The organism is Nevskia sp., assembly GCF_023266035.1.
Classification (GTDB): domain Bacteria; phylum Pseudomonadota; class Gammaproteobacteria; order Nevskiales; family Nevskiaceae; genus Nevskia.
Genome location: NZ_JAHFRY010000022.1, coordinates 1 through 41,462 on the forward strand (window position 1 = coordinate 1; position 41,462 = coordinate 41,462).

The following is a 41,462-nucleotide window of genomic DNA, read 5'->3' on the forward strand; positions in this document are numbered from 1 at the left end:
ATCTCGTCCGCAGCCACCCGCACGGTCTCGCCATCACGCAGATAAGCCGCGCCATCGGTGATCACCTGGGTGCCGGCCGGCAAGGCTTCGCTGAGCGCGACCTCGGTACCGCTGACGAAAGCGACGCTGCGCTCGGCGGCTTTCACCGTCGACGTTGCCGGATCGAACAGATACAGCCGCGCTTTCGCCTGATCGCCTTCGACCAGCGCTTCGATCGGCAGATAGCTGCGCGTGCTCGCGGTGCTACTCGCCGGCACGATGCGGGCGCGGCCGATCAGGCCGCTGAACGCCGGCAGCTCGGCGCCCGAGGTGTCGACCGCCAGTTCGCAGCGATAAGTGCCGGTGCGCGGATCGCTGGCGCGGGAGATTTCCTGCACCTTGGCCGGAAAGCGGCGGCCGGGCAGGGCATCGAAGCTGACTTCCGCGCCATCGCCGACTTTCACGCGCAGCGCATCGCGATCGGCCAGGCCGACTTCGAGCACGGTGCCGCTGCCGCTGGCCGACAGCACCAGCACCGGCGCGCCGGGCTGAACCAGCTCGCGCGGCTCGGCGAGCCGGGCCAGCACGCGGCCATCGCTGGGCGCGGTGATCTCGGCGTAGCGACGGTTGAAGCTGGCGGCATCGAGCTGCGCTTTCGCGACGGTTTCGGCGGTGCCCAGATCGTCGAGCTGCTCGCGGGTGACGACGTCGTCGGCGAACAGTTTTTCGCCGCGCATCCGATCGCGTTTGCTCTTGTCGAGCGCTGCGCGTGCCTGGGTCACCGAGGAGTCGATCTCGGCGGCTTCGATGCGCGCCAGCCGCTGGCCGGCTTTCACCTGATCGCCCTCGCGCACGTCGATCGCGGCGATGACGCCGCCAACCTTGAAGCCAAGCCGCGCTTCGTCGCGGCTGGCGGCCAGGCCAGTGGCCAATACCGGCGGCTCGGCCGGGCCTTCGCGGACGATCGCGACTCTGACCGCGCGCGGCGGCGTGGCCGCTGGCGCCTCTGCAGGTTCGCGACTGCAGCCGGCCAGCAGCAGGCTCGCTGCGATCGGCAGCAACAACAGATTTCGGCGAGCGGTCACGGTGTGGCTCCGGAGGCGAGCGTGGCGGGCAGGGGATAGGCGGCGCGGCTGTATTCCTGCTCGGCGCGCGCGCTCTGCAGGCTGCTGCGGGCGATCGCGAGACCGAGCCGGGCTTCGGTCTGGGCGCGTTCGGCGTCGAGGAATTCGATCTGCGACAGCTGGCCGGCGTCGCGCTTGCGTTCGGCGATGCGAAAGCCTTCCTCGGCGGCGGCGATGCGCGCCTCGGCGGTTCGCAGCGCTTGTTCGGCAGTCAGCGCGCTGTCGTCGGCGGACAGTTTGGCGAGGACCAGCTGGCGGCGGACATCGTCCCGCGTCGCCTGCAGTTGCGAGGTTTGCGCGCGGGCCTGCGATTCGGCGGCGCGGCGGGCGCCGAAATCGAACAGCGTCCAGTTCAGCACCAGCGACGCGGTGCTGACATCGGAATCGCGATTGACCGTGTAACCGGTGCCCTGAATGCCGCTGTCGGCGACCAAGGACAGGGTTGGCAGGAAGCCACTGCCGGCGAGCTTGCGGGCGTGCTCGGCGGCGTCGATCTGGTGATCGAGGCGGCGCAGTTCCGGCCGTGTCGCTTCATCTCCGGCAACGCCGCTGACCGATAACGCTGTGCTCGAGACCAGCACCGCTTCGGCCTCGTCGCGATTGCGCAGCAGGTTCAGATAGCGGCGGGCGGCGCGTTCGTCGTTGCGGGCGGCGAGCAGGCGCAGTTCGACGGCGAGCAGTTCGGCTTCGGCGCGCAGCGCGCTGCCGCGGGTCGCCTTGCCGGCGGCGATCAACGAATCGGCGACCCGGCGGTTCTCGGCCAAAGTCGCCTGGCTGGCTTCGAGCACGCCGATGCCGGCCTGCAGCTGGGCAAGCTGGTAATAGGCCTGCTTCAGATCGCGGACCAGGGTGCGGGCGAAGGCTTCGCGGGTCGCCAGGCTGCCTTCGAATTCGGCGGCGCGAATCTGCACCTGCTCGGCAAGCTGCGGTGCATACAGCGGTGCGCTCAGGGTCAGCCGGGTGTCCTGCTCGTGCGGGCGCAGGAAGCTGATGTCGTTGTTGCCGATCTCCGGGAAGTTGGTCGCGTTCGGCGTGCCGGCGGTCAACTGGTTCAGCGTGCGGTAAACCGGGTTGACCAGATCGCCGGTCGGAATGCGGGTGACTCTTCCGCCCTCGGCAACCGTGTAGCGCGCGTTCAGCGCCAGCTGCGGCGCCCGACGCGCGCGGGCGGCGCTCAAGCCCTGGGCGGCGGCTTCTACGGCGAAAGCCTGAGCCTGCAGTGCCGAATTGCTAGACAGCGCCTCGGCCAGGTAGGTCGCCAGATAGTCATTGGGAGCGGCAGCAGAATCGGCTGCCAGGTTCATATCGGAATGCGCGATTACCGGCGCTGCAAGGCCGATGAGCAGTGCCTGAATGCGCAGCCAGCGTCCCTTGGCGAGCCGGGGTTGACCGAGGTCACGAATGGCCATTTTCTTGTATCTGCGTCCATCGGTTAGACACATGTCAGCCTCCATGCCCGAAATCATGCGGCGATCGAGCGCGTCGCCATGTCGATCGCATGGTCGATGAAGGTGGTCAGCGGCACCCCTTCATGGGCAAAGATTTCGCCTTTGGTCATCGCCAGCTGGGCAACACCGTGGCTGAAGCCCCAGAGGGTCATCGCCACCATCAGCGGTTCGCCGAGATTCTGGCGGACGCTGCCGTCGCGCTGGCCGGCCACCAGGGCGTTGATCGTTTCGGCGTGGGCCAGACCGCCGGCACGCATGATCTGGTGGCACAGGCTGCGCTCGTCCTCGAGTTCGGTGTGCTGCGCTTCAGCTCGAGCCAAAGCATTGAAATAGACAGGAAATTCCTGTACGAAACCGATATAGGCGCGGCCGATTGCCTTGATCTGGTCAACGCCGCGCGCATGCCGGCTACGGGCGTCGGCGAAGCGCTGACGGAGCAGGTCCAGGCCTCTGAGACAAAGCGCGAACTGCAGCTCGCGCTTGTCCTTGAAGTAGATGTAGAGCAGCGCTCGGGAGACCCGTGCACCGCGGGCGATGTCATCCATCTTGGCGTCGTCGAAGCCCCGCGCGGCGAACACGGTTTCGGCGGCATCGAGAATGTCCTCGCGGCGGCGTTCCTTCTCTTCCAGACGGCGGCTTTCGATTCCTTCCATGGCTGCAGGCTGCCGATAAATTAGATGTGTGTCAAATAATTGGATCAATGCCCAGGAAAATACGGCCCAAGCCCGCGCGTTCGATGATCCTGCGGTGGGTTAGCCGAAAGTCTGGTTTTGCGGGCTTCGTTGGAAAAGCCATCCAAATCCGGTGAATGAACATGTAGTTTCTTTCCCACGCAGTCGAAAAAGGCAGCGATACCAACAAGGCGGCGGCGGGCCATGACCCGGATGCCGAACCGAGCAGCAGGCGCGCGTGGCAGCGGGATTAACGGGAGGAGTGCAGATGGCTTCGAGCAAGTTTGCGGCGTTGGCCGTGGCTGTTGCAGTGGGCGCGGCTTTGCCGATGTCGGCGATGGCGTCCGAGTTCGATTTCAACTTCGGCGAGCAGGATTTCAACGCGGTGCTGAACCAGACCTTGACCGCCGGCGTGGCATTCCGTCTGGAAGAGCGCGATTCACGGCTGATCGGCAAGAGCAACATCGACCCGAACGTCTGCGCCGGCGTCTACCAGCTCTGCCAGGGCCTGAACCGCACGCAGAGCTATCCGGCCGAGAAGCTGCGCCGCTCGCCCGGTGCCGCCTCGATGAACTTCGATGATGGCGATCTCAATTTCGACCGTGGAGATATCACCCAGTCACCGGTGGTGTGGACTCACGATCTGAAGATCGAATCCGGCAAGTTCGGCTTCTTCTATCGCGGCCGCGCGATCTACGATCCGTCGCTCTATCACGGCCAGGTGCAGTACCGGAACCGGATCACCAGCGCCAACGTCAATTCGGTGGGCACCGCCGAGCCCGGCAACCGCACCTCGAATCGCTACTTCTCGCGCACCTACGGCCCGGGCGGCGCGTTCAACGAGGCGCGCAACGAGCAGGAGGCGCAGCAGATCGGCCTGCGCTACGACTTCCTCGATACCAATTTCTTCGGTTCGATCCCGATTCCCGGCGACCGCGAACTGCAGTTCCGCCTCGGCCGGCAGACCGTGCAGTGGGGCGAGTCGACGGTGGCGATCCTGAACTCGATCAATCAGGCGCAGCCGATCAACGCCAACAACTTCTTCCGCAGCGGCAACGGCCTGCTCGAAGATCTGTACATCCCGGTCAACATGTTCCGGGTGTCGACCAATGTCGTCGACGGCCTCAGCGTCGAGGGCTATTACCAGTTCGAATCGCGGCACGTCGAGATTCCGACGCCGGGCACCTTCAATTCCTTCGTCGATCTCGGTACCACCAATCTGCGCAACTTCGTCAACGCCAGCTTCGGCTCGGCAGCCGATGATCCGGAAAGTCTGGCCGGCGGCATGCTCGACAATCCGCTGACCGCGGTCACGCCTACGGCGCTGATCATTCCGCGTCTGCCGGATCGCAAGGCTTCCGATCAGGGCCAGTACGGTTTCAAGCTCAGCTATTACGCCGATTGGCTGAACAACGGCACCGAGCTGAGTGGCTATTTCATGAACTACCACTCGCAGCTGCCTTATGTCAGTACCTATGCGACCAATGCCAGTTGCGCCCGCCGTGAAGGCAGTGCGATCGGCATCGATGCCCGCAACACCACCGAATTCCTGCAGTCCTGCCCGAATCTGCCGATCGCCCTCGGCGGGCTTGCCGGCCAGGCTGCACTGGGACTGGATGCGGTGAACCTGCTGGCGCAGAGCCCGTTGTCGGCGCTCGATCTCGGCACCGATCTGGGTGCCTTCGCGAACCTGCTGCTGCCGCGTCCGGGCATGCAGATTTCCGATGCCGTCGGCTTCGATACCGCGCGGGTGATGCTGGAGTATCCAGAAGATCGCAAGTTGTATGGGTTCAGCTTCAACACCACGTATGGCGACTATTCCTACCAGGGTGAGGTCGCTTACCGGCCGAATCTGCCGCTGCAGGTGGCGATCGTCGATCTGGCCTTCGCAGCCTTCGGTCCCTCGTTGACTCGCTGCCACGACATCAACATCGGCTGCCAGGGCACCACCAATACCGTGGCCTTCACCGAGAACGGTGGCAACCAGTACAGCCTGTATCCGAGCAACAACTTCGTCGATGAAAACGGCAACAACCCCTATCCGGACAACCTCAGCCTGATCGTTGGCTCGGTACCCGGTTCGGCGCGCTCGTTCCCGAATTTCATCACGCCGTATCGGGGCATCACGCTCGGCGAGAATGCACCGAACTCGTACATTCAGGGCTGGATTCCCGGCAAGGTGCTGCAGTACACCTTCGGCGCAACGCGCGTGCTCAGCGGCACCGAGAACTGGATCGGTGCCGACCAGGTGATCCTGCTCTACGAAGTGGCGGCCACCCACGTGCTGAACCTGCCGAAGTTCAACGAGCTGCAGATCGAAGGCCCGGGTGCGGCCTATACCGCAGCCTCGGCCGGTGCCGATGGCAGCGGTGCCGATGGTTCGAAGCTGGCCTGTTCGACCAATCCGAGCTGCTCGATCGGCCCGGATGGCCTGCGCTTCAATCCCTACCAGGCCAAGCGCAACCAGTTTGCCAATTCGCTGGCCGGCGGCTATCGGGTCGTCGGCCGCATCAGTTATGAATCGGTGCTGCCGGGCATCTCGATCCAGCCGCTGTTCATCTTCCAGCACGATGTCTACAACAACTCGCCGGGGCCGGGCGCGAACTTCGTCGAAGGCCGTATCCAGCTGAACTCGCTGTTCGAGATCCGCTACGAGAAGTCGACCTCGTTGACCATCACCTACAACCTTTACACGCGCGGCGGCGCCAACAACCAGATCCGCGATCGCGACAACATCGGCTTCTTCCTGCGCTATCAGTTCTGAGCATCGAAGCCGTCATCGACGCCCGGCCGCATGGATTCGGCCGGGCGTTCTCATGGCGGTCGATTACGGCAACGGCAGCCTGCTTCAGGATCGCGGCGAAAACCGTTTACCATTCGCGCCGCCCCTGAACCTGATCCGGAGTCCCCGATGACCTTCTGCCAAGCCGCCCGTCTTTCGCTGCAGGACATGAGCGCATGAGCACCACCGGAACGGTTCTGATCGTTGGCGCCGGCCAGGCCGGCAGCGAGCTCGCCGCCGAGCTGCGCACCCAGGGTCATAGCGGCCGCGTGGTGATGATCGGTGACGAAGCCGGCCTGCCATACAAGCGGCCGCCGCTGTCGAAAGGCTTTCTGACTGGCGCGATTCCGGCCGAGCAGTTGCTGATCCGCAACGCCGCAGTCTACGAAAAGAACAACATCGAATTCATCGGCGGCACTTCGGTGACCGCGATCGACCGCGCCGCCAAGACCGTGACCTTGTCCGATGGTCAGACGCTGGCTTACGACAAGCTGGCGTTGACCACCGGCGGCCGCGCCCGGCCGCTGCCGGTGATGGGCGCAGACATGGCCAATGTGCTGTCGCTGCGTTCGCAGAGCGATGCCGAACGGATTCGCGAGCATCTGGTAGCCGGCCATCGCCTGGTGATCATCGGCGGCGGCTACATCGGCCTGGAGATCGCGGCGGTTGCGATCAAGGCCGGGCTGGCGGTAACGGTGCTGGAATCGGCGCCGCGTGTTCTGGCCCGAGTCACCGCGCCGGAGATGTCGGCGTTCTATACCCGTGTTCATCGCGAGGCCGGCGTCGATATTGAGGTGGGTGTACAGATCGCTGCGCTCGAGAACGATGGCAAGAAGGTCAGTGCCGTGATCCTCGCCGATGGCAATCGCGTGCCCGCCGATGTCGTCATCGTCGGCATCGGCCTGATCCCGAACACCGAACTGGCGACGGCGGCGGGCCTTGTGGTCGACAACGGCATCGTCGTCGACGAATACGGCCAGACGTCCGATCCGGACATCGTCGCCTCCGGCGACTGCGCGAACCGGCCAAGCCCGCTGCTTGGCGGCCGTGTGCGTCTGGAATCGGTGCCCAATGCGATGGAGCAGGCTCGCCACGCGGCGCGTCTGCTGGTCGGTCAGCCCAAGGCTTATGACGAGTTGCCGTGGTTCTGGTCGGACCAGTACGAGCTCAAGCTGCAGATGTGCGGCCTGTCCAGCGGTTACGACCAGGTGGTGATCCGCGGTTCGACCGAAACCCGCGCGTTCTCGGCCTTCTATCTGAAGGACGGCCGGATCATCGCTGCCGATGCGGTCAGCCAGCTGAAGGATTTCGGCGTCATGAAGAAGCTGGTCGGCGCCCGTGCAACGGTGGCGGCCGAGCGTCTGGCCGATACCACGCTGTTACTGAAGGATCTGGCTGCCGAGGCGGGCGTCTGAGCACTGGCTTGGGGCATGCCCCATGCCCCTGTCAGGCCGGATGTTAGAATTTCGCCACTCCTCTTGCGCAGGATGAACGGCCGCCCGCCGGGCACCGCCATCCTCAACCAGCTCCTCTCTTGACGATCACCTCCGTGGATTCCTCAGTCGCTGTCGCAGGCCTTCCCAAACCGCCTGTTGGCAACGGTCGATCTGCTGAACTGCTTGCCATCCTGTCGCCGATCGCCGATGACCTGAAGGCCGTCGATGCGCTGATCCGCCTGCGGCTGTCGTCGGAAGTGCCGCTGATCAACGAGATCGGCGGCTACATCATCCAGGCCGGCGGCAAGCGGCTGCGGCCGGCGCTGCTGGTGCTGATGGCGCGGGCGCTCGGTGCCGAGGGTGATATGCCGCATCTGCTCGCGGTGGTCATCGAGTTCATCCATACCGCGACCCTGCTGCATGACGATGTCGTCGATCACTCCGATCGCCGCCGTGGCCGGCAGACCGCCAACGCCGTCTGGGGCAATGCCGGCGCGGTGCTGTCCGGTGACTTCCTCTATTCGCGCAGCTTTCAATTGATGGTCGAAAGCCGGCGCATGGGCGTCATGCAGGTGATGGCCGACACCACCAATGCGATCGCCGAAGGCGAAGTGCTGCAGTTGATGAACTGCAACGATCCGGACATCACCGAAGCGCGTTATCTGCGAGTGATCGAGCTGAAGACCGCGCAGCTGTTCCGCGCGGCGGCGGCGCTGGGCGCGATCGGCGCCGATGCCAGCGAAGCCACGCAGGCCGCGTTTGCCAGCTTCGGTCACGACTTCGGCATGACTTATCAGCTGATCGACGATCTCCTCGATTACACCGCCGATCCCGAAGTCAGCGGCAAGAATCTGGGCACCGATCTGGCCGAAGGCAAGCCGACCTTGCCGCTGCTGGTGGCGATGCGCAACGGCTCTGCGGCCCAGACCGCGATGATTCGCGAGGCCATTGCCAACGGTCGCGTCGATCGCATCAAAGAGGTTCTGGAAACTGTTGAAGCGACTGGAGCGATCCCGTACACTCGCGCCCTCGCCGAGCGGTACAGCCATTCGGCGAGCACAACGCTACAGGGTTTGCCCGAAACCCCTTACAAGAAAGCGTTGCTGGAACTGGTCGATTTCTGCCTTCGGCGGGAAAGCTAGTTCAAGCAGTAGCCGCGTACAGCGGCGCAGTTTGCGGGGCGTAGCTCAGCTTGGTAGAGCGCTTGCTTCGGGAGCAAGAGGTCGTAGGTTCGAATCCTGTCGCCCCGACCACTTTTTTGAGTATCTGGAATCAGCAGACGCCTGATTCTGTCGCTGGGGCCCCACCGTCGTCATCCTCGGGGTTCGGCAATCAACAACACTTCAGATCCGATCGCTAGCCAGCCACTCATCGCTGCCGATGAGCCAGGGCCTGCCGACGTCATTCTTGCCGACGGCAGCTCGCCGTTGTTCCTGATCTGCGATCACGCCAGTTGTGCCGTGCCGCGTTCGCTGTCCGCGCTGGGATTGCCGGACGATGAACGGCGTCGCCACATCGGCTGGGACATCGGCGCGGCGGAAGTATCGAGGCTGTTGTCCGCGCAACTCGATGCGACCTTGGTGATGCAGAACTATTCGCGCCTGGTGATCGACTGCAACCGGCCGCCGCAGGTCGCCGACTCGATCGCGCAATGCAGCGATGGAGTGGTAATTCCGGGCAATGCTTCGGTAAATATTGCCGATGCCGAGCAGCGCCGCCGCGCGATCTTCGAGCCTTATCACGCGGCGATCACTGCGCAGCTCGATGCCCGTGAGGCGCGCGGCCAGCATAGTGTGCTGATCGCGGTACACAGTTTCACGCCGGTTTGGCAGGGCAAGGCGCGGCCCTGGCATGTCGGCATGCTGTATCACCACGATGCGCGACTGGCGCTGGCGCTCGGTGCGGCGCTGGAAAGGGAGCCGGGCACGGTAGTTGGCTACAACGAGCCGTATGACGTCAGCGACGAGAGCGATTATTCGATCCCGGTGCATGGCGAACAAAGAGGTTTGTTGCATGTCGAGCTGGAAATCCGGCAGGACCTGATCGCCAACGAGGCGGGCCAGCAATACTGGGCCGCCCTGCTGGCACGCTTGCTGCCCTCGCTTATGACGTTCCCTTAGCGCCTCGCCGGCTTTTCCGGAGGGGTGGCTAGCCATCCCGTATGAAACCCCGGAAACCCCATGCAGATCCGCTTCGGTTATGAAATCGTCTATCAGTGTCCGCAGCCGACACCGATGATTCTCACCCTGCACGCCCATTACTCGCGTGCTTCCGACCTGATCCGGCCGGATTTGCTATGCGTCGATCCGCCGGTACCGATGACCATGTACCGGGATGGTTTCGGCAACTGGTGCAGCCGGATCGTCGCGCCTGCAGGCCGTATCCGTCTGACTGCCGACGGCCTGATCCGCGATCACGGCCGTACCGAACCGGTGTTGCTGAACGCGCAGCAGCATCCGGTCGAGCAACTGCCGCAGGAAACGCTAGTGTTCCTGCTCGGCAGTCGCTACTGCGAAACCGATCTGCTGATGGGCGCGGCCTGGCAACTGTTCGGCAACACGCCGCCAGGCTGGGCGCGCGTGCAGGCGGTCTGCGACTTCGTGAACCGGCACATCGTCTTCGGCTACCAGTTCGCGCGGCCGACCAAGACAGCCTTCGAAGCCTTTAACGAGCGCCAGGGTGTCTGCCGCGATTACGCGCATCTGGCCATCACCTTCTGCCGCTGCCTGAACATTCCGGCCCGCTACTGCACGGCCTATCTGGGTGATATCGGCGTGCCGCCGGTCGATGCGCCGATGGATTTCGCCGGTTCGATGGAAGTGTTCCTCGGCGGCGCCTGGCACCCCTTCGATCCGCGCAACAACCAGCCACGCATCGGCCGCATCCTGATCGCCCGCGGTCGCGACGCTGCGGATGTGGCCATCACCACGACTTACGGTCAGCACACGTTGGAGTCGTTCAGAGTCTGGACCGATGAGGTTCCGGCTACGGTGCCGGGCGTTCTGGGCGTATCAGGCTCATCGTTTGCGACGATGTCGGGCAGCCTCTAGGTCGCAAGGGCAACAGCGCTTGGTGGCCGCTGCTGTGTCAGTTGTGGCCGCCAATCTGGCGCAATTCCGCACATCTTGTTGTTCGCTGGCTGCTGTTACAGAGTAGCTGCGGATGACAGGCTTGAGCAGAAACAAGACGCCTGCGCCAACGAGCACACGACAACCAATTGAGGAGAAGAACCATGGGTATTTTCACGCATGTAGTAGTGGGTACGAGCAACGTTGAAGCCGGTCGCAAGTTCTATGACGCCGTCCTCGAGACGATGGGCCTGAAGCGCGTGATGAACTTCGACGCCGCATCGCTGTGGAGCACGGGCGCCGAAGGTTCGGACCTGTTCATGATCACCAAGCCGGGCAATGGCCAGCCGCCGACGTTCGCCAACGGCGGCACCATCAGCTTCAACGCGCCGTCGCGCGCAGCCGTGCACAAGTTCCACGAAGTGGCGCTGGCGCAGGGTGGCAAGGACGAAGGCGCGCCCGGCCCGCGTTCGTTCACGCCGACTGCCTACGCTGCTTACGCTCGCGATCTGGATGGCAACAAGATTGCCTGCTACTGCTTCGCCCCGGCCTGAGACTGACCGGAAGCTGAGGGATCGGCGCAAGCCGAATCCTTCGGCCACAAAAAAGGCGTCGCCTCGCAGCGCCGCCTTTTTTGTTGTCCGCCGATCTGCTCGTCATCGATGAGCAGATCGGTGAAGCGGATGAATCAGACCGCGTCCGGCCCGGTTTCGCCGGTGCGGATGCGCAGCACCTGCTCGAGTTCGGTGACGAAGATCTTGCCGTCGCCGATCTTGCCGGTGTGCGCAGCTTTGGTGATCGCGTCGATCGTCGGTTCGACGAGTTCGTCGCGTACTGCCACTTCCAGCTTCAGCTTGGGCAGGAAATCGACCACGTACTCGGCACCGCGATACAGCTCGGTGTGGCCCTTCTGACGGCCGAAACCCTTGACCTCGGTCACGGTGATGCCGCTCACACCGATGTTCGCGAGCGCTTCGCGGACTTCGTCCAGCTTGAACGGCTTGATGATTCCAGTGATCAACTTCATGGCGGGCTAGGGACTCGGGTTCGTGCGCGGGATACCTGCACGGTAACGGTCTGAACCGGTTGGTTCAAGCGGCGCGCGCATTCCGCTTGAGCGGAGGTCTGCTGAGCGGTTGTCGGGAGGAGTGCCGCACGGCTGTCGTGGCGCCGGCATGGTGCGGCTCGACGGCTGCGCAGGGTGCGCCGGACAATCGCGCCGGCCAGAAATCGGGAAGTGAAGCCCTGCCGTGATCGTGTTCACGGCCGAGGCCGGTCGTTGGCGATCAATTGCCGACAAGTTCGCTAGATTCGTGCGGCCATACGCCGTACATGCGATGGCGCGTCTCATTCCCGCTCATCCATTGCCGAGGTCTTCCATGCCGACCCTGACTGCCGCGCTCCGCGCCGAGTACGAATCGCTGTTCAATCGTTGCGTGATCAATCCGAGCCGAGCGAAGCCGGTCAACGATCTGGTCAGGAAACTGATCGGCAATCGCGCTCGCTATGAAGCCGTATCGAGGGCGACCGGCGTGCCCTGGCACTTCATCGCCGCGACTCACAACATGGAGTCGAGCCAGAACTTCACCAAGCATCTGCACAACGGTGATCCGTTGACTGCGCGCACCGTGCAGGTACCAAAAGGCCGGCCGCTCGGCTCGCCGCCGTTCACCTGGGAAGTCAGCGCCACCGATGCGCTGGGTCTGAAGAAGCTCGATGCCAGCACCGACTGGAGTCTGGCCGGCACACTGTTCCGGCTCGAGCTGTACAACGGCTGGGGCTATCGCAGCCATCATCCGGAAACGCTGTCGCCGTATCTATGGAGCTTCTCCAACCACTACATCAGCGGCAAATACGTCAAGGACGGCGTCTGGTCGCCGACGGCCGCCAGCGATCAATGCGGTGCTGCCGTGTTACTGCGCCGGATGGCCGAACTGGGCGAGATCGCGTTCAAGCTGCCGGCTGCGGTGGCCGCAGCGGCGCAGGCGGTGCCGCGCTACGCGATGAAGAAATCGACCGACGCCTCGATCGTCGCCCAGGTCGAATCGCTGCAGCGCTGGCTCGGCGGCTTCCCGCAGATCTTCCTGAAGGTGGACGGCGTGCCCGGCGAAAAGACTTCGAACGCCTACAAGACGGTGACCGGCAGCTACCTGCCGGGCGATCCGCGCGCCTAGTCCCGACGGCTAGCGCGCCAGCAGGTTCAGCGCTCTGGCGCGCGCCAGTGCAGCCGAGCGGCTCGACACACCGAGCTTGGTGTACAGGTTGTAGAGATGCCATTTCACCGTCGCCACCGACAGGTTCAGACGGTCCGCGAGCTGCTGGTTCGACAGCCCGGCCTCGATCAGGCTGAGCAGCTGCAGCTCGCGGGCGGTCGGCGTTTCCAGCAGCGGGTTGTCGCCCTGCAGCTGGTCGAGGTGATCGACCAGGAAGGAGTTGGTCAGCGGCAGGCCGTTGCAGATCTCGAAGAAGAACTTGCGCTCCTCATCCAGCGCGAAGCCCCAGGCTGTTGCCTTGGTTTCGTTGACCAGGCCGGCGATGGTTTCGGCGCGATCCCGGAATGGCCGGACGATGCGCCGGCGCGCCGCCAGCCCGATCGCGCGAACGAAATGCCGTGCCGCCGGCTGCGGGTTGTGAGAGCAGATCGCGATCGCTGTTTCCGCCAGCGCCAACTCGACGAGCCGGGCAATGCGGCCATCCTGCTTGGCCAGCCGGGTTTCTTCGGCGATCAGCGTTTCGGCCTGACGCAACTGGCCGGCCGCGATCAGCAGTTCGATTTCGGCGGCGGCGTACAGCTCGCGGCCTCGCGGGTTGTCGATGCCTTCGATTGCCGGCAGCCGGCGCTCGGCACTGAGCGTGATGCCGAGGCCGATCTGAGCCGCTTCGGTCAGAGCTTCGCCCAGCCGGCCGAGACGTACCAGACGCTGGACGATCAGGCAGGACAGCATCAGCGCCAGCCGCGGCGGATAGCCGGAGGCGATCTCGCGCAACTGGGTGATCGACACCGGATCATCCGGCCGGCCTGACCACAGTTTCAGCGCTGCATCGAACCCGACTGCCGCGGTATCGACGATGCCGTGGGTATGCGCCCAGTGCAGGCCCTGGGCGAGCAGGCCGCGCGCTTCCTCGTCCTGCCCCATCTCGACCGCGCACTTGGCGCCGACTAGCGCGATCGTGCGGGTGATGCCGGCGTTGTCACCGAGCGCGACCCGGCTGCGGGCGAGGGCGGCAAGGATATCGTTGTGGACGGCGGCGAAATCGCCTTCGAAGACGCTGATCATCGCCGTCAGCATCGATACCCAGCCAATGCCATACGCGCTGCGCGACTGCGCGATCGCCGCCTGTGCGGTACGCATCACCTGCCGCGCTTCGACGAAGCGGTGGACGCTGCTCAGCGAGATGCCGGCGGCGCTGGCGACGGTCGCCACGTTGAACGGATCATCGGTTCCGGTTCCGGTTCCGGTTCCGGTGCCAGCCAGCCAGGCATTGGCGAGGCGATGGGCGTCGACCAGGCGATCGGTATAGGTATCGACGCAGGCGCGGATCACTTCGGTGCGGCGCTTCAGGTCGGCCATCTGCGCCGGATCGCGGCCGGCCTTCTGCTCGCGCTCCACGCGCTGGGTCAGGCGCTCGTTCTGCAGGCGCGCGGTGTCGTAACGGCGATGGAAGACCAGCGCCCAGACGTACCAGAAATACGCTTCCCAGCCGACTTCATGACCGCCCGCGTGCAGTTGCTCGATCCAGTCGATGTACTGGCGAAGATCGCCGCGATCGCGAACGAACAAGGCGGCGACACGCTCCAGCATCGCCGTCGCCAGCGCCGCCGAACCGGCCCGCAGCGCGTAGTCGATCGCGTCCTGCCAATGGCCGCCGCGCTCGCTCCATTCGGCGGCGCGTTCCAGCACCTGATGACGGCGCTCGGTGCTCAGGGTGCGCTGGCCTTCCTCGATCAGGAATTCGCGGAACAGGCCGTGCAGGCGATACCAGCTGCGGTTGCGATCGAGCGGGATCACGAAGACGTTGCGGCGCAGCAGCAGCGCCAGATGCTTGGCGGCGTTGTCGTCGCCGGTGGCGTGGCCGCAGAGCTCGGCGCAGAAGCTGCGCAGCGGTGCGATCTCGAGCAGGAACTGCCGCGCTTCAGGCGTGAAGTCGGCCAGCACCTGACGATTCAGCAAGTCCGACAAATCCTCGTCGGCACCGGAAAAGCGCTCCAGCGCTTCCAGCGGCCGTTCGGCGGCGGACAGGATGATCTGGGTCAGGCGCACCGCCGCCGGCCAGCCTTCGGTCTGACGGACGATGCTGTCGACCGCCTCCGGCCCCAGCTGCGCACACAGTTCCGGACCGAGCAGGCTGCGCACCTCGGCAGGCCGCAGGCTCAGCTCGGCATAGCCGACTTCGCGCAAGCGGCCTTCGAGCTTGGCGCGGGCCAGATTCATCGGCAGCTGCTCGGTGCTCGACAGGATGAAATGCACCGACGACGGTGTGCGGAACACCAGGCGATCGAGCAGGGTGCCGAGCGTCTCATCCGCGCAGTAGCCGAGGTTGTCGATGAAGATCAGCGTCGGATCAGGCAGCCGCGCCACGGCTTCGAGCACGGCATCGATGCGGCCTTCCATCGGCTCGTCGCCGCGGGTCAGGTGCTGGACTGGATCGAGCTCGGCCTGATGGGCATCGAGACTGTCTTCGAGCAGATGGACGACGCGTTCCAGGGTCGTGTCGCGGTCATCGAGCGCGATCCAGCGGCTGTGCATGCCGTGCGCGGTGACGTGCTTGTACAGCGCCGTCGAGAACACGGTCTTGCCGTAGCCGGTCGGCGCGACGACGGTGACCACCTTCGGCAGCGGTACGTCGTCGCGGGTCAGTTCTTCGACCAGCCGGGTTGGCACCAACGCGAACGCGAAGCTCGGTGGCTCCAGACGTCCTGCTTTTGCTCCTCGCGCCTTGCGGGCGGGCATCTTGAGGTCGTTGGCCACCGGACCTGCCCTTATCGGTATGGTCCGGGGATTGTAACGTTGGCGCGGTCCGATCGGCCTGCGCGTTGGCTTGAACGACGATGGCAGGGCGGCCCATGGCCGCTGGTACCCTCACCGATAAGGGCGCATGTCGGGCGTGGCCCGACCTACGAATGCTCGCGCAGGCTGGAGAAATCCAGCGCGCCGTGGCCGGCCTCGCTGTGCTGCCGATACAGCTCGCGAGCCAGCGCACCGAGGGCGATCGGCGCCTGTGCCGTCTCGGCGGCTTCTGCGGCAAGACCGAGATCCTTGAGCATCAGATCACTGCCGAAACCGCCGGCATAGCCGCGCGAAGCCGGCGCCGTTTCCATGACGCCGGGCCAGGGGTTGTAGACCTCCAAGGTCCAGTTGCGGCCCGAGCTTTTCGCCATGATTTCGGACAGCACCTTGGCATCGACACCGCTGGCGACACCGAGGTTGATCGCTTCGATGGTGCCGATCATCTGCACGCCGAGCAGCATGTTGTTGCAGATCTTGGCGACCTGGCCGGCACCGCTGCCGCCAGCGTGGAAGATGTTCTTGCCCATCGCGCTCAAGGCCGGTCGCGCGCGTTCCAGCGCGTCCGCCGTGCCGCCGACGATGAAGGTCAGTGTGCCGGCCGTGGCGCCGCCGGTGCCGCCGGAGACCGGCGCGTCGATCATCGTGTAGCCACGCGCCGTTGCCGCTGCGGCGACATCGCGTGCGGCATCGGCGGCGATGGTGCTGCAGTCGATCAGCAGCGCGCCCGGCTTCGCCGAGGCGAGCACGCCGGCGTCACCCAGATACAGCGAGCGGACATGCTTGCTGGCCGGTAGCATGGTGATGACGATGTCGGCATTGGCGACGGCATCGGCCGGGCTGCTGGCGACTTGCGCGCCGGCTTCAGCGAGGCGACGCAGCGGTTCGGCGGCGAGATCGAATACGCGCAGTGGGAAACCGGCTTTCAGCAGGTTCAGGGCCATCGGCGCGCCCATGTTGCCGAGGCCGATGAATGCGATTGTTGTCATGAGAACTCCAGAGATTCGGGAAGACGATTTGGAAAAGGGCGCGAGGGACCTCAGGTAAGACCTAGCGCTCGCTGAAACAAGAGTCCCTCACCCCCTGCCGCCAGAGGCATGCTCTGGCCCGGAGGGAGAGGGGAGCCCAGCGTTAAAGCTCGGCGAGCGGATGCACGTCTTCCGGCCAGTGCGGTGCAATGAAATGCCCGTCGACATGAGCCTGCGTCACCGCCGCCCAGCGCGGTGCGTTGTCCTTGTCGACCAGCAGTGCCCGCACGCCTTCGGCGAAATCAGGCTGCGCGCAGCAGTGCAGCGCGACGATCAGTTCGAGGCGGAATACTTCGGCCAGCGACAACTCGGCACCACGCTGGAACAAAGCCCAGATCAGCGCGGCAGTCGTCGGCGAGCCGGCCTTCAATGCGGCTGCAGCACGACGCAACCAGCTGTCTTCACCGGCATAGCCGGTGATGGCGTCGACCACGGCGGCCAGCGAATCGCCTGCGCACAGGCTGGCGATCAAGGCCGCGTGTTCTTCCAGCTTCGAGGCCGGCAAGGCATCGACGGCCTGGGCCGAGTAGCCTTCGAGCTGGGCGCCGAGCAGGCTGCGATCCAGCGCTGCATCACCCGTCCATTCAGCCGACGACAGTGCCGCGAAGATCGCATCGCGATCGGCAGCCCGCACGAAGTGATCGGCGAGCTTGGCGCGCAGCAGATCGTGGCCGTTCAGCGAGGCGCCGGTCAGGGCCACGAACAGGCCGCTGCGGTCCGGCATCCGCGGCAGGAACCAGCTGCCGCCAACATCCGGGAACAGGCCGATGGTGATTTCCGGCATCGCCACCCGCGAGGTTTCGGTGACCACGCGATGGCTGGCACCCGCGAACAGGCCGAGGCCGCCGCCCATGACGATGCCACTGCCCCAGACCAGGAACGGCTTCGGGTAGTGGTGGATGAAATGGTCGAGCCGGTATTCCTCGGCGAAGAACGGCAGGGTGTCCGGATTCGGCAGGCTGGCCGGATGACGGCGCATCGCGTCGTACAGGCTGCGCACATCACCGCCGGCGCAGAAGGCTTTCTCGCCGGCGCCATGCAGCACCATGCAGGCGATGGCCGGATCATTGGCCCAAGTGCGCAACTGCGCATCGAGCAGGCGGATCATCGGCAGGCTGAGCGCGTTCAGCGATTTCTCGCTGTTCAGGGTCGCGTAGCCGATCTTCCTGCCGTTGGCCGCGGCGGCTTCGCGGAACAGCACGGGCGCTGCCAATGAGCTTGATTGGGGCAGGTTTGCGGAATCAGCCATTGCACCACTCCGCCTTGCGCTTTTCGAGGAAGGCATTGACGCCTTCCTTCTGATCGAGGGTGTCGAACAGATCGACGAAGGCTTCGCGCTCCACCGGCAGCACCTGCTTCAGCGGCACGCCACGGGTGCTCTGGATCAGGGTCTTGCAGATCGCGACACTGGTCGGGCTTTGCTTCGCGGCCGCTTCCGCGAGCTTCAGCGCAGCTTCCAGCGCGGAGCCGGTTGGGACCACTTGTTCGACAAGGCCGATGTCCTTCGCAGTAGCCGCGTCGATGCGCTCGCCACACAGGATCATCCGCTTCGCCCAGCCTTCACCGACCAGGGCCGCGAGGTTCTGGGTGCCGCCGGCGCAGGGCAGCAGGCCGACCGTTGCTTCCGGCAGCGCCAGTTGCGCCTGGGTTTCGGCGATGCGGATATCGCAGGCCAGTGCGCATTCCAGACCGCCGCCCATCGCGAAGCCATTGATCGCGGCGATGCTGACGCCCCGGAAGGCGCTGAGCGTTTCGAAGGCTTCGCCGAAGCGGCGGGCCATGTCACGGGCGCGGGCCTTGTCGCCATCGGCGAACAGCTTGAGATCGGCGCCCGCCGAGAAGAACTTGGCGCCGTCGCCGGTGATCACCAGCGCGTAGATCTCGCGATCGGCGTTCAGATCGAGCACCAAAGCTTTGAGCGCTGCGAGGCTGTCGGCGGTCCAGGTATGAGCCGGTGGATTGTTCAGCGTGACGATGGCGGTGTGGCCACGCTTTTCGAGTTTCAGATTGGTGTAGCTCGTGTCGCTGGGGCTGCTCATCGCAATATCTCCGGTGCGCCTTCGCGCAAGATGGCGCGGGCCACGATGACCCGCATGATGTCGTTGGTGCCTTCGAGAATCTGGTGCACGCGGCTGTCGCGCACGTGCCGTTCCAGCGGGTATTCGCGGCTGTAGCCGTAGCCGCCGTGCAGTTGCAGCGCCTGGTTGGCGACTTCGAAACCAATGTCGGTGGCATGGCGCTTGGCCATCGCGCAGTAGGTGCTGGCGTCCGGGCTGCCGCTGTCGAGCATCCAGGCCGCAAGCCTCACCATCTGCCGCGCCGACACCAGGTCGATCAGCATGTCGGCAAGCCGGAACTGCAAGCCTTGGAATTGGGAGAGCGTCTGCCCGAACTGCTTGCGGGTGTTCAGATGGGCCTGCGCCCGATCGAGCGCCGACTGCGCGGTGCCGACCGAACAGGTGGCGATGTTGATGCGACCGCCATCCAGCGCCTTCATCGCGATCTGGAAACCTTCGCCTTCGGCACCCAGGCGATTGCCTTCCGGCACCTCGACGTTGTCGAAGCTGATCGCCCGCGTCGGCTGGCTGTTCCAGCCCATCTTGTGTTCCTTCTTGCCGTAGCGGATACCCGGCGCATCGGCCGGCACGGCGAAGGTCGAGATGCCCTTGGCGCCAGCGCAGCCGGTGCGAGCGAAGACCACCAGCAGATTGGTCGCGCCAGCGCCGGAGATGAACACCTTGCTGCCGTTCAGCACGTACTTGTCGCCGCGCTTTTCGGCCCGGGTTTTCAGCGACGCGGCATCGGAGCCGGCATCGGGCTCGGTCAGGCAGTAGCTGCCCAGCGCTTCACCACGCGCCAGCCTTGGCACCCATTCGTCACGGATGCCGGGCTGCGCCCAGCGCGCGACCATCCAGCAGACCATGTTGTGGATGGTGATGTAGGCCGCGGTGCTGGTGCAGCCGGCGGCGAGTTCTTCGAGGATGATCGAAGCATCGAGCCGGCTCAGGCCCAGGCCGCCGAGCGCTTCCGGCGTGTAGATGCCGCAGAAGCCAAGTTCGCCGGCCTTGGCGATGGTCTCCAGCGGAAACTCGCATTCGGCATCCCAGCGCGCCGCATGCGGCGCCAGTTCGCCGCGCGCAAAGCTGCGCGCGGCGTCCTGATAGGCCAGCTGGTCCTCGCTGAGCGCGAAGTTCATGGTCGCGGCCGCCGGGGTCGGCGGCTTAGCGAAGGCTGATGGTGGTATTGACGCCGACATGGAGGGTCTCATCGTCGAACCAGCGCTGGGTCACGGTCTTGGTCTGCGTGTAGAACAAGATCACCTGCTTGCCGTAGGGGCCAAGGTCACCGAGCTTCGAGGCACGCGAGCCGGTGAACGAGAACAGCGGCACCGGCACCGGGATCGGCACGTTGATGCCGACCTGGCCGACATCGATGTCTTCCTGGAAACGGCGAGCAGCGGCACCGGACTGGGTGAACAGCGCCGTGCCATTGCCGTTCGGATTGCTGTTGACCAGTTCGATGGCCTCGTCGAGCGAAGCGGCTTCGAGGATCACCAGCACCGGCCCGAAGATCTCCTCGTCGTAGATCGACATGCCCGGCGCAACACCGGAGAAGATCGTCGGGCCGACGAAGTTGCCCTGCTCGTAGCCCGGCACCAGCGGCTTGCGGCCGTCCAGTTCGAGCTTGGCGCCCTCGGCGATGCCGCGTTCGATCAGGCTGCTGATGCGTTCGACGGCAGCGCAGGAAATCACCGGGCCGACATCGGTGCCGGCTTCGGCACCCGCGTTCAGCTTCAAGGTCTTCGAGCGGCTGACGAGATCGGCGATCCAGTCCTTGGAATCACCGACGAAGACCACCGTCGACGCCGCCATGCAGCGCTGGCCGGCAGCACCGAAGGCGGCGCCGACGAGGTTGTTCAGCGTCTGTTCCTTGTTCGCGTCCGGCAGCACCACGGCGTGATTCTTCGCGCCCATCATGCATTGCGCGCGCTTGCCGGCCAGGGTTGCGCGGCGATAGACGTGGGTGCCGACCTTGGTCGAACCGACGAAGGAAACGGCGCGGATATCCGGGTGATCGCAGATGCCGTTGACCACCGCTTCGCCGCCGTGGACGACGTTCAGCACGCCCTTCGGAATGCCGGCTTCCAGCGCCAGTTCGACCAGACGCATGGTTACCAGCGGGTCCTGCTCGGAGGGCTTGAGGATGAAGGTGTTGCCGGTGGCGATCGCCATCGGAAACATCCACAGCGGAATCATTGCCGGGAAGTTGAACGGCGTGATGCCGGCGCAGACGCCGAGCGGCTGATTCAGGGTGAAAGTGTCGACGCCGGTGGCGACGTTGTTGGCCAGCTCGCCCATCTGCAGCATGCCGATGTTGGCCGCGTGTTCCACCACTTCGAGGCCGCGGAAGATGTCGCCCTCGGCATCCGGCAGGGTCTTGCCCTGTTCGGCGGTCAGCAGCGCGGCGAGCTCTTTCATGTTCTCGCGGATCAGCTGCTGGTACTTCAGGAAGATGCGGGCGCGGACACCGATCGGCGTCTTGCGCCAGGTCTTGAACGCCTGCTTGCCGGATTCGACGGCGGCGTCGAGTTCCTGTGGCGTGGCGAACGGCACCCGGGCCAGCACGGCCTGCGTCGCCGGATTGATGACATCGCGCCACTGGGTGGTACGCGATTCGACGAACTCGCCGCCGATCAGCAACTTCACGGTGGGGACGGCCAGCAGGGTGGAACGGTCAGCAACGGTCATCGAAGGTCCTCGGGATGGATTGCAGTGCACGCCCTGTTCAAGCGCGGCGATGTTTTGCATTATTCGCATCCAGCAGCCCGTGAACAGCACTGAAAAGGCGAATTGATGTGAAGAAAGCCAGCCCGATTTGCAAATTTTGCGAAGAATCCTGAGATGGCCAAGGCCTACATGGGCGTGCGCCTGCAGCGTCTGCGCGAGGAGCGCGGCATCAGCCAGGTGGCGCTGGCCAAGGCGCTGGGCATCTCGCCGAGTTATCTCAATCAGATCGAGCACAACCAGCGGCCGCTGACGGTGGCGATCCTGCTGCGCATCAACGCCGAGTTCGGCGTCGACGTGCAGCTGTTCTCGGACGACAAGGAAGCCGGCCTGATCGCCGACGTGCGCGACGTGCTCGCAGACGCAGGCGCCGAAACGGTGTCGATGGCCGAGCTGCGTTCGCTGGCGTCGAACATGCCGGCAGTGGCGCGGGCGATCGTCGAGCTGCACCGGCGCAATCGTGGTCTGAACGAGCGTGCTGACAGCTTCGCGGCCCGCTTGGGAGACGGTCACAAGCTGGCCTCGTTCGCGCTGCCCGGCACTCACGACGAGGTGCGCGACTACTTCAACCAGCGCCACAACCACGTCGCCGAACTCGACGTCGCGGCCGAAGCGATCTTCGCCGACAGCCAGCTTGCGATCGGCGACGTCGCCACTCGTCTCGCGCAGCGCCTGAACGCGCGGTATGGCGTGCGCCTGCAGATCGCCAGCACTGACGACAGCGAGTTGCCGAAGCGCCGCTACGACGCCGAGACCCGAACCCTGCGCCTGCCGGATCACCTGCGCCCTGGCCAGCAGGCATTCCAGATGGCGGTGCAGTTGGCGCAGCTGGAGATCGGCGATCTGCTCGACTCGCTGATCACCCATGCCAAGTTCACCAGCGACGAATCACGGCGCCTTGCGCGCATCGGTCTGGCCAACTACTTCGCCGGTGCGCTGGTGATGCCGTACGCGGCCTTCCTGCAATCGGCCGAGGAACTGGCTTACGACATCGAGCGGCTGTCGAATCGTTTCGGCGTCGGCTTCGAAGCGGTCTGCCATCGCCTGTCGACCCTGCAGCGGCCGGGCATGCCGGGACTGCCGTTCTTCTTCGTCAGAGTCGACCGCGCCGGCAATGTCTCGAAGCGGCATTCGGCGGCGGACTTCCACTTTTCGCGGATCGGCGGCACCTGTCCGCTGTGGATCGTCTACGAAGCCTTCAGCCAGCCGGAACGAGTGCTGACCCAGACCGCGGTGATGCCGGACGGCCGCCACTACCTGTGGATCGCCCGCCAGGTGGTCAGCGGCCCGGTCGGCTACGGTCGGCCGCAGAAAACCTTCGCGATTGGCCTGGGCTGCGATCTGCGCCATGCGCATCGCTTGATCTATTCACGCGGCTTGGACCTGTCCGATCCGGCCGCCGCCACGCCGATCGGCACCGGCTGCAAGGTCTGCGAACGGCAGCGCTGCCCGCAGCGGGCGGCGCCGTCGTTGCTCGATCACTGAAAAGCCAAAAGCAATCTCACGCAAAGACGCGAAGACGCGGAGAAAAGCAAAGCAAAAGCTTTTATCTAGAAAAGCTTTTGCCGTTCCCTGCGTCTTTGCGTCTTTGCGTGAGGCCAGCTTCAGCTTTCTCAGCCCGTGTACTCGCGCCCGAAGATATGCCGCGCAATCACCCAGCTCTGGATCTCGTTGGCGCCTTCGTAGATCTCGCCGATCTTGGCGTCGCGGTAGATCGATTCCAGCGGGAAGTTCTTGCCCGGGCCGGACAAGGTCTTGACGAAGCCATAGGCGCCGCAGACCTGGATCGCGTCGCGCGCCATGTCGCAGGCGAGGCGAGAGCCCACCAATTTGGCCATCGCCGCTTCGATGTCGGCGCCGCCTTCCTTGTCGAAACGAATGGCAGCCTTCTGGTACAGGCTGCGCGCCATCTCGATCTGGGTCGCGTGTTCGGCGAACTTGTACTGCCAGTGCTGCATGCGGGCCAGCTCCTGGCCGAACACCTTGCGCTGGGTCATGTAGTGGCTGGAGAAATCGAAGGCCGCCTGACCCATCGCGACCCCGACCGCGCCGATGCCCATGCGACCGAGCACCAGGGCCGAGATCGCCGTGCGCAGGCCGCTGCCTTCCTTCCGGCCGACCAGATGATCGTCCGCCACGAACACGTCCTTGAAGGTGATGTCGGCGGTCAGCTGCACGTGGTTGCCCATCTTCAGATCGGGGGCCGACACGGTGACGCCGGGCTGGTGCATGTCGGCCAGCAGCATGGTCAAGGTCTCGCCGGTCTTGCACAGCACCAGGATCAGATCGCCGACCGGCGAGTTGGTGATCCAGCGTTTGATGCCGTTGACGAGATAGCCGCCATCGACCTTCGTCGCGGTGGTTTCCATCGATTTCACCGACAGATCGGTGCTGGCATTCGGCTCGCTGGTCGCGAAGCAGCCGACGAACTCGCCCTTGATCAGCTTCGGCAGGTAGTGGTTGCGGATGTGCGCCGGCGCGCGCTCCAGGGTCTTGCCGACCAGGATCGCCTGGCCGTCGTAGAGCGCCGAGGCCAGCGACGGCGAGTAGTAGGCCAGCTCTTCGAGCACGGTCAGGGTCGCCAGGGTCGGGTATTCCAGGCCGCGGCCGCCGACGTCCTTCGCATACGGAATCTCGTAGATGCCGGCCTTGGCCATCGCGTCGAACTCGGCGCGGGCGAAGTTCTCCTTGGCTTCCGGTGTGGTGTTCAGGCGATGGGCGACCGGCGCCAGCACTTCATCGCAGAACGCCCGCACTTCCTTGCGGATCGCCTTGGTTTCCTCGGGCAGGAAGATGTCGCTGTACAGGGAATCGGCTTTGCGGGGCGGGCGGGCGGTGGCAGTCATGGGGAGGTTCAAGCCAGGGGGCGGGAAATTGAGCAAGGGATGGTGGGGCAGGGCGCACCAGCCCGTCCCCCACTTTGGTTCGGAAGCTGAGGCAGGCGCTTCGACACGACAGAACTTTGGTCGGGTCCATGCCGCGCTTGTCGGACTAGACTGGGAGCCTACAAAAACGCGCGCCGGTCTGGAGCGAGCGCGCCCTAGCCCAGAGAGCTACCCATGTCCATGCCTATGCCTATGGCCATCGGCTCCGTTGCCGGAGCCTGTCCATGAACCTGCTGCGCGAACTGATAGCCAGCACGCCGCTGGCCCCCTTGCTCGAAGCGCGACGCCTGGCGCGCCAGCCGCGCTTCCGAGCCGAGATCGAAGCGCTGGCGGCGAAGCTCGACCGGCCGGTCGAGGCCGTGGCCCACGACGCCGAAGCCCGGCTGCGCGAGATGGTCACCGTCAAGGCCGAGGGCTGGACCTGGCTCTGGGATCACGCGATGGGGCCGGCGCATACGCGGGCGTTCACCGTCGACGCCGACAGCGCCGCCGTCGCCCGGCTCAAGGAGCTGAACCAGAAGCACGCGCTGGTGTTCCTGCCTTCGCATCGCTCGTACGCCGATGTCTTCGTCACCTCGAAGGTCATGCGCGAACACGGCGCCCGCCGCACCCGCGTGCTCGGCGGTGACAACCTGGCCTTCTTCCCGCTGGGGCCGATCGCCCGCCACTCCGGCGGCGTGTTCATCCGCCGCTCGTTCGGCGACGACAGCATCTACAAGGCCATGCTGCGCGAGTACCTGACGCACCTGGTCGCCAACGGCGAAAACCTGGAGTGGTACATGGAAGGCGGGCGCAGCCGCACCGGCAAGCTGCGACCGCCGAAGTACGGCCTGCTGAGCTACCTCGTCCATGCCATCCGCAGCGGCGCGGCGAAGGACGTGATCCTGGTGCCGACCTCGATCTGCTACGACCAGCTGCACGAAGTGCGGGCGATGATGGATCAGGAATCCAGCGGCGTGAAACCGAAGGAAGGCCTGCCCTGGCTGATCGATTACGCACGGATGCAGGGCACCTGGATCGGCCACGTCCACCTGCGCTTCGGCACGCCGATGTCGCTGGCCGAACGGATCGCCGAAACCGGCGATGACCGCGAACGGGCGCCCCAGCAAGCCAAGTTCCTGGTCGAAAAGACTGCCTTCGAAGTGTTCAAGCGGATCAACCTCGCGACCCCGGTGACCACCCAGGCGCTGGCGACCCTGGCGCTGCTGACCTCCGGCGATCGCGCCCTGACCCTGGACGAAGTGCATCGCCGCACCGTGCCACTGCTCGACTACCTGCGTGCCCGCAGCGTGCCGGTGTCGCAAGTCGAAGCGCTGCGCCATCACGAGGGCGTGCTCGATACCCTGGCGTCGCTGGTCGATACGTCCGTCGTCGAACGCTTCCGCGCCGGGGCCGAGCCGGTGTACCGGATCGCGCCCGGCCAGCACGCGGTCGCGGCCTATTACCGTAATAGTGCCCTGCACTGGTTCATCAACCGCGCGATCCTCGAACTGGCGATGTGGAAGGCCGCGCGCAGCGGCGCCGATGATCTGGTCAAGGCCGGCAAGCAGGAAACCCTGGCGCTGCGCGACCTGCTGAAGTTCGAATTCATCTTCAGCGACCGCGCCGGCTTCCGCGACGAGCTGCTCACCGAGTCCGACCTGTTCGACCCCGAATGGCGCCAGCGTCTGGCGACTGCCGAGCAGCGCCTGGCGATGATCGCCGAAGCGCCGTTCCTGATCGCCCCGACCGTGCTGCCGACCTTCCTCGAAGCCCATTTCGTGGTGGCCGACCGCCTGACCGCGCTGGCACCGGCCGTGGCCATCCGCAACGCAGAGTTCATCGACAGCTGCATGGCGGTCGGCCGCCAGTACCTGCTGCAGCGGCGCATCGTCCATCCCGAATGCCTGTCGCGCGAGCTGTTCGCCAATGCGCTGAAGCTGGCTGCCAACCGCGGCCTGGTCGCGCCCGGCGATGCCGAGCTGAGCTTGCGCCGCAGCGCATTCGCGCAGGAATGCGAAGGCCATGTGCGGGCCGTCAACGCGCTCGGCGAGCTGCGCCAGCGTCCTGTCTCCCTGCCTGTCGGAGTACTGTCATGAACCCTTCCGTAGCGGCGCGCCTGGCGCAGATCGCTGCCGGCCCCGGCGGTCCTGAAATCGGCGCCTTCTTCGATTTCGACGGTACCCTGATCGACGGCTTTTCGGCTCTGTATCTGGTCAAGGAGCGCTGGAAGCGGAAGCAGATCGGCCTGCGCGAAGCTTCCGAACTGCTGACCTTCGGGCTGATGACGCACCCGGGCGACAGCGATTTCGTCGAGCTGATCGAGAACGCCGTCGGCCGCTGGAAGGGCATGGCCGAGGCCGATATCGCGGCGCTGTGGGAAAAGATCTTCATCCGCGACATTGCCCAGACCGTGTTCCCGGAAAGCTGGCGGCTGGTGCAGGCGCACCGGCGTGCCGGCCACACGGTGGTGGTCGCGTCATCGGCGACGCGCTGGCAGATTCTGCCGGCCGCACGCGAGTTCGGCATCGAGCATGTGCTGGCGACGCCGGTCGAGATCCGCGACGCCCTGCTCACCGGCCGGCTCGCCGGGCATCCGCTTTGGAATGCGGGCAAGGCGCGCGCGGTGCAGGCCTTCGCCAAGGCGCAGGGCGTGGCGCTGGACCAGAGCTATGGCTACGCGAACGGCGATGAGGACATCGCCTTCCTGTCGGCACTCGGCCTGCCGATGGCGATCAACCCCAAGCCTTTGCTGGCGGCGACCGCAGCGAGTGCCGACTGGCCGGTCGCCTGCCTGGCGCAGCGCCGCAAGCTGACGCTCGAACACCGGCTGCGCACCACAGCGAGCTATGCGGCGATGGCCGGAACCTTTGTCGGTGGCCTTGCCGCCAACGCGCTCGGCCTGCCCAGGGGCCAGTCGCGCAATCTGGTGACTTCGGTGGCGCCGGAACTGGCGCTGGCCGCAGCCGGCATCGAGCTGCGCATCCAGGGGGAGGAAAACCTGTGGACGACGCGGCCGGCGGTGTTCCTGTTCAACCACCAGAGCCCGCTCGATCTGGTGATCGGCGTGCAGCTGATGCGCCGCGATGCGACCGGCGTGGTCAAGGCCGAGATGGGGCAGATGCTCGGCTGGGGCCAGTTCGCGCGCTTCATGGACCTGGCCCTGGTCGACCGCGCTGATCCCGACAAGGCGAAAGCGGCGCTGGCCCCGGCGGTCGAAAAACTGAAAGCGGGCCTGTCGCTGGGCATCTGCCCGGAAGGGACGCGCAGCTATTCGCCGCGGCTGGGCAGGTTCAAGAAAGGCGCCTTCCATCTGGCCTTGCAGGCCCAAGTGCCGATCGTGCCGGTGGTGATGCGCAATGTCGGCGACGTGATGCACCGCGACTCGGCCTGGATGCGTCCCGGAGTCGTCGAGATCTGTGTGCTGCCAGCGGTCGACACCACCGACTGGACGCGCGAAACCCTGGACCAGCACGTCGACGAAGTCCGCCAGCAGTTCGTCGATACCCTGGCCGACTGGCCGGGCGAGGCCAAGCCCAAACCGCAGCCTGCCGTCCGCAAGCGCCGCAAGACCACCCCTGGAGCAAACGCATGAGCACCTCGTCCAGACTCGATTGGGGCGTCGCCCCCGCGCTCGATGCCTTCGAAGCGCTGATGTGGCGCATGGATGTCTATCCCCACCTGCGCTCGGCGGTGGTCGGCATCGAACTGCTCGACCGCGTGCCGGATCGCGAGCGGGTGATCGCTGCCCATCGCTGGGGCGCGCAAGCGGTGCCGCGCCTGCGCGATCGTCTGGTCGACGTGCCGCTGGCCACGCCCGAGTGGGTCGAGGACACCGGCTTCGATCTGGCCTCTCATCTGGAATTCGTCCGCCTGCCGGCACCGGGCAGCGAGCGGCAGCTGCTCGACCACGCGGCCGCGTTCGCGATGGCACCGTTCGATCGCAAGCGGCCACCCTGGCAGGCGCAGGTCATCGAAGGTCTCGAAGGCGGCCGCGCTGCCTACATCCTGAAGCTGCACCACGCGCTCAGCGACGGCATCGGCATCGTCCAGCTGATGTCGTTCATGCACAGCCGCAGCCCGGAGCCGGGTAGTCGTCGGGCAAGCGCAGCGACGGTCGCGGCAGCGCCGGGGGGCGAGCCATCGCCGGTCGACATCTGGCGTCGCCGCCTGCGCCGCGAACTCGATGCCGCGCCTGGCCGCGCCCGTGCGCTGCTGAGCAAGGCCTCGCGCGCGCTGGCGTCGTCCGATGACGGCGAGACCCGGCTGTCCCGCGCTGCCCGCTATCTGGCCTCGGCACGGCGGGCGCTGGCGCCGTACATGGCACCGCCGTCGCCGCTGCTCAAGGATCGCTCGCACCAGTGGCGTTTCGAGGTGCTGGACCTGCCGCTGACTCCGTTCAAGGCCGCCGCCAAGGCCTGCAAGGCGACGCTCAATGATGCTTTCGTCGCTGGCCTGCTCGGCGGCTTCGCGCGCTATCACACCGAGATGGGGGTCGAGGTCGACGAGATTCCGATCGGCATGCCGATCAATGTCCGCAGCGAGCACGCGGCTGGCGGGGGCAATCATTTCGCACCGGGCCAGCTTGCGGGCAGGCTCGCGGGCGCCACGCCGATCGAACGGATGCGCCACATCGGCGAACAGGTCGCGCGGCTGCGCGAGGAGCCGGCACTGGCCGCGCCGCTGGCGTTGATGCCGCTGCTGGTGCGCTTGCCGCAGGGCCTGGTCGCGCAAGCGATGGGGCCGAAGATGGCGGCCAACGACCTGCAGATCAGCAATGTGCCGGGCATCCGCGACGCCGTGTATCTGGCCGGCGCACGGGTTACCCGCCTGTATCCGTTCGCGCCGCTGCCCGGCGTGGCCGGCATGATCGCGCTGGTCTCGCACGGCGAGCACTGCTGCATCGGCCTGAACCTGGATGCCCGCGCGATCGCCGAGCCCGATCGGCTGATGCGTGCGCTGCGCGTCAGCTTCGATGAAGTGCTGGCCCTCGCGCCGGCCGCAGCAACCCATTCCTGATTTACCCATAACCAGACATTCCAAGGAGGAGCGACATGCAATTCACCCAGGGACTGCATCGGGCCGTGCAGCAGCAGCCGGAGGCCATCGCCACCGTCTGCAAGGACCGCCGCCGTACCTTCCGCGAACTGCGTGATCGCGTCGCCAAGCTGGCTGGCGGCCTACGCAGCCTTGGCATCGAGCGCGGCACGCGGGTCTGCATCCTGTCGCTGAACTCGGATCGCTACCTCGAAAGCTATCTGGCGCTGGCTTGGCTGGGTGCGGTGGTCAACCCGGCGAACTTCCGCTGGAGCGCGCCGGAGGTGATCTATTCGCTGAATGATTCCGACAGCATCGCGCTGATCGTCGACGACCAGTTCGCGCCGATGATCGACGCGATCCGTACCGGCACGCCGGGCCTGCGGGAAGTCATCTTCTCAGGGGATGGCGCCATGCCGGCCGGTTGCCACGGCTTCGAAGCGCTGCTCACTGGCAGCGAGCCGGTGACCGATGCCGATGTCGGCGGCAACGAACTGTTCGGCGTGTTCTACACCGGCGGCACGACGGGGAAACCCAAGGGCGTGATGCTGTCGCATCTCAACGTCTGCAGCTCGGCGCTGAACCTGCTCGCCGAAGGCGCGCTGCCGGAAGGGGCGATCGGCCTGCATGCTGCGCCGATGTTCCATCTCGCCGACATGATGCTGATCACCTGCCTGCTGCTCCGCGGCGGCCGCCACGTGATGCTGCCGGTATTCCGCCCAGATCTCGTGCTCGATGTACTGGAGGCCGAGAAGATCAGTGACTTGCTGCTGGTGCCAGCGATGCTGCAGGCAGTCGTCGATTTCCCCGGCACCAAGGGCCGCGATTTGAGCTGCGTGAAGCGGATCATGTACGGCGCCTCACCGGCATCCGAAGCCTTGCTCGATCGCACCCAGGCCGCGCTCCCCGGCGCCAGCCTGATGCAGGTCTACGGCATGACCGAAATGAGCGCCGTGATGACCGCGCTGCCGCCGTCCGAACATGCCATCGCCACCCGCACCGGCAACCGCCTGCGCTCCGGCGGCCGCGCCAGCTATCACGTGCAGGTGCGCATCGTCGATGAACAGGACGGCGAACTGCCAAGAGGCCAGGTCGGCGAAATCATCGCCCGCGGTCCGAACGTGATGATCGGCTATCTCAACAAGCCGGAAGCCAGCGCCGAAGCGCTCAAGAACGGCTGGATGCACACCGGCGACATGGGCTACATGGACGAAGCCGGTTATGTGTTCATCGTCGATCGCCTGAAGGACATGATCATCTCCGGCGGCGAGAACATCTATTCCGTCGAAGTGGAGAATGCCATCTCCAAACACCCGGCCGTCGCCGCCGTCGCGGTGATCGGCATTCCCTGTACCGAGATGGGCGAGAAGGTGCACGCCACTGTCGTGCTGAAGCCGGGCGTGTCGCTGACGCAGGAGGCGTTGTATGCGCACTGCAAGACGCTGATTGCGGGCTACAAGTGTCCGCGTAGTCTGGAAGTGCGGGAAGCCTTGCCGGTTTCCGGGGCGGGGAAGGTATTGAAGACGGAGTTGCGTAAGCCGTTCTGGGACGGGCAGAGTCGGGGTGTTGGTTGATTCGTTGCTTGCCTTATCGCCGATCGAATGCGAGGGTTTAGTTCAAGGTTTTACTAGGGGACTGTCGCCGGTACCGTTTGCGAGCGAACTCAGTCTTTGTCGCTTCGGGATGCGTCGATCTTTCAGGGGGTTGCGATGCCTGCGAAACGTTTCAACGGCAATGGCTCTGGATTAGGGGACTACGCGCGTAGTCCCCTAATTCGGGGCAAGTCCCCTATTTGGCGTTGGGCCACGATGGAAAGAGTTTGGTTTAGTGGGTTTGTGCAGATGGCGGCTGAGCACTCATCGTTTAGCCAGGCTGTTTGTAAGGTTGGCGCAGGTTCTGGCGTAGTGGCTGTCGGCTTGTGTCGTGGTTGAGGTTCGTTGCGCTTTGAACGTAGCGGCAAGTTGCTGGCTTGGCACATCGCGTGGTCAGTCGCATCACCAGTCAGCACTTTCCTCCGTAGTGAACCGAGCAGGGAACATGCACAGGGTTACCAGCAGTCCGCCATCGTCGCCCAACCAGGCATTCAAGCCGACCGCCGCGAAAAGCCGCGGCGTCGGCTTAATTTAGGCGTTGGGCGTCACTGGGGGTTTGTCTTACTTGGTGAATTCGGCGGCAACTTGAATCAATGATTTCATCGGCAAGGTAGCGAGCTGTTTACAGGTTCCCGGCGGCATTCACGCAGCAACTCAGCAGTCGGTTTTCAGGGCTGTCGTCAGGTTCCGCACAGAAAACGGAGTCGTCATGTCGGCGAAGGTGTCCCACCAATTCAGGGCCAGTGCCGCGGCAAGTGCCGTCTTGCTTGCAGGGAGCGCGCTGCAGGGAGCTTCAGCGTCGCCCAACCAGGCGCTGCAGCCGACCCACGCGAAAAAGCTCGCGCGGTCGGCTGAGCTTGGGCGTTGGGCATTAAGAGAAGCATGAGCAGCTCACTTCTAAAGGCGCTGGCTCAGGAAGCCGCGAAGGAGTGGCCCCTGAGTCGTGAAACCGTATCGCGTTGTTACTACTCTCACCTTTCAAGCCCGCCCAGTGAAAACGCCAGCACATCAGAGCTATGGGTTAACGTCATATGGGAGCGCTCTCAGAGCGTTCCCATAGAGTTATTTCGTGCCGCGCTCAAGAGCAACAAAAAGCTCGGTGAGCTTGGCAAGCATCTTGAGCCGTGAGCGTCATGCCCAACAATAGCTTCCAGCCGACGTATTTGCCTTCGCTTCGCTGCGGCAAATCCGCGGCTGAAGCTAGGCGTTGGGCAACACTGGAAAGCGTTTGGTTTTAGTGGGTTTGTGCAGGTGGCGGCTGAGCACTCATCGTTTAGCCAGGCTGTTTGTAAGGTTGGCGCAGGTTCTGGCGTAGTGGCTGTTGGCCTGTGTCGTGGTTGAGGTTCGTTGCGCTTTGAACGTAGCGGCAAGTTGCTGGCCTGGCACATCGCGTGGTCAGTCGCATCACCAGTCAGCACTTTCCTCCGTAGTGAACCGAGCAGGGAACATGCACAGGGTTACCAGCAGTCCGCCATCGTCGCCCAACCAGGCATTCAAGCCGACCGCCGCGAAAAGCCGCGGCGTCGGCTTAATTTAGGCGTTGGGCATGAAAAGAACCATCGTCACTGACCGCGAGATTCTGCGTTGCATACACGATATGCATCAGGATCAATACCCCGGTCCGGAGCTACCTGGAGGAAAACGCCAAAACGATCCCTACCTTCCAATACCAGTGAGGGAGGTAGCAGCTAAGCTCGGAACATCACCTGAAATGCTCTTTGGCCGGTTGTACTACCACCTCGACGCTAAGTATCGATACAAAGACAGTGGCGGCGCGGAGACGCATCTTTTTTCAATGAAGGTCGGCGATAAAATACACTGTGTTCACTTCCCCTATTTGTCGGCAGTCTTGGCTGAGCACGAGGCCGAACATCGGCAATTCTGGTGGACCTTATGGCTTTCTATCGCGGCGCTAGTACTGTCGGCAGCGTCCATAATTTCTCAGATAGTCACCGCAAAGTAGAGTTCATGCCCAACAAGGCGCTCCAGCCGACGTATTTGCCTCCGCTTCGCTGCGGCAAATCCGCGGCTGAGCTAGGGCGTTGGGCCGCAGGAAGGCAGAAATTCTATGAACGCTCATGAGTTCGTCTCTAGGTGGCGGAAGGAAAAAGATAATCTGCTGGCTTCGTTCATGGAGCCCGGTAGCACATTGCGCGTGGCTGATCGCATTCGAGCCATGAATCTCAGTGAAGAACAGCGCGAGAGGCTTGGCGCGGTTATTGATGGTGTGCTCGTGGACACGTTCTATACGCTGCTCCTCGGGCTCGATGGCTGCGCTCAGATCGGAGGCATTCAAGAGACATACGAAATTCGGGGCGAAGACGGCGAAGTCATATCTTCGTGCGGAGACATAGAAGGAGTCGCAAGTGAATTCTTCCCCGCCTGAGGTGGCGCTGCGGCCCAACAGGTGCATCCAGCCGATGTCTTTGCCGTCGCTTCGCTACGGCAAATCCACGGCTGATGCTTGGCGTTGGACCTAAGAAAAGCGATGAAAGCGAGCGCAATAAATATTACGTTCCAGCCCCGATGGAAAGAGGAGCTTGTCTGTACAACTGCATCGGGCACCTTCACGCTCGAAATGCCAATGGGCGATCCGGCTGTCTACCTCCCCACCAGTTCAAAATGGTTGGAGTTAGCGCCTTCATGGGTCAAACCACACTGGGCATCAGTTCAAGAGCAGCTTGCTGCTTGGTGTGCTACGCAACATCTGGCTTTGCACATCGAAGAGAGCGCGGGTGTCTATGGTCAATAACCGGAATCAAAGGTCGGGTCCAACTAGTGGTTCAACGCGACGGGCCATAAAGCCGGCCCGCGCGTTAACCTGGCGTTAGGCCTCATTGGAGACTATATGGCTGACCGATGCTATCTCTACGCCACAGATCATTTGCCGGGCTCGCGTGAGTGGGAGCAGCAGCGTCAGTTGCAGGGCATCGGAGAGTGGAGCCTCGACATCCCGCTTACTTTCCAGCTGCTGATGAGTGGCGATCCTATCCCAGTCAGGTCATCCATCTGGAACTCTGAAGAAAATATTGCCCTAGCTGGTGAAGCTCGAGCAGGTCTTAAAAGCTTGACTGCATACTTAGCATTGCTGCCCAGAACTGCAGCACCGCTCGTTTCGCAAACCACTGAGTTCTTCTTGCGCCCTGAGAATTGCCGAAGATACTTTGTCCTTGAGTGCGGAGAGATCTTCGATCTACGCGGAAAGAATCTGGCAGCACAGAACAACGAGCTCTTGAAAGCGATTCGCAAGCTGTCATTGGACATCGCCAGCATTCCAGTCCCGGACCCGGATGCTGCAAGAGAGCTGCTGATAACACCGTTTAGTCGCCGAAGCACGGACCCATTGGACAATTTTTACCCGCTCGGTCTTGGCAACTGGTCTAGTATTCTGTACTACCAATTCGGCGAGAATGAGGCCTAACAATTCATTCAAGCCGACGCCGCTTCGCGGCGCGGCTTAATTCAGGCGTTGGGCACCATGAAATTCACACGCTCTGAATTCGCAGACGGTTTTAAGCTTCTCGGCCTTATCGGTCTAATTGTCGGAGTTGCCGTCGTCCCCGGCCAATGGATGTCGGGCGCTGTACATTCTGAGGCTCTGGTCGGTATCGTTGTTTCCGGGTCATGTGTTTTACTTGCTACGCTTCTAGCGCTGAGCGTAAAGCCGGCTTTAGAGGTTACAGCGCAGCTCCTATTTTTCGGTGGCTTGTTCTATCTCGCTTTGGTTCCGTTCATTTCCGCTCAGGTTGGTTGGCATTATTGGCAACGCCTCAGCATTCTTTTGTTGGCATCAGCCGCGTCTGCATTTGTCGGCTGGCACTGGTTGAGGCTCCTGCGTGCTGGTGCCCAACCAGGCGTTCAAGCCGACCGGCCATAAGAAGCCATGGCCGGCGGCTTAACTTAGGCGTTAGGGCTCTCCATGTGGACCTTACTTCAGAAGTGCGCAATTCGGTTGGCGGCATTCGTCATTGCGTGCCTTGGTGCACGCTGGCTTTACGTATTTGCCTTCACTGACTATCGAGCTCATCACCGCGGCATCATGATTCCGTTGGCATTAGTAGCGATCTTGTTTGCCATTACCTTGGTCCGACTTAACATTTGGGCCTTATTGCTTTTGCTCGTTAGTGCCTCAGCAGTAGGCGCTTTCGCCGCATGGCTCCAAGTCTCAAGTGGCCATTTGCATCCAAAGCTTGGAGCATGCGTGGTGGTTTCAGTCACGTACGTCTGGTTGCTGGGGCCTGGGGCGGTCCGAGCCCTAACCAATGGCTCAAGCCGACCGCCGCGAAAAGCAGCGGCGTCGGCTTAGCCTAGGCGTTGGGCGCTAAAGGTAACAGCATGACGCAGCGAAGTTACAAGGCTTTCTTCCTAGCACCACTGGTACCAGGGGTCGTTTGGGCCATCATCATGCTCAATCCTGTCGTACTGTTATTTGCAGTTCCGCTTGGTTACATCGGCATGTTCGCTTTTGGCGTTCCTATGTTCTTGTTCGCTCGTCGCTATTGGCGCGTTTCAGCACTGTCATCGGTACTCGGCGGGGCATTGTCGGGTGCCCTTGTTTACCCACTGTTTGAGTGGTGGTCCAATTCGGGCGGCGGTCTGTCCTCAATGGCGCAAGGTATCTTCTGGTTTGTGCCGTTTGGTGCTATTGCTGGCGGCGCTTTCTGGTGGTTGTACGCGCCCAACCAGGCGCTCAAGCCGACAGCCCCGCCTCCGCTTCGCTCCGGCGGGCCTGCGGCTTAGCTGGTGCGTTGGGCCGCAGGAAGGCAGAAATTCTATGAACGCTCATGAGTTCGTCTCTAGGTGGCGGAAGGAAAAAGATAATCTGCTGGCTTCGTTCATGGAGCCCGGTAGCACATTGCGCGTGGCTGATCGCATTCGAGCCATGAATCTCAGTGAAGAACAGCGCGAGAGGCTTGGCGCGGTTATTGATGGTGTGCTCGTGGACACGTTCTATACGCTGCTCCTCGGGCTCGATGGCTGCGCTCAGATCGGAGGCATTCAAGAGACATACGAAATTCGGGGCGAAGACGGCGAAGTCATATCTTCGTGCGGAGACATAGAAGGAGTCGCAAGTGAATTCTTCCCCGCCTGAGGTGGCGCTGCGGCCCAACAGGTGCATCCAGCCGATGTCTTTGCCGTCGCTTCGCTACGGCAAATCCACGGCTGATGCTTGGCGTTGGACCTAAGAAAAGCGATGAAAGCGAGCGCAATAAATATTACGTTCCAGCCCCGATGGAAAGAGGAGCTTGTCTGTACAACTGCATCGGGCACCTTCACGCTCGAAATGCCAATGGGCGATCCGGCTGTCTACCTCCCCACCAGTTCAAAATGGTTGGAGTTAGCGCCTTCATGGGTCAAACCACACTGGGCATCAGTTCAAGAGCAGCTTGCTGCTTGGTGTGCTACGCAACATCTGGCTTTGCACATCGAAGAGAGCGCGGGTGTCTATGGTCAATAACCGGAATCAAAGGTCGGGTCCAACTAGTGGTTCAACGCGACGGGCCATAAAGCCGGCCCGCGCGTTAACCTGGCGTTAGGCCTCATTGGAGACTATATGGCTGACCGATGCTATCTCTACGCCACAGATCATTTGCCGGGCTCGCGTGAGTGGGAGCAGCAGCGTCAGTTGCAGGGCATCGGAGAGTGGAGCCTCGACATCCCGCTTACTTTCCAGCTGCTGATGAGTGGCGATCCTATCCCAGTCAGGTCATCCATCTGGAACTCTGAAGAAAATATTGCCCTAGCTGGTGAAGCTCGAGCAGGTCTTAAAAGCTTGACTGCATACTTAGCATTGCTGCCCAGAACTGCAGCACCGCTCGTTTCGCAAACCACTGAGTTCTTCTTGCGCCCTGAGAATTGCCGAAGATACTTTGTCCTTGAGTGCGGAGAGATCTTCGATCTACGCGGAAAGAATCTGGCAGCACAGAACAACGAGCTCTTGAAAGCGATTCGCAAGCTGTCATTGGACATCGCCAGCATTCCAGTCCCGGACCCGGATGCTGCAAGAGAGCTGCTGATAACACCGTTTAGTCGCCGAAGCACGGACCCATTGGACAATTTTTACCCGCTCGGTCTTGGCAACTGGTCTAGTATTCTGTACTACCAATTCGGCGAGAATGAGGCCTAACAATTCATTCAAGCCGACGCCGCTTCGCGGCGCGGCTTAATTCAGGCGTTGGGCACCATGAAATTCACACGCTCTGAATTCGCAGACGGTTTTAAGCTTCTCGGCCTTATCGGTCTAATTGTCGGAGTTGCCGTCGTCCCCGGCCAATGGATGTCGGGCGCTGTACATTCTGAGGCTCTGGTCGGTATCGTTGTTTCCGGGTCATGTGTTTTACTTGCTACGCTTCTAGCGCTGAGCGTAAAGCCGGCTTTAGAGGTTACAGCGCAGCTCCTATTTTTCGGTGGCTTGTTCTATCTCGCTTTGGTTCCGTTCATTTCCGCTCAGGTTGGTTGGCATTATTGGCAACGCCTCAGCATTCTTTTGTTGGCATCAGCCGCGTCTGCATTTGTCGGCTGGCACTGGTTGAGGCTCCTGCGTGCTGGTGCCCAACCAGGCGTTCAAGCCGACCGGCCATAAGAAGCCATGGCCGGCGGCTTAACTTAGGCGTTAGGGCTCTCCATGTGGACCTTACTTCAGAAGTGCGCAATTCGGTTGGCGGCATTCGTCATTGCGTGCCTTGGTGCACGCTGGCTTTACGTATTTGCCTTCACTGACTATCGAGCTCATCACCGCGGCATCATGATTCCGTTGGCATTAGTAGCGATCTTGTTTGCCATTACCTTGGTCCGACTTAACATTTGGGCCTTATTGCTTTTGCTCGTTAGTGCCTCAGCAGTAGGCGCTTTCGCCGCATGGCTCCAAGTCTCAAGTGGCCATTTGCATCCAAAGCTTGGAGCATGCGTGGTGGTTTCAGTCACGTACGTCTGGTTGCTGGGGCCTGGGGCGGTCCGAGCCCTAACCAATGGCTCAAGCCGACCGCCGCGAAAAGCAGCGGCGTCGGCTTAGCCTAGGCGTTGGGCGCTAAAGGTAACAGCATGACGCAGCGAAGTTACAAGGCTTTCTTCCTAGCACCACTGGTACCAGGGGTCGTTTGGGCCATCATCATGCTCAATCCTGTCGTACTGTTATTTGCAGTTCCGCTTGGTTACATCGGCATGTTCGCTTTTGGCGTTCCTATGTTCTTGTTCGCTCGTCGCTATTGGCGCGTTTCAGCACTGTCATCGGTACTCGGCGGGGCATTGTCGGGTGCCCTTGTTTACCCACTGTTTGAGTGGTGGTCCAATTCGGGCGGCGGTCTGTCCTCAATGGCGCAAGGTATCTTCTGGTTTGTGCCGTTTGGTGCTATCGCTGGCGGCGCTTTCTGGTGGTTGTACGCGCCCAACCAGGCGCTCAAGCCGACAGCCCCGCCTCCGCTTCGCTCCGGCGGGCCTGCGGCTTAGCTGGTGCGTTGGACCTAATGAAAAGAATCTCCACAGTGGCGCTCGTCTGCATGACCATCTGGTCGCTGCTCGCCGTTATGGGATACCACGTCATAGAGGGTGTCGTTGCGCAGCACGCGGAGGGCTATCCCAACACAGGGCAACTCCGCTTCTACATTGTCTTTCCTTTGGTCGTCGCAGCCTCCGGCGCTATCACTGCAATCTGCTTCTGGTTTGGTCGCTTCAGAGGGCCTGCTCGGCTGGTTCAAGTGCTCTCATTGTTCGCTACTCTGCCGTATCTGTTTCTCTATACGGGCGGCCTATGAGCGCGAATGTCAGCTGCAGTTCGGTCCAACAAGGGGCTCCAGGCGACGGCTTCGCCGCGCCTGAGCCCAGGCGTTAGGCGGCATGGAAACAGTTCGGCTCGTCATGGTGGACGCATTGCCACAGCCAGGTACGCGGGCTTTCGCCGAGTACGGCGGGGCAACCATCAACGTTTACACCACCGAGTTGGCCGAGCAGGCTGCGGTGGCGCTTGCCACGCGCGAGGTCATGGAGGTTGGTTGGCAGCTGCAGGCTATAGACGAGACGTATCTGCTAACTCGTGCTGACCTTGCGGAGGCAACGCCAGAGGGTGTGGCCTACTTTGAGCAAGCACTTCTGGACGGTGTTGTTGTGGTCATACACACCTATCCTGCCACCCCGCAGGAGGGAGACCTTGTCCATTAAGGGTCTGCCGCCTAACAATTCATTCAAGCCGAACCCGCTTCGCGTGTCGGCTTAATTCAGGCGTTGGGCGCCTACTAAAGCATGAAATCTGTGTTTCTTTCCGTCATCTGCATAGTGTTGGCACTGGTTCTATGCTTCCTGTCGTATGCAAAGTGGGGCGCCTTGTGGCACGCGACAACAAAGGAGGCGTCTACCCTGCACGGATTAGAATCAGAGGCAGCATATCCAGCCAAAGGCAACTTGAACGCAGGCGCGCAATTGAAGCAAGGCGAGGAGGTTGCTGTGCTGTGGGACACATACGGCAAAGACTATTGGGCGTGTTTCGTCCGCACGGGGTCGTCGCAGCGCGGCTGGGTTCTTTGCACTTCACTGGAGGCTAGTTCGTGAAGCTAAGCCGGCGCCCAACAATAGCTTCAAGCCGACGTGCTAAAGCACGCGGCTTAAGCTAAGCGTTGGGCATCATGAAACGGTATCGCGCACTCACAGCCTTCCTTATGGCATTCACACTATTCAACAACAGTGCTAGGGCAGCGTCAGAGGACACGTTCTGGCAGTGGTTCACGAAGAACGATGGACGGCTTTTTTCCTTCGAGACAAATCAAGAGGCCATCTTCGACGAACTAAGCCACGAGATGGGCCACGTTAACCGTGACCTCACATTTGAGTTCGGCCCCGTCCTTCCTAGCGGTCAGCGGGAATTTGTAATCAGTGCGGGTGGAATTAAATCGGCCTTCCCATCTGTTGAGGCACTGTATGCGAAAGCGCCAAAGCTAAAGCATTGGGTCTGGGTCAAGTTTCGGCCGCGCAGGGTGCCAATTAATGACGTGGAGTTTGGCGGCAAGAGTATCCCAGCTAAAGATGTCCACTACCTTCTAGCGAAGGACGGAGACAAGGCAGGTATCGTTCTGTTCTTCGATGGCTACAACGAGAAAGAAAAGACGACCTTCGGCCAGATCGGTTATCTATACCTCGATGAAGCACTTGGTGAATACGCCGTAGAAATGCAGGTCGGCTTCATAGAATTCCAGCCGCGTACGTCCAAGTATTTCTCTAAGGCGGCGCCGCTTAGCGAACTGCGAGCCCACTTCGATGAATACCTTTCAAGTCGGGCGCACTGATGCCCAACCATGCGCTTCAGCCGACGTATTTGCCTTCGCTTCGCTGCGGCAAATCCGCGGCTGAGCTACGGCGTTGGGCGCTATGAAGCCAGAGGCAATAGGCTATGTCACACAAGTCCACTGTCGCGGGTGCGGGGAGCGCTTCCCGGTCTTCACCTCCAGCGCAGACACCGATATGACTACCAATGGCTTGGTGTCTTTGACGCGCACCGACAACAAGAACATTGCCATCGTTATGTCGCTGCAAGGTGAATCTTTGCAACTGGTCCAGAACCGAGTCGGGCTTCCGTATCGAGTGTCGGAGGCAACGTACACGCATCACCCTGTCGAGTCGGGCGTGTCTTTCCAAGAGTTCCGTAAGTCATATCAACTGCCTAAAGCGAGCTATGCGTGCATTTTTTGCTCCGGCGTAGCCGACGTCACTGCAACGGAGAGCGTCCCCGAGTTCGAGGCACACGGCAAAATAGAGGTGCTCGCGTGAGCGCGCCCAACCAGGCGCTCCAGGCGACGTATTTGCCTTCGCTTCGCTACGGCAAATCCGCGCCTGAGCTGGGGCGTTGGGCAACACTGGAAAGCGTTTGGTTTTAGTGGGTTTGTGCAAATGGCGGCTGAGCGCTCACCGTTTAGCCAGGCCGTTTGTAAGGTTGGCGCAGGTTCTGGCGTAGTGGCTGTTGGCCTGTGGTGCAGTTGAGGGTCGTTGCAGATTGAACGTAGCGGCAAGTCGCCGGCATCGCACATCGCGCTGGCAGCCGCCTCAGCGGTTTAGCAATGTCATCCGTATCCAGCCGAGCAAGGAGCCTGCACATGGTTACCGGCCGTCAGCCATCGTCGCCCAACCAGGCATTCAAGCCGACCGCCGCGAAAAGCCGCGACGTCGGCTTAATTTAGGCGTTGGGCCTAAAAGAAAATGAAAACTGCCATTGCAAAGCTATGCAGGGCTTTGGTTCTCATGTCCGTCTGCGGCGCGGTCGGCATGCTGTTAAATGCGGCAGGCTTCTTCCTTCTGGCTAAGGCCTTTGCGGGCCCGCATGAACGGGAGTGGTGGCAGGCATATGGCGCAAACAAAGGCATTTATTTCGTAATAGTTACTGGTTTGCTTGGCTTGCTGGTATTTCCGTTGCTGCGGCGGCTTCCAACAGAATGAAATCACAAGGGCAACTCGTTGCCGGCGGCAAGCACAGTTCGGCCCAACAAGGCACTCCACGCGACGGCTTCGCCGCGCGTGAGTTCTGGCGTTGGGCATAAAAGGCATGGCATCACAGAGCACATCATTACAGTGGCTTCGGCGTTCAGCCATCTTTGTGTGTGGGTGGCTATTCGTTGCCGCACTTCTTCTTGTTCAGTTCTGGCCTTCCATACCGCAATCCAAAA

General features: G+C 62.9%; 38 protein-coding genes and 1 tRNA gene. 27 read left to right on the forward strand and 12 right to left on the reverse strand.

Annotated features, from left to right (window positions below):
* From Q0D45_RS04925 to Q0D45_RS04935, 3 genes are all read right to left on the reverse strand, one after another.
* The coding region (locus tag Q0D45_RS04925; protein WP_293389297.1) for an efflux RND transporter periplasmic adaptor subunit at positions 1–1,064 on the reverse strand (1,064 nt) is incomplete at its 3' end.
* The gene (locus tag Q0D45_RS04930; RefSeq protein ID WP_293389299.1) at positions 1,061–2,512 is read right to left on the reverse strand and encodes a TolC family protein; all 1,452 of its coding nucleotides are present in this window, start codon (positions 2,510–2,512) and stop codon (positions 1,061–1,063) included. The genes Q0D45_RS04930 and Q0D45_RS04925, both read right to left, overlap by 4 nt.
* Positions 2,513–2,565: 53 nt before the next feature.
* Positions 2,566–3,204 carry a TetR/AcrR family transcriptional regulator gene (locus Q0D45_RS04935; RefSeq protein WP_293389301.1) on the reverse strand — a complete coding sequence of 213 codons (639 nt, stop codon included), beginning with the start codon at positions 3,202–3,204 and terminating at the stop codon, positions 2,566–2,568.
* Positions 3,205–3,490: 286 nt separating this feature from the next.
* Between Q0D45_RS04935 and Q0D45_RS04940 the strand changes: the two genes are divergently transcribed.
* From Q0D45_RS04940 to Q0D45_RS04970, 7 genes are all read left to right on the forward strand, one after another.
* Positions 3,491–5,986, forward strand: a complete 2,496-nt coding sequence (locus Q0D45_RS04940; RefSeq protein ID WP_293389303.1) for a DUF1302 family protein — start codon at positions 3,491–3,493, stop codon at positions 5,984–5,986.
* 194 nt (positions 5,987–6,180) lie between these two features.
* The gene (locus Q0D45_RS04945; protein ID WP_293389305.1) at positions 6,181–7,419 is read left to right on the forward strand and encodes an FAD-dependent oxidoreductase; all 1,239 of its coding nucleotides are present in this window, start codon (positions 6,181–6,183) and stop codon (positions 7,417–7,419) included.
* 200 nt (positions 7,420–7,619) lie between these two features.
* Positions 7,620–8,582 (forward strand): polyprenyl synthetase family protein, encoded by a 963-nt coding sequence (locus tag Q0D45_RS04950; protein ID WP_366946353.1) that lies wholly within the window; start codon positions 7,620–7,622, stop codon positions 8,580–8,582.
* A gap of 34 nt (positions 8,583–8,616) precedes the next feature.
* Positions 8,617–8,693 (forward strand) — tRNA-Pro (locus tag Q0D45_RS04955).
* Positions 8,694–8,771: 78 nt separating this feature from the next.
* A complete protein-coding gene (locus tag Q0D45_RS04960; RefSeq protein WP_366946354.1) occupies positions 8,772–9,560 on the forward strand; it encodes an N-formylglutamate amidohydrolase in 789 nt (262 codons plus the stop codon).
* Positions 9,561–9,620: 60 nt separating this feature from the next.
* Entirely contained in the window at positions 9,621–10,490 is an 870-nt protein-coding gene (locus tag Q0D45_RS04965; protein ID WP_293389311.1) for a transglutaminase family protein, read from the forward strand.
* A gap of 182 nt (positions 10,491–10,672) precedes the next feature.
* Positions 10,673–11,062, forward strand: a complete 390-nt coding sequence (locus tag Q0D45_RS04970) for a VOC family protein (RefSeq protein ID WP_293389313.1) — start codon at positions 10,673–10,675, stop codon at positions 11,060–11,062.
* 134 nt (positions 11,063–11,196) lie between these two features.
* On the opposite strand, the gene Q0D45_RS04975 is transcribed toward Q0D45_RS04970, so the two are convergent.
* Positions 11,197–11,535, reverse strand: coding sequence for a P-II family nitrogen regulator (locus Q0D45_RS04975; protein WP_022977574.1), 339 nt, complete (start codon positions 11,533–11,535; stop codon positions 11,197–11,199).
* 352 nt (positions 11,536–11,887) lie between these two features.
* Between Q0D45_RS04975 and Q0D45_RS04980 the strand changes: the two genes are divergently transcribed.
* A complete protein-coding gene (locus tag Q0D45_RS04980) occupies positions 11,888–12,682 on the forward strand; it encodes a hypothetical protein (protein ID WP_293389314.1) in 795 nt (264 codons plus the stop codon).
* 9 nt (positions 12,683–12,691) lie between these two features.
* Here Q0D45_RS04980 and Q0D45_RS04985 read toward each other — a convergent pair whose 3' ends face one another.
* The 6 genes from Q0D45_RS04985 to Q0D45_RS05010 all read right to left on the reverse strand — a co-directional run bounded on the left by Q0D45_RS04985 (position 12,692) and on the right by Q0D45_RS05010 (position 21,290).
* Positions 12,692–15,478, reverse strand: coding sequence for a LuxR C-terminal-related transcriptional regulator (locus tag Q0D45_RS04985; protein ID WP_293389316.1), 2,787 nt, complete (start codon positions 15,476–15,478; stop codon positions 12,692–12,694).
* Between the two features lie 146 nt (positions 15,479–15,624).
* Complete coding sequence (gene mmsB / locus Q0D45_RS04990; protein ID WP_293389367.1) at positions 15,625–16,518, reverse strand: 3-hydroxyisobutyrate dehydrogenase; 894 nt, start codon at positions 16,516–16,518, stop codon at positions 15,625–15,627.
* 127 nt (positions 16,519–16,645) lie between these two features.
* Positions 16,646–17,791, reverse strand: coding sequence for an enoyl-CoA hydratase/isomerase family protein (locus tag Q0D45_RS04995; RefSeq protein WP_293389318.1), 1,146 nt, complete (start codon positions 17,789–17,791; stop codon positions 16,646–16,648).
* On the reverse strand, positions 17,784–18,581 hold the full coding sequence (locus tag Q0D45_RS05000) for an enoyl-CoA hydratase (RefSeq protein WP_293389320.1): 798 nt from the start codon (positions 18,579–18,581) through the stop codon (positions 17,784–17,786). Before Q0D45_RS05000 ends, Q0D45_RS04995 begins: the two co-directional genes overlap by 8 nt.
* On the reverse strand, positions 18,578–19,738 hold the full coding sequence (locus tag Q0D45_RS05005) for an acyl-CoA dehydrogenase family protein (RefSeq protein ID WP_293389322.1): 1,161 nt from the start codon (positions 19,736–19,738) through the stop codon (positions 18,578–18,580). Before Q0D45_RS05005 ends, Q0D45_RS05000 begins: the two co-directional genes overlap by 4 nt.
* Before the next feature lie 25 nt (positions 19,739–19,763).
* Entirely contained in the window at positions 19,764–21,290 is a 1,527-nt protein-coding gene (locus tag Q0D45_RS05010; RefSeq protein WP_293389324.1) for a CoA-acylating methylmalonate-semialdehyde dehydrogenase, read from the reverse strand.
* 153 nt (positions 21,291–21,443) lie between these two features.
* Between Q0D45_RS05010 and Q0D45_RS05015 the strand changes: the two genes are divergently transcribed.
* On the forward strand, positions 21,444–22,811 hold the full coding sequence (locus Q0D45_RS05015) for a short-chain fatty acyl-CoA regulator family protein (protein ID WP_293389326.1): 1,368 nt from the start codon (positions 21,444–21,446) through the stop codon (positions 22,809–22,811).
* 128 nt (positions 22,812–22,939) lie between these two features.
* On the opposite strand, the gene Q0D45_RS05020 is transcribed toward Q0D45_RS05015, so the two are convergent.
* The gene (locus Q0D45_RS05020; protein WP_293389328.1) at positions 22,940–24,172 is read right to left on the reverse strand and encodes an acyl-CoA dehydrogenase family protein; all 1,233 of its coding nucleotides are present in this window, start codon (positions 24,170–24,172) and stop codon (positions 22,940–22,942) included.
* Between the two features lie 263 nt (positions 24,173–24,435).
* Here Q0D45_RS05020 and Q0D45_RS05025 point away from each other — a divergent pair, with 263 nt between their 5' ends.
* From Q0D45_RS05025 to Q0D45_RS05110, 18 genes are all read left to right on the forward strand, one after another.
* Positions 24,436–26,289: a 1-acyl-sn-glycerol-3-phosphate acyltransferase gene (locus Q0D45_RS05025; protein WP_293389330.1), complete on the forward strand. Its 1,854-nt coding sequence runs from the start codon at positions 24,436–24,438 to the stop codon at positions 26,287–26,289.
* Positions 26,286–27,785: an HAD-IB family hydrolase gene (locus Q0D45_RS05030; protein ID WP_293389332.1), complete on the forward strand. Its 1,500-nt coding sequence runs from the start codon at positions 26,286–26,288 to the stop codon at positions 27,783–27,785. The genes Q0D45_RS05025 and Q0D45_RS05030 overlap by 4 nt, the downstream gene beginning before the upstream one ends.
* Positions 27,782–29,209 (forward strand): wax ester/triacylglycerol synthase domain-containing protein, encoded by a 1,428-nt coding sequence (locus Q0D45_RS05035; RefSeq protein ID WP_293389335.1) that lies wholly within the window; start codon positions 27,782–27,784, stop codon positions 29,207–29,209. The genes Q0D45_RS05030 and Q0D45_RS05035 overlap by 4 nt, the downstream gene beginning before the upstream one ends.
* Positions 29,210–29,244: 35 nt before the next feature.
* Positions 29,245–30,801 (forward strand): long-chain-fatty-acid--CoA ligase, encoded by a 1,557-nt coding sequence (locus Q0D45_RS05040; RefSeq protein ID WP_293389338.1) that lies wholly within the window; start codon positions 29,245–29,247, stop codon positions 30,799–30,801.
* A 1,564-nt stretch (positions 30,802–32,365) separates the two neighbouring features.
* Entirely contained in the window at positions 32,366–32,782 is a 417-nt protein-coding gene (locus Q0D45_RS05045; RefSeq protein WP_293389342.1) for a hypothetical protein, read from the forward strand.
* Positions 32,783–32,887: 105 nt separating this feature from the next.
* The gene (locus Q0D45_RS05050) at positions 32,888–33,205 is read left to right on the forward strand and encodes a hypothetical protein (RefSeq protein ID WP_293389344.1); all 318 of its coding nucleotides are present in this window, start codon (positions 32,888–32,890) and stop codon (positions 33,203–33,205) included.
* Between the two features lie 462 nt (positions 33,206–33,667).
* The gene (locus Q0D45_RS05055) at positions 33,668–34,240 is read left to right on the forward strand and encodes a hypothetical protein (protein WP_293389347.1); all 573 of its coding nucleotides are present in this window, start codon (positions 33,668–33,670) and stop codon (positions 34,238–34,240) included.
* A 57-nt stretch (positions 34,241–34,297) separates the two neighbouring features.
* Positions 34,298–34,696, forward strand: a complete 399-nt coding sequence (locus Q0D45_RS05060; protein ID WP_293389350.1) for a hypothetical protein — start codon at positions 34,298–34,300, stop codon at positions 34,694–34,696.
* Between the two features lie 458 nt (positions 34,697–35,154).
* Positions 35,155–35,559 (forward strand): hypothetical protein, encoded by a 405-nt coding sequence (locus Q0D45_RS05065; protein ID WP_293389353.1) that lies wholly within the window; start codon positions 35,155–35,157, stop codon positions 35,557–35,559.
* A gap of 34 nt (positions 35,560–35,593) precedes the next feature.
* Positions 35,594–35,911: a hypothetical protein gene (locus Q0D45_RS05070; protein ID WP_293389344.1), complete on the forward strand. Its 318-nt coding sequence runs from the start codon at positions 35,594–35,596 to the stop codon at positions 35,909–35,911.
* Positions 35,912–36,373: 462 nt separating this feature from the next.
* On the forward strand, positions 36,374–36,946 hold the full coding sequence (locus Q0D45_RS05075; protein WP_293389347.1) for a hypothetical protein: 573 nt from the start codon (positions 36,374–36,376) through the stop codon (positions 36,944–36,946).
* Positions 36,947–37,003: 57 nt separating this feature from the next.
* Positions 37,004–37,402: a hypothetical protein gene (locus tag Q0D45_RS05080; RefSeq protein ID WP_293389350.1), complete on the forward strand. Its 399-nt coding sequence runs from the start codon at positions 37,004–37,006 to the stop codon at positions 37,400–37,402.
* Between the two features lie 458 nt (positions 37,403–37,860).
* Positions 37,861–38,265: a hypothetical protein gene (locus tag Q0D45_RS05085; RefSeq protein WP_293389353.1), complete on the forward strand. Its 405-nt coding sequence runs from the start codon at positions 37,861–37,863 to the stop codon at positions 38,263–38,265.
* A gap of 17 nt (positions 38,266–38,282) precedes the next feature.
* Positions 38,283–38,570: a hypothetical protein gene (locus Q0D45_RS05090; protein WP_293389355.1), complete on the forward strand. Its 288-nt coding sequence runs from the start codon at positions 38,283–38,285 to the stop codon at positions 38,568–38,570.
* A gap of 82 nt (positions 38,571–38,652) precedes the next feature.
* Positions 38,653–38,973: a hypothetical protein gene (locus Q0D45_RS05095; protein WP_293389357.1), complete on the forward strand. Its 321-nt coding sequence runs from the start codon at positions 38,653–38,655 to the stop codon at positions 38,971–38,973.
* Positions 38,974–39,434: 461 nt separating this feature from the next.
* Positions 39,435–40,091: a hypothetical protein gene (locus Q0D45_RS05100; protein WP_366946355.1), complete on the forward strand. Its 657-nt coding sequence runs from the start codon at positions 39,435–39,437 to the stop codon at positions 40,089–40,091.
* Positions 40,092–40,266: 175 nt separating this feature from the next.
* Positions 40,267–40,572: a hypothetical protein gene (locus Q0D45_RS05105; protein ID WP_293389362.1), complete on the forward strand. Its 306-nt coding sequence runs from the start codon at positions 40,267–40,269 to the stop codon at positions 40,570–40,572.
* Positions 40,573–40,998: 426 nt separating this feature from the next.
* Complete coding sequence (locus tag Q0D45_RS05110) at positions 40,999–41,235, forward strand: hypothetical protein (RefSeq protein WP_293389364.1); 237 nt, start codon at positions 40,999–41,001, stop codon at positions 41,233–41,235.
* A 2-nt stretch (positions 41,236–41,237) separates the two neighbouring features.
* On the opposite strand, the gene Q0D45_RS05115 is transcribed toward Q0D45_RS05110, so the two are convergent.
* Positions 41,238–41,462: hypothetical protein (locus Q0D45_RS05115; RefSeq protein WP_293389366.1), on the reverse strand; the 225-nt coding region annotated here is incomplete at its 5' end.

Coding starts and splice junctions, on each gene's coding strand:
- Q0D45_RS05060 (WP_293389350.1), top strand. CDS start 34,298: ATGAAATTCACACGCTCTGAATTCGCAGACGGTTTTAAGCTTCTCGGC.
- Q0D45_RS04975 (WP_022977574.1), bottom strand. CDS start 11,535: ATGAAGTTGATCACTGGAATCATCAAGCCGTTCAAGCTGGACGAAGTC.
- Q0D45_RS04970 (WP_293389313.1), top strand. CDS start 10,673: ATGGGTATTTTCACGCATGTAGTAGTGGGTACGAGCAACGTTGAAGCC.
- Q0D45_RS05015 (WP_293389326.1), top strand. CDS start 21,444: ATGGCCAAGGCCTACATGGGCGTGCGCCTGCAGCGTCTGCGCGAGGAG.
- Q0D45_RS05035 (WP_293389335.1), top strand. CDS start 27,782: ATGAGCACCTCGTCCAGACTCGATTGGGGCGTCGCCCCCGCGCTCGAT.
- Q0D45_RS04995 (WP_293389318.1), bottom strand. CDS start 17,791: ATGGCTGATTCCGCAAACCTGCCCCAATCAAGCTCATTGGCAGCGCCC.
- Q0D45_RS05080 (WP_293389350.1), top strand. CDS start 37,004: ATGAAATTCACACGCTCTGAATTCGCAGACGGTTTTAAGCTTCTCGGC.
- Q0D45_RS05075 (WP_293389347.1), top strand. CDS start 36,374: ATGGCTGACCGATGCTATCTCTACGCCACAGATCATTTGCCGGGCTCG.
- Q0D45_RS04935 (WP_293389301.1), bottom strand. CDS start 3,204: ATGGAAGGAATCGAAAGCCGCCGTCTGGAAGAGAAGGAACGCCGCCGC.
- Q0D45_RS04930 (WP_293389299.1), bottom strand. CDS start 2,512: ATGGCCATTCGTGACCTCGGTCAACCCCGGCTCGCCAAGGGACGCTGG.
- Q0D45_RS04980 (WP_293389314.1), top strand. CDS start 11,888: ATGCCGACCCTGACTGCCGCGCTCCGCGCCGAGTACGAATCGCTGTTC.
- Q0D45_RS04940 (WP_293389303.1), top strand. CDS start 3,491: ATGGCTTCGAGCAAGTTTGCGGCGTTGGCCGTGGCTGTTGCAGTGGGC.
- Q0D45_RS05050 (WP_293389344.1), top strand. CDS start 32,888: ATGAACGCTCATGAGTTCGTCTCTAGGTGGCGGAAGGAAAAAGATAAT.
- Q0D45_RS05005 (WP_293389322.1), bottom strand. CDS start 19,738: ATGAACTTCGCGCTCAGCGAGGACCAGCTGGCCTATCAGGACGCCGCG.
- Q0D45_RS05065 (WP_293389353.1), top strand. CDS start 35,155: ATGACGCAGCGAAGTTACAAGGCTTTCTTCCTAGCACCACTGGTACCA.
- Q0D45_RS05090 (WP_293389355.1), top strand. CDS start 38,283: ATGAAAAGAATCTCCACAGTGGCGCTCGTCTGCATGACCATCTGGTCG.
- Q0D45_RS05000 (WP_293389320.1), bottom strand. CDS start 18,581: ATGAGCAGCCCCAGCGACACGAGCTACACCAATCTGAAACTCGAAAAG.
- Q0D45_RS05095 (WP_293389357.1), top strand. CDS start 38,653: ATGGAAACAGTTCGGCTCGTCATGGTGGACGCATTGCCACAGCCAGGT.
- Q0D45_RS05040 (WP_293389338.1), top strand. CDS start 29,245: ATGCAATTCACCCAGGGACTGCATCGGGCCGTGCAGCAGCAGCCGGAG.
- Q0D45_RS05100 (WP_366946355.1), top strand. CDS start 39,435: ATGAAACGGTATCGCGCACTCACAGCCTTCCTTATGGCATTCACACTA.
- Q0D45_RS05085 (WP_293389353.1), top strand. CDS start 37,861: ATGACGCAGCGAAGTTACAAGGCTTTCTTCCTAGCACCACTGGTACCA.
- Q0D45_RS04945 (WP_293389305.1), top strand. CDS start 6,181: ATGAGCACCACCGGAACGGTTCTGATCGTTGGCGCCGGCCAGGCCGGC.
- Q0D45_RS05055 (WP_293389347.1), top strand. CDS start 33,668: ATGGCTGACCGATGCTATCTCTACGCCACAGATCATTTGCCGGGCTCG.
- Q0D45_RS05105 (WP_293389362.1), top strand. CDS start 40,267: ATGACTACCAATGGCTTGGTGTCTTTGACGCGCACCGACAACAAGAAC.
- Q0D45_RS05110 (WP_293389364.1), top strand. CDS start 40,999: ATGAAAACTGCCATTGCAAAGCTATGCAGGGCTTTGGTTCTCATGTCC.
- Q0D45_RS05025 (WP_293389330.1), top strand. CDS start 24,436: ATGAACCTGCTGCGCGAACTGATAGCCAGCACGCCGCTGGCCCCCTTG.
- Q0D45_RS05030 (WP_293389332.1), top strand. CDS start 26,286: ATGAACCCTTCCGTAGCGGCGCGCCTGGCGCAGATCGCTGCCGGCCCC.
- Q0D45_RS05045 (WP_293389342.1), top strand. CDS start 32,366: ATGAAAAGAACCATCGTCACTGACCGCGAGATTCTGCGTTGCATACAC.
- Q0D45_RS05070 (WP_293389344.1), top strand. CDS start 35,594: ATGAACGCTCATGAGTTCGTCTCTAGGTGGCGGAAGGAAAAAGATAAT.
- Q0D45_RS05020 (WP_293389328.1), bottom strand. CDS start 24,172: ATGACTGCCACCGCCCGCCCGCCCCGCAAAGCCGATTCCCTGTACAGC.
- Q0D45_RS05010 (WP_293389324.1), bottom strand. CDS start 21,290: ATGACCGTTGCTGACCGTTCCACCCTGCTGGCCGTCCCCACCGTGAAG.
- Q0D45_RS04965 (WP_293389311.1), top strand. CDS start 9,621: ATGCAGATCCGCTTCGGTTATGAAATCGTCTATCAGTGTCCGCAGCCG.